General features: G+C 74.1%; 52 protein-coding genes and 3 tRNA genes (1 of these 55 cut by a window edge). 36 read left to right on the forward strand and 19 right to left on the reverse strand.

Going from position 1 to position 56,218, the window contains the following annotated elements:
• The first annotated feature begins 174 nt into the window (after window positions 1-174).
• The 4 genes from grpE (at window position 175) to BMY40_RS24975 (ending at window position 3,732) form a co-directional block, all read left to right on the forward strand.
• Window positions 175-867, forward strand: a complete 693-nt coding sequence (gene grpE, locus BMY40_RS24960) for a nucleotide exchange factor GrpE (protein WP_093663051.1) — start codon at window positions 175-177, stop codon at window positions 865-867.
• A gap of 33 nt (window positions 868-900) precedes the next feature.
• Window positions 901-2,082: a molecular chaperone DnaJ gene (dnaJ, locus tag BMY40_RS24965; RefSeq protein WP_093663052.1), complete on the forward strand. Its 1,182-nt coding sequence runs from the start codon at window positions 901-903 to the stop codon at window positions 2,080-2,082.
• A gap of 5 nt (window positions 2,083-2,087) precedes the next feature.
• On the forward strand, window positions 2,088-2,564 hold the full coding sequence (locus BMY40_RS24970) for a heat shock protein transcriptional repressor HspR (protein WP_093663053.1): 477 nt from the start codon (window positions 2,088-2,090) through the stop codon (window positions 2,562-2,564).
• Window positions 2,565-2,868: 304 nt separating this feature from the next.
• Window positions 2,869-3,732, forward strand: coding sequence for a trypsin-like serine peptidase (locus BMY40_RS24975; protein WP_093663054.1), 864 nt, complete (start codon window positions 2,869-2,871; stop codon window positions 3,730-3,732).
• 111 nt (window positions 3,733-3,843) lie between these two features.
• On the opposite strand, the gene BMY40_RS24980 is transcribed toward BMY40_RS24975, so the two are convergent.
• A complete protein-coding gene (locus tag BMY40_RS24980) occupies window positions 3,844-4,275 on the reverse strand; it encodes a pyridoxamine 5'-phosphate oxidase family protein (RefSeq protein ID WP_177214127.1) in 432 nt (143 codons plus the stop codon).
• A 111-nt stretch (window positions 4,276-4,386) separates the two neighbouring features.
• Here BMY40_RS24980 and clpB point away from each other — a divergent pair, with 111 nt between their 5' ends.
• Together clpB and BMY40_RS24990 are read left to right on the forward strand one after the other, a co-directional pair.
• Window positions 4,387-6,984 carry an ATP-dependent chaperone ClpB gene (clpB, locus tag BMY40_RS24985; RefSeq protein ID WP_093663055.1) on the forward strand — a complete coding sequence of 866 codons (2,598 nt, stop codon included), beginning with the start codon at window positions 4,387-4,389 and terminating at the stop codon, window positions 6,982-6,984.
• A gap of 190 nt (window positions 6,985-7,174) precedes the next feature.
• A complete protein-coding gene (locus BMY40_RS24990) occupies window positions 7,175-7,702 on the forward strand; it encodes a YbjN domain-containing protein (RefSeq protein ID WP_093663056.1) in 528 nt (175 codons plus the stop codon).
• A 132-nt stretch (window positions 7,703-7,834) separates the two neighbouring features.
• On the opposite strand, the gene BMY40_RS24995 is transcribed toward BMY40_RS24990, so the two are convergent.
• On the reverse strand, window positions 7,835-9,058 hold the full coding sequence (locus tag BMY40_RS24995) for a pyridoxal phosphate-dependent aminotransferase (protein WP_093663057.1): 1,224 nt from the start codon (window positions 9,056-9,058) through the stop codon (window positions 7,835-7,837).
• Here BMY40_RS24995 and BMY40_RS25000 point away from each other — a divergent pair.
• The 15 genes from BMY40_RS25000 to BMY40_RS25070 all read left to right on the forward strand — a co-directional run bounded on the left by BMY40_RS25000 (window position 9,048) and on the right by BMY40_RS25070 (window position 24,404).
• Window positions 9,048-9,341, forward strand: coding sequence for a hypothetical protein (locus BMY40_RS25000; protein WP_093663058.1), 294 nt, complete (start codon window positions 9,048-9,050; stop codon window positions 9,339-9,341). The two genes, BMY40_RS24995 and BMY40_RS25000, sit on opposite strands and share 11 nt — an antisense overlap.
• Window positions 9,342-9,507: 166 nt before the next feature.
• Window positions 9,508-9,723, forward strand: a complete 216-nt coding sequence (locus BMY40_RS25005; RefSeq protein WP_093663059.1) for a hypothetical protein — start codon at window positions 9,508-9,510, stop codon at window positions 9,721-9,723.
• 249 nt (window positions 9,724-9,972) lie between these two features.
• Window positions 9,973-10,506 carry a DUF2617 family protein gene (locus BMY40_RS25010; protein WP_093663060.1) on the forward strand — a complete coding sequence of 178 codons (534 nt, stop codon included), beginning with the start codon at window positions 9,973-9,975 and terminating at the stop codon, window positions 10,504-10,506.
• Window positions 10,507-10,738: 232 nt separating this feature from the next.
• A complete protein-coding gene (locus BMY40_RS25015; protein WP_093663061.1) occupies window positions 10,739-12,487 on the forward strand; it encodes a polyamine aminopropyltransferase in 1,749 nt (582 codons plus the stop codon).
• A gap of 73 nt (window positions 12,488-12,560) precedes the next feature.
• Window positions 12,561-13,700, forward strand: a complete 1,140-nt coding sequence (locus BMY40_RS25020; RefSeq protein WP_093663062.1) for an SRPBCC family protein — start codon at window positions 12,561-12,563, stop codon at window positions 13,698-13,700.
• A gap of 43 nt (window positions 13,701-13,743) precedes the next feature.
• Window positions 13,744-14,574: an aldose epimerase family protein gene (locus tag BMY40_RS25025; RefSeq protein WP_093663063.1), complete on the forward strand. Its 831-nt coding sequence runs from the start codon at window positions 13,744-13,746 to the stop codon at window positions 14,572-14,574.
• A gap of 77 nt (window positions 14,575-14,651) precedes the next feature.
• Window positions 14,652-15,191: an orotate phosphoribosyltransferase gene (gene pyrE, locus BMY40_RS25030; protein WP_093663064.1), complete on the forward strand. Its 540-nt coding sequence runs from the start codon at window positions 14,652-14,654 to the stop codon at window positions 15,189-15,191.
• A 320-nt stretch (window positions 15,192-15,511) separates the two neighbouring features.
• Window positions 15,512-16,534: a class II fructose-bisphosphate aldolase gene (gene fbaA / locus BMY40_RS25035; RefSeq protein ID WP_093663065.1), complete on the forward strand. Its 1,023-nt coding sequence runs from the start codon at window positions 15,512-15,514 to the stop codon at window positions 16,532-16,534.
• Window positions 16,535-16,680: 146 nt separating this feature from the next.
• Window positions 16,681-17,094, forward strand: coding sequence for a DUF3151 domain-containing protein (locus BMY40_RS25040; RefSeq protein ID WP_093663066.1), 414 nt, complete (start codon window positions 16,681-16,683; stop codon window positions 17,092-17,094).
• 142 nt (window positions 17,095-17,236) lie between these two features.
• Window positions 17,237-18,136: a tryptophan 2,3-dioxygenase family protein gene (locus tag BMY40_RS25045; protein ID WP_093663067.1), complete on the forward strand. Its 900-nt coding sequence runs from the start codon at window positions 17,237-17,239 to the stop codon at window positions 18,134-18,136.
• On the forward strand, window positions 18,129-19,403 hold the full coding sequence (gene kynU / locus BMY40_RS25050) for a kynureninase (protein ID WP_093663068.1): 1,275 nt from the start codon (window positions 18,129-18,131) through the stop codon (window positions 19,401-19,403). Before BMY40_RS25045 ends, kynU begins: the two co-directional genes overlap by 8 nt.
• Window positions 19,396-20,172: an alpha/beta hydrolase family protein gene (locus BMY40_RS25055; RefSeq protein ID WP_093663069.1), complete on the forward strand. Its 777-nt coding sequence runs from the start codon at window positions 19,396-19,398 to the stop codon at window positions 20,170-20,172. Before kynU ends, BMY40_RS25055 begins: the two co-directional genes overlap by 8 nt.
• Window positions 20,173-20,263: 91 nt before the next feature.
• The gene (locus BMY40_RS25060; RefSeq protein WP_342745091.1) at window positions 20,264-21,751 is read left to right on the forward strand and encodes a sensor histidine kinase; all 1,488 of its coding nucleotides are present in this window, start codon (window positions 20,264-20,266) and stop codon (window positions 21,749-21,751) included.
• Entirely contained in the window at window positions 21,748-22,413 is a 666-nt protein-coding gene (locus BMY40_RS25065) for a response regulator (protein ID WP_093663071.1), read from the forward strand. The genes BMY40_RS25060 and BMY40_RS25065 overlap by 4 nt, the downstream gene beginning before the upstream one ends.
• A gap of 137 nt (window positions 22,414-22,550) precedes the next feature.
• Entirely contained in the window at window positions 22,551-24,404 is a 1,854-nt protein-coding gene (locus tag BMY40_RS25070) for a protein kinase domain-containing protein (RefSeq protein WP_093663072.1), read from the forward strand.
• Here BMY40_RS25070 and BMY40_RS25075 read toward each other — a convergent pair.
• The 3 genes from BMY40_RS25075 to BMY40_RS25085 form a co-directional block, all read right to left on the reverse strand.
• A complete protein-coding gene (locus BMY40_RS25075) occupies window positions 24,388-25,050 on the reverse strand; it encodes a hypothetical protein (RefSeq protein ID WP_093663073.1) in 663 nt (220 codons plus the stop codon). The genes BMY40_RS25070 and BMY40_RS25075 overlap by 17 nt on opposite strands.
• Before the next feature lie 190 nt (window positions 25,051-25,240).
• A complete protein-coding gene (locus tag BMY40_RS25080; protein WP_093663074.1) occupies window positions 25,241-26,878 on the reverse strand; it encodes an ABC transporter permease in 1,638 nt (545 codons plus the stop codon).
• The gene (locus BMY40_RS25085; RefSeq protein ID WP_093663075.1) at window positions 26,875-27,870 is read right to left on the reverse strand and encodes an ABC transporter ATP-binding protein; all 996 of its coding nucleotides are present in this window, start codon (window positions 27,868-27,870) and stop codon (window positions 26,875-26,877) included. Before BMY40_RS25085 ends, BMY40_RS25080 begins: the two co-directional genes overlap by 4 nt.
• Window positions 27,871-27,966: 96 nt before the next feature.
• Between BMY40_RS25085 and BMY40_RS25090 the strand changes: the two genes are divergently transcribed.
• Complete coding sequence (locus tag BMY40_RS25090) at window positions 27,967-28,515, forward strand: GbsR/MarR family transcriptional regulator (RefSeq protein ID WP_425443169.1); 549 nt, start codon at window positions 27,967-27,969, stop codon at window positions 28,513-28,515.
• A gap of 93 nt (window positions 28,516-28,608) precedes the next feature.
• Here the strand turns inward: BMY40_RS25090 and BMY40_RS25095 are convergent, their stop codons facing one another.
• Complete coding sequence (locus BMY40_RS25095; RefSeq protein WP_093663076.1) at window positions 28,609-29,466, reverse strand: diacylglycerol kinase; 858 nt, start codon at window positions 29,464-29,466, stop codon at window positions 28,609-28,611.
• A gap of 303 nt (window positions 29,467-29,769) precedes the next feature.
• Here BMY40_RS25095 and BMY40_RS25100 point away from each other — a divergent pair, with 303 nt between their 5' ends.
• Complete coding sequence (locus BMY40_RS25100) at window positions 29,770-31,053, forward strand: adenylosuccinate synthase (protein ID WP_093663077.1); 1,284 nt, start codon at window positions 29,770-29,772, stop codon at window positions 31,051-31,053.
• Between the two features lie 146 nt (window positions 31,054-31,199).
• Here BMY40_RS25100 and BMY40_RS25105 read toward each other — a convergent pair whose 3' ends face one another.
• Both BMY40_RS25105 and BMY40_RS25110 read right to left on the reverse strand, forming a co-directional pair.
• The gene (locus tag BMY40_RS25105; protein ID WP_093663078.1) at window positions 31,200-31,676 is read right to left on the reverse strand and encodes a MarR family winged helix-turn-helix transcriptional regulator; all 477 of its coding nucleotides are present in this window, start codon (window positions 31,674-31,676) and stop codon (window positions 31,200-31,202) included.
• Complete coding sequence (locus tag BMY40_RS25110) at window positions 31,673-32,284, reverse strand: DJ-1/PfpI family protein (RefSeq protein WP_093663079.1); 612 nt, start codon at window positions 32,282-32,284, stop codon at window positions 31,673-31,675. The genes BMY40_RS25105 and BMY40_RS25110 overlap by 4 nt, the downstream gene beginning before the upstream one ends.
• Before the next feature lie 162 nt (window positions 32,285-32,446).
• Here BMY40_RS25110 and BMY40_RS25115 point away from each other — a divergent pair, with 162 nt between their 5' ends.
• Window positions 32,447-33,100, forward strand: coding sequence for a GntR family transcriptional regulator (locus BMY40_RS25115; protein ID WP_093663080.1), 654 nt, complete (start codon window positions 32,447-32,449; stop codon window positions 33,098-33,100).
• Window positions 33,101-33,206: 106 nt separating this feature from the next.
• Window positions 33,207-33,857, forward strand: coding sequence for a hypothetical protein (locus BMY40_RS25120; RefSeq protein ID WP_093663081.1), 651 nt, complete (start codon window positions 33,207-33,209; stop codon window positions 33,855-33,857).
• A 20-nt stretch (window positions 33,858-33,877) separates the two neighbouring features.
• Here the strand turns inward: BMY40_RS25120 and BMY40_RS25125 are convergent, their stop codons facing one another.
• On the reverse strand, window positions 33,878-34,630 hold the full coding sequence (locus BMY40_RS25125) for an SLATT domain-containing protein (RefSeq protein ID WP_412698248.1): 753 nt from the start codon (window positions 34,628-34,630) through the stop codon (window positions 33,878-33,880).
• A gap of 349 nt (window positions 34,631-34,979) precedes the next feature.
• On the opposite strand from BMY40_RS25125, the gene purD reads away from it, so the two are divergent.
• The 4 genes from purD (at window position 34,980) to BMY40_RS25145 (ending at window position 40,952) form a co-directional block, all read left to right on the forward strand.
• The gene (purD, locus tag BMY40_RS25130) at window positions 34,980-36,275 is read left to right on the forward strand and encodes a phosphoribosylamine--glycine ligase (protein WP_093663136.1); all 1,296 of its coding nucleotides are present in this window, start codon (window positions 34,980-34,982) and stop codon (window positions 36,273-36,275) included.
• A gap of 232 nt (window positions 36,276-36,507) precedes the next feature.
• Window positions 36,508-38,157: a hypothetical protein gene (locus BMY40_RS25135; RefSeq protein WP_093663083.1), complete on the forward strand. Its 1,650-nt coding sequence runs from the start codon at window positions 36,508-36,510 to the stop codon at window positions 38,155-38,157.
• 255 nt (window positions 38,158-38,412) lie between these two features.
• On the forward strand, window positions 38,413-39,891 hold the full coding sequence (locus BMY40_RS25140; protein WP_093663084.1) for a N,N-dimethylformamidase beta subunit family domain-containing protein: 1,479 nt from the start codon (window positions 38,413-38,415) through the stop codon (window positions 39,889-39,891).
• Between the two features lie 146 nt (window positions 39,892-40,037).
• Window positions 40,038-40,952 (forward strand): phosphoribosylaminoimidazolesuccinocarboxamide synthase, encoded by a 915-nt coding sequence (locus BMY40_RS25145; protein ID WP_093663085.1) that lies wholly within the window; start codon window positions 40,038-40,040, stop codon window positions 40,950-40,952.
• A gap of 126 nt (window positions 40,953-41,078) precedes the next feature.
• On the opposite strand, the gene BMY40_RS25150 is transcribed toward BMY40_RS25145, so the two are convergent.
• From BMY40_RS25150 to BMY40_RS25185, 8 genes are all read right to left on the reverse strand, one after another.
• Window positions 41,079-41,151 (reverse strand) — tRNA-Gly (locus tag BMY40_RS25150).
• Between the two features lie 73 nt (window positions 41,152-41,224).
• On the reverse strand, window positions 41,225-41,872 hold the full coding sequence (locus tag BMY40_RS25155) for a response regulator transcription factor (RefSeq protein ID WP_245770312.1): 648 nt from the start codon (window positions 41,870-41,872) through the stop codon (window positions 41,225-41,227).
• A complete protein-coding gene (locus BMY40_RS25160) occupies window positions 41,869-43,158 on the reverse strand; it encodes a sensor histidine kinase (RefSeq protein WP_342745090.1) in 1,290 nt (429 codons plus the stop codon). Before BMY40_RS25160 ends, BMY40_RS25155 begins: the two co-directional genes overlap by 4 nt.
• Window positions 43,159-43,180: 22 nt before the next feature.
• Window positions 43,181-44,032, reverse strand: a complete 852-nt coding sequence (locus BMY40_RS25165) for an ABC transporter permease (protein WP_093663086.1) — start codon at window positions 44,030-44,032, stop codon at window positions 43,181-43,183.
• Window positions 44,029-45,006 (reverse strand): ABC transporter ATP-binding protein, encoded by a 978-nt coding sequence (locus BMY40_RS25170; RefSeq protein ID WP_093663087.1) that lies wholly within the window; start codon window positions 45,004-45,006, stop codon window positions 44,029-44,031. Before BMY40_RS25170 ends, BMY40_RS25165 begins: the two co-directional genes overlap by 4 nt.
• A gap of 169 nt (window positions 45,007-45,175) precedes the next feature.
• A tRNA-Gly gene (locus BMY40_RS25175) sits at window positions 45,176-45,248 on the reverse strand.
• A gap of 74 nt (window positions 45,249-45,322) precedes the next feature.
• Window positions 45,323-45,394: transfer RNA gene (locus BMY40_RS25180), tRNA-Gly, on the reverse strand.
• Between the two features lie 101 nt (window positions 45,395-45,495).
• Window positions 45,496-45,849, reverse strand: coding sequence for a histone-like nucleoid-structuring protein Lsr2 (locus BMY40_RS25185; protein WP_177214128.1), 354 nt, complete (start codon window positions 45,847-45,849; stop codon window positions 45,496-45,498).
• A gap of 334 nt (window positions 45,850-46,183) precedes the next feature.
• Here BMY40_RS25185 and purS point away from each other — a divergent pair, with 334 nt between their 5' ends.
• From purS to purM, 7 genes are all read left to right on the forward strand, one after another.
• Window positions 46,184-46,450: a phosphoribosylformylglycinamidine synthase subunit PurS gene (gene purS, locus BMY40_RS25190; RefSeq protein WP_093663089.1), complete on the forward strand. Its 267-nt coding sequence runs from the start codon at window positions 46,184-46,186 to the stop codon at window positions 46,448-46,450.
• Window positions 46,447-47,124: a phosphoribosylformylglycinamidine synthase subunit PurQ gene (gene purQ, locus BMY40_RS25195; RefSeq protein WP_093663090.1), complete on the forward strand. Its 678-nt coding sequence runs from the start codon at window positions 46,447-46,449 to the stop codon at window positions 47,122-47,124. Before purS ends, purQ begins: the two co-directional genes overlap by 4 nt.
• A gap of 186 nt (window positions 47,125-47,310) precedes the next feature.
• Window positions 47,311-49,560, forward strand: coding sequence for a phosphoribosylformylglycinamidine synthase subunit PurL (purL, locus tag BMY40_RS25200; RefSeq protein ID WP_093663091.1), 2,250 nt, complete (start codon window positions 47,311-47,313; stop codon window positions 49,558-49,560).
• Window positions 49,561-49,721: 161 nt separating this feature from the next.
• Entirely contained in the window at window positions 49,722-50,951 is a 1,230-nt protein-coding gene (locus tag BMY40_RS25205; protein ID WP_143071822.1) for a hypothetical protein, read from the forward strand.
• A 66-nt stretch (window positions 50,952-51,017) separates the two neighbouring features.
• A complete protein-coding gene (locus BMY40_RS25210; protein WP_093663093.1) occupies window positions 51,018-51,821 on the forward strand; it encodes a maleylpyruvate isomerase family mycothiol-dependent enzyme in 804 nt (267 codons plus the stop codon).
• 87 nt (window positions 51,822-51,908) lie between these two features.
• A complete protein-coding gene (gene purF, locus BMY40_RS25215; RefSeq protein ID WP_093663094.1) occupies window positions 51,909-53,468 on the forward strand; it encodes an amidophosphoribosyltransferase in 1,560 nt (519 codons plus the stop codon).
• A gap of 94 nt (window positions 53,469-53,562) precedes the next feature.
• Window positions 53,563-54,648 (forward strand): phosphoribosylformylglycinamidine cyclo-ligase, encoded by a 1,086-nt coding sequence (gene purM / locus BMY40_RS25220; protein ID WP_093663095.1) that lies wholly within the window; start codon window positions 53,563-53,565, stop codon window positions 54,646-54,648.
• Between the two features lie 114 nt (window positions 54,649-54,762).
• On the opposite strand, the gene BMY40_RS25225 is transcribed toward purM, so the two are convergent.
• Both BMY40_RS25225 and BMY40_RS25230 read right to left on the reverse strand, forming a co-directional pair.
• Entirely contained in the window at window positions 54,763-55,041 is a 279-nt protein-coding gene (locus BMY40_RS25225) for a DUF3073 domain-containing protein (RefSeq protein ID WP_093663096.1), read from the reverse strand.
• 327 nt (window positions 55,042-55,368) lie between these two features.
• Window positions 55,369-56,218: the 3' portion of a Leu/Phe/Val dehydrogenase gene (locus BMY40_RS25230; protein WP_425443168.1), read on the reverse strand. It continues 323 nt past the right edge of the window; only the last 850 of its 1,173 coding nucleotides appear in the window; the start codon falls outside the window, past its right edge; the stop codon is at window positions 55,369-55,371.

The following is a 56,218-nucleotide window of genomic DNA, read 5'->3' on the forward strand; positions in this document are numbered from 1 at the left end:
GGCCTCCGAGAAGGTCGCGGCCACCAGCCAGAAGCTGGGCCAGGCCCTGTACGCCGACGCCCAGGGCCAGCAGGCCGCCGGCGGCGCCGGTGCCGGTGCCAAGGCCGGCGGCGCGGACGACGACGTGGTGGACGCCGAGATCGTCGACGACGACAAGCCCAAGGGTGATGCAGCGTGACGGAGGAGACCCCGGGTTTCGAGCAGGAGCCCGACGTCCCCGCCGAGCCGGGTGAGCCGGGCGAGCAGCCCGGTGACGCGGCGCAGGCCTCCGGACCCGCCGAGGAGGCGGGCCCGGAGGCGGCCCCCGGGACGCCCGGGGCGTCCGGGGACGCCGAGCGGGTGGCGGCGCTGACCGCCCAGCTCGACCAGACCCGTACCGCGCTGAACGAGCGCACCCAGGACCTGCAGCGGCTCCAGGCGGAGTTCTCCAACTACCGCCGCCGGGTCGAGCGGGACCGGGTGGCGGTCAAGGAGATCGCGATCGCCAACGTGCTCACCGAGCTGCTGCCGGTGCTCGACGACATCGGCCGCGCCCGGGACCACGGCGAACTGGTCGGCGGCTTCAAGTCGGTGGCCGAGTCGCTGGAGACGGTCGTGGCGAAGATGGGTCTGCAGCAGTTCGGCAAGGAGGGCGAGGCCTTCGACCCGACGGTGCACGAGGCCCTGATGCACTCGTACTCGCCCGACGTCACCGAGACGACGTGCGTGCAGATCCTGCAGCCCGGGTATCGCATCGGCGAGCGCACGATCCGCCCCGCGCGGGTCGGTGTCGCCGAGCCCCAGCCGGGCGCGCAGCCCGCCAAGGGCGAGGACCAGCAGGCGGAGACGGCAGCCGATGAGGAGAGCGGTGGCCCCGAACAGGGCTGACGCGGAGGAAGACCGGAAGGAGGGACGCCGGGGATGAGCACCAAGGACTTCGTGGAGAAGGACTACTACAAGGTCCTCGGCGTCCCCAAGGACGCCACCGAGGCGGAGATCAAGAAGGCGTACCGGAAGCTCGCCCGCGAGTTCCACCCGGACGCCAACAAGGGCGACGCCCGGGCCGAGGAGCGCTTCAAGGAGGTCTCCGAGGCCCATGACGTCCTGGGCGATCCCAAGCGCCGCAAGGAGTACGACGAGGCCCGCGCGCTCTTCGGCGCCGGTGGTTTCCGCACCGGCCCGGGGGCGGGCGGCCCCGGCGGCTTCAACTTCGACCTGGGCGACCTCTTCGGGGGCGCCCAGGGCGGCAGCCCCGGGGCGGGCGGCTTCGGCGGCGGTCTCGGGGACGTCTTCGGCGGGCTGTTCGGCCGGGGCGGCGGCGCGGGCACGCGCACCCAGCCGCGCCGCGGCCAGGACGTCGAGTCCGAGGTGACGCTCAGCTTCACCGAGGCGGTGGACGGGGCCACGGTCCCGCTGCGGATGTCCAGCTCGGCGGCGTGCAAGGCCTGCGCGGGCACCGGCGACAGGAACGGCACCCCCAGGGTCTGCCCGACCTGCGTCGGCACCGGCCAGGTCAGCCGGGGCGGCGGGGGCGGGTTCTCGCTCACCGACCCGTGCGTGGACTGCAGGGGCCGGGGGCTGATCGCCCAGGACCCGTGCGAGGTCTGCAAGGGCAGCGGCCGGGCCACCAGCTCGCGCACCATGCAGGTCCGCATCCCCGCCGGCGTCTCGGACGGGCAGCGCATCCGGCTGCGCGGCAAGGGCGCGCCGGGCGAGCGCGGCGGCCCGAACGGAGACCTGTACGTCGTGGTGCACGTCGAGCCGCACCCGGTGTTCGGCCGCAAGGGCGACAACCTGACCGTCACCGTGCCCGTCACCTTCACGGAGGCGGCACTCGGCGGCGAGATCAAGGTGCCCACCCTGGGCGGCCCGCCGGTCACCCTGAGGCTGCCGGCCGGCACCCCGAGCGGCCGGACGATGCGCGCCCGGGGGAAAGGAGCGGTGCGCAAGGATGGCACCAGGGGCGATCTGCTGGTCACCATAGAGGTGACGGTCCCGAGGGAACTGAGCGACAAGGCAAGGGACCTGCTGGAGTCCTACCGTGACGCGACCGCGGGCGAGGATCCGCGGGCGGCGCTGTTCAAGGCCGCGAAGGGAGACTGACCGATATGGACGGCTACGGCCGCGGACGACAGAGCCAGGGACGGGGGCGCGGCAACCCGTACGAGCTGACGGACGAGTCACCGGTCTACGTCATCTCCGTCGCGGCCCAGCTCTCCGGGCTCCACCCGCAGACGCTGCGGCAGTACGACCGGCTCGGTCTCGTCTCCCCCGACCGTACGGCAGGGCGGGGCCGCCGCTACTCGGCGCGGGACATCCAGCTCCTGCGCCAGGTGCAGCGGCTGTCGCAGGACGAGGGCATCAACCTCGCGGGCATCAAGCGCATCATCGAACTGGAGAACCAGGTCGCCGCCCTCCAGGCCAAGGTGGCCGAGCTCCAGCAGGCGGTGGAGGGCGCGGCGCTCGCCATGCGCCAGCGCGAGGCGCAGGTGCACGCCTCCTACCGGCGCGACCTGGTGCCCTACCAGGACGTGCAGCAGTCCAGCGCGCTGGTGGTCTGGCGGCCTCAGCGCTCCGCCGACTGACCCGCGCCCGGCATGACCTCGGGGGGCACGGCCCCCTGTCGCTCCCACGGTCCGCTCCGGCCCGGCCGGCTTCCCGGCCGGGCCGCTGCCGTCCCGGCCCGGATTCGGTGCGGCCCGGGTTCGGTGGAGCCCGGCCCCGGTACGGCCCCGGATCCCGGCTCGGGCTCGCGCCCGGTACGGCCCGGCGTGGGGCCGTCCGGCGTACACATGCGTCCGTCCGGGTCCGCCCGAACGGACGCACCGCCCCACCCGGTCGGCGGTGTGCGGATGGCATGCGGACGTGGGAGGGGCGCAGCGTGAGGACATGGACAGGATACGTGCCGTCATAGCCGCATTCGTCACCGTCGCGACCTCCGCCGCGCTGCTGGGGGCCGCTCCCCTGGGCGTCCCCGCGGTCGATCCGGTGTCCGGCGCCGCGGCCGTTCGCACGGCGGCCGAAGGGACCGGTACCCCCCGGGCGCCCTGGCCCGGCGGTACCGTGCGGACCGTCGGGAAGCTCATCGGGACCTATCCGGACGGGCAGCTGCTCGCCTGCTCCGGCGCCGTCGTGGACGCTCCCAACGGAAGCGTCGTCGTCACCGCCGCGCACTGTGTCCACAACCCCGGCGAGCCCCGCTGGAAGCAGGCCTGGTTCGTCCCCGCCTACGACCGCCACGGCACCGCGAACGCCGCCCGGGTCGGCTGGCGGGTGACGTCGGTGCACCTGGAGTCCGCCTGGAAGCGGGGGAGGCTGCCGCAGGCCCTGCCGTACGACTACGCCTTCCTGAAGGTGGAGAAGAAGGGCGGGCGGACGCTCCAGGAGACGGTCGGCGCCAACCGCCTGGACTTCGAGCCCGTCGATCCGGCCGAGCGCACCGTGGCCCTGGGCTACCCGGCCACGAAGCCGTACGACGGCGAGACGCTCGCCCACTGCGCGGGCACGCCCACCCTGCTGACCGAGCGGGACACCCAGCAGCCGAACGTGGGCGGGCTGCTGCTGGAGTCCTGCGACCTGACCCAGGGCTCCAGCGGCGGGCCGTGGCTGCGGGACTACGACGCCGCGAGCCAGTCCGGCACGGTGGTGGCCGTGATGTCGGTCGGCGACGACCGGGGCCGGGTGCTGGGCCGTCCCTTCCCGGCCGAGGCGCGCCGGCTGCTCCAGGCGGCGGGCGGCCGTCCCCGCGGCTGAGCCGAGCCGCGCCGGACCGGCCGGCCCGTGAGCCGACGCCGTCCCGCCCGATGTGCGACCGGGCGGGGCGGCGTCGCGCCGTACGCCGGGCGGGCGGGCGCGGGTGGCGGGTCAGAGGGACGGGACGGTGCCCATCGCCCGGTCCAGGGCGATCTCGATCAGCACCCGCTCCGGGTTGGGCGCGGGGGTGCGCCCGTAGCGCTCGGCGTAGCGGGCGACCGCGTCCGCGATCGCCTCGGCGTCGGTGCGCACCGACGCGACGCCCTCCAGGGTCGCCCAGCGCCCCCGGTCCACCTGGCAGACGGCGGCCCGGGCGCCTCCGGGCCGGTCCGCGCCGGCCAGGACGTTGGCGACCTTGGCGCTGGTACGGCGGGTGATGACCCGTGCCAGACCGGCCCCGGGGTCGTAGGTGACCCCGACGGGCACCACATGGGGGGTGCCGTCGGGGCGGAGCGTGGTCAGGGTGCACAGGTGCCGCTCCCGCCAGAAGGCGAGGTACGCGTCGTCCGGATGCCTGGGGTCCCGCCGGGATTCGCTGGCCATGCTCCGGAAACTATCCCGGCGGCGCTCCCGTTCGCGCGTTGAGTGGAATAGACTCAACTTACTGCATGCTGATGTATGCAGAGTTGGCGACAGGAGGAGGAGTACGCACCCGTGGACGCCGAGCTGACCAACAGGAGCCGGGACGCGATCAGCGCGGCCAACAACCGCGCCCTCACCGGGGGCCACCCCGACATCACCCCGGCGCATCTGCTCCTGGCCCTGCTGGAGGGCCAGGACAACGAGAACATCCAGGACCTGCTCGCGGCGGTCGACGCCGACCAGGCCACCCTGCGCTCGGCAGCCGAGCGGCTGCTGGGCTCGCTGCCCAGCGTGCAGGGCTCCACCGTCGCCAAGCCGCAGCCCGACCGCGACCTGATGGCCGTCCTCGCCGACGCCTCCCAGCGCGCCAAGGAGCTGGGCGACGCCTACATCTCCACCGAGCACCTGCTCATCGGCCTGGCGGCCAGGGGAGGCCGGACCGGCAGGCTGCTCACCGAGCAGGGCGCCACCGCGGAGAAGCTGCTCACCGCCTTCGAGACCGCGCGCGGCGGCCAGCGCGTCACCACCGCCGACCCCGAGGGCACCTACAAGGCGCTGGAGAAGTTCGGCACCGACCTGACCGCCGCGGCGCGCGAGGGCAGGCTCGACCCCGTCATCGGCCGCGACCAGGAGATCCGCCGCGTGGTGCAGGTGCTCTCGCGGCGCACCAAGAACAACCCGGTGCTCATCGGCGAGCCCGGCGTCGGCAAGACGGCGGTCGTGGAGGGCCTGGCGCAGCGGATCGTCAAGGGCGACGTCCCCGAGTCGCTGAAGAACAAGCGCCTGGTCGCCCTCGACCTGGGCGCGATGGTGGCCGGGGCGAAGTACCGCGGCGAGTTCGAGGAGCGGCTCAAGGCCGTCCTGGCGGAGATCAAGTCCAGCGACGGGCGGATCATCACCTTCATCGACGAGCTGCACACCGTCGTCGGCGCGGGCGCCGGCGGCGACTCGGCGATGGACGCGGGCAACATGCTCAAGCCCATGCTGGCCCGCGGCGAGCTGCGCATGGTCGGCGCCACCACGCTGGACGAGTACCGCGAGCGGATCGAGAAGGACCCGGCCCTGGAGCGCCGCTTCCAGCAGGTGCTGGTCGCCGAGCCCACCGTCGAGGACACCATCGCGATCCTGCGCGGCCTCAAGGGCCGCTACGAGGCGCACCACAAGGTGCAGATCGCCGACGGCGCGCTGGTGGCCGCCGCCACCCTGTCCGACCGCTACATCACCTCCCGCTTCCTGCCGGACAAGGCCATCGACCTGGTCGACGAGGCCGCCTCCCGCCTGCGCATGGAGATCGACTCCTCGCCCGTGGAGATCGACGAGCTCCAGCGCGCGGTGGACCGGCTGAAGATGGAGGAGCTGGCGCTGGCGGGCGAGAGCGACGAGAGTTCCCGGGAGCGGCTGGAGCGGCTGCGGCGCGAGCTGGCCGACCGCGAGGAGGAGCTGCGGGGGCTGACCGCCCGCTGGGAGAAGGAGAAGCAGGGCCTCAACCGCGTCGGCGAGCTGAAGGAGAAGCTCGACGAGGTGCGCGGCCAGGCCGAGCGCGCCCAGCGCGACGGCGACTTCGAGACCGCCTCCAAGCTGCTGTACGGCGAGATCCCCACCCTGGAGCGCGAGCTGGAGGAGGCCTCGGCCGCCGAGCAGGAGCAGGAGACGAGCAAGGACACCATGGTCAAGGAGGAGGTCGGCTCGGACGACATCGCCGACGTCGTCGCCTCCTGGACCGGCATCCCCGCCGGGCGGCTGCTGGAGGGCGAGACGCAGAAGCTGCTGCGCATGGAGGAGGAGCTGGGCCGGCGGCTGATCGGCCAGACCGAGGCCGTACGCGCCGTCTCCGACGCCGTGCGCCGCTCCCGCGCCGGGGTCGCCGACCCCGACCGGCCCACGGGCTCGTTCATGTTCCTCGGCCCCACCGGCGTCGGCAAGACCGAGCTGGCCAAGGCGCTCGCCGACTTCCTCTTCGACGACGAGCGGGCCATGGTCCGCATCGACATGAGCGAGTACGGCGAGAAGCACTCGGTCGCCCGGCTGGTCGGCGCGCCTCCCGGCTACGTCGGCTACGAGGAGGGCGGTCAGCTCACCGAGGCCGTGCGGCGGCGCCCGTACAGCGTGGTGCTGCTGGACGAGGTGGAGAAGGCCCACCACGAGGTCTTCGACATCCTGCTCCAGGTGCTCGACGACGGGCGGCTGACCGACGGGCAGGGCCGGACGGTGGACTTCCGCAACACCATCCTCGTCCTCACCTCCAACCTCGGCAGCCAGTTCCTGATGGACCCGCTGGCCAAGGAGGAGGAGAAGCGGGAGAAGGTCATGGCGAGCGTCCGCTCCGCCTTCCGTCCGGAGTTCCTCAACCGGCTGGACGACCTGGTGATCTTCTCCGCGCTCAGCGGCGAGGAGCTGCGCAGCATCGCCCGGCTCCAGATCGGCGCCCTCTCCCGGCGCCTGTCCGACCGCCGCCTCACCCTCGACGTCTCCGACGCCGCGCTGGACTGGCTGGCGGTCGAGGGCAACGACCCGGCCTACGGCGCCCGGCCGCTGCGCCGCCTGGTCCAGACGGCCATCGGCGACCGGCTGGCCCGCGCGATCCTGGCGGGCGAGATCCGCGACGGCGACACCGTCCGGGTGGACGTCGGCCTGGAGGAGGAGGGCCTGGTCGTCACCCCGGTGCGGTGACCGCGGCGGCGGCCGTACGGCGGGTCCCGCGGCGCGGGACCCGCCGAGCCGTCCCGGGGCCGCGAGGCGCCCCGGCGTCCGCCCGCCGGGCGGACGCGTCAGTCCGACGGACGAGCGGTGAAGCCCGGGCTTGCCAGGACCGGGCCGGGGTGGGAGAGGATGGCAGGAATCGTATGAAGGGAAATCCACGGTGACTATCGACCCGTCCTCGATCCCGAACTTCGGGGGCCAGCAGCCCGAACAGCAGCCGACGGGGCCTGCCGGGCCCGTCATCCCGGACCAGGACCTGGTCAAGCAGCTCCTCGACCAGATGGAGCTGAAGTACGTCGTCGACGACGAGGGTGACCTCGCGGCGCCGTGGGAGGAGTTCCGCACCTACTTCATGTTCCGCGGCGAGAAGGAGCAGCAGGTCTTCTCCGTCCGGACGTTCTACGACCGTCCCCACTCCATCGAGGACAAGACCCGCCTGCTGGAGCTGGTCGACGACTGGAACCGCCGCACCCTGTGGCCGAAGGTCTACAGCCACACGCACGACGACGGCACGGTCCGCCTGATCGGCGAGGCCCAGATGCTGATCGGCGTCGGCGTCTCGCTGGAGCACTTCGTCTCCAGCACGGTGAGCTGGATCCGCGCCTCGGTCGAGTTCGACCGCTGGCTCGTGGAGCAGCTCGGCCTGGCCAAGGACGTCGAGGAGTCCGACGGTGAGGGCGAGGGCTGACCTCTCCGCCCCCCACACGAGGCCCCGCGCGGCCCCGGTGCACGGAACGCTTCGCGTCCGCGCCCGGGGCCGCCGCGCGTCGGGTCCGGCGCGCGGCCTCCGCGGGGCGGTGGCCCCGCCGCCGGGAGGCCGTCAGGAGGCGGTACGGGCGCGGTCCGGGGCCCCGCTCAGCGCTCCCAGACGCTCCACCGCCTCCCGCAGCACCTCCTCGCGCTTGCAGAACGCGAAGCGGACGAAGTGCGCGCCCTCCGCCGCGTGGTCGTAGAAGACCGCGTTGGGGACGGCGACGACGCCGCAGCGCTCGGGCAGGGCGCGGCAGAAGGCCACACCGTCGCTCTCGCCCAGGGGGCGGATGTCGGTGGTGACGAAGTACGTGCCGGCGGGGCGGTGGACGGTGAAGCCCGCGGCCTCCAGACCGCCGGCCAGCAGGTCCCGCTTGGCGCGCAGGTCCTCGCGCAGCGCCGTGTAGTACGAGTCGGGCAGGGCGAGCGCCTCGGCGACCGCGTACTGGAAGGGGCCGGCCGAGACGTACGTCAGGTACTGCTTGGCCGAGCGCACCGCCGACACCAGCTCCGGGGTGCCCGTCACCCAGCCGACCTTCCAGCCGGTGAAGGAGAAGGTCTTGCCGGCGGAGGAGATGGAGACGGTGCGCTCGCGCATCCCCGGCAGGGAGGCGATGGGGATGTGCTCGCCGTCGAAGACCAGGTGCTCGTAGACCTCGTCGGTGACCACCAGCAGGTCCCGCTCCACCGCCAGCTCGGCGATCGCCGTCAGCTCCTCGCGGGTGAGGACGGTGCCGGTGGGGTTGTGCGGGGTGTTCAGCAGGATCAGCCGGGTGCGGCCGGTGACGGCGTCGCGCAGCTCGTCCAGGTCCAGGCGGTACGCCGGCCCGGGCCCGGGAGAGGGCCGCAGGGTGACGGGGACGCGGGTGCCGCCGGCCATGGCGACGCAGGCCGCGTACGAGTCGTAGTACGGCTCCAGCGCGATCACCTCGTCGCCCGGCTCCACCAGGGCCAGCAGGGCGGCGGCGATCGCCTCGGTGGCCCCGGCGGTGACCAGGACCTCGGTGTCGGGGTCGTACTCCAGGCCGTGGAAGCGCCGCTGGTGGCCGGCGATCGCGGTGCGCAGCTCGGGGACGCCGGGGCCGGGCGGGTACTGGTTGCCGCGGCCCTCGCGCAGCGCGCGTACGGCCGCCTCCCGGACCTGTTCGGGGCCGTCGGTGTCGGGGAAGCCCTGGCCCAGGTTGATCGATCCGGTCCTGACGGCCAGCGCCGACATCTCGGCGAAGACCGTCGTGCCGAACCCGGCCAGGCGGCGGTTGAGCAGCGGTCGTCCGGTGGAGGTCATGGCGGCCATCCTCCGCCCGGCACCCGGCTTCCTCAACTCCTTCCGCCCGTGCTTTCCTGCGGATGTCGTGATCGCGGTCCCGGTGGGGGCGCGGGAGAGGGGTGTGGCGGTGGAGTGGCTGGTCGGCTTTCTGACCGGGGTCATGGTGCTGCTGGTCCTGGCGGTGGTCGTTCCCGCCCGGCGGGACGGGCGCCGTGCGGCCGGTGGCCGCCGGGGCGGTTCGTCCGGCGGTGGTGACGCCGGCTGGTGGGGGGACGGTGGCTCCGACGGCGGCTCGGGGGGAGGGGACTGAGCGGCGCCGGGCCGGGCGTGGCGGGGACGGCGGGACCGGCGCCGCCCGAACCTCTGGACTTCCTCAACTCGGCTTTGGCGCGGGCGGCGCGAGGGGATCGTGAACTCAGGCCCGCGCGGGGGATGTGCGGGCACGAGGGGAACCGAGGGGACACGAGGGGGACGCCATGACGGCGGTAGTCATCATCTGCATGGTCCTGGTCCTGGTGCTGGCCGTGGTGGCGGTCGGCGCGGCCACGGGAGGGCGCCGCCGTACGCGGCGGAGCACCGGCGGGGGAGCGTCGGGGGTGTGGATCGGGGCCGACGGCGGCTTCCACGACGGCGGTTCGCACGACGGTGGTTCGTCGTGCGGCGGTGGCGGTGGGTGCGGCGGAGGCGCCTGACGCCGTTCACCCGTCCGGCGGTTGCAGTTCAGCGGGGAGAACATCTGACCTGCTAGGCCCCCGCTGGTATGGAAAACAGACGAAGGTGAGTAAAAAGCCTGTAGGAGCCGCACATTCCGTGATTCGGTGACTGATGTACCCGGACCTCACGTGGGCGCGAGCCGGCGGCAGGCAGCATCCCTGCCCCCCTTCGGGGCCTGTTCCAGGGGGCTGAGTCGGCCCGCCCTCACTGCGTTGCGGAGCCGACCCATGCTCACCGATCTCAAGACCCCGTACACCGACACCCGCGCCGGTGACCTCGCCTGGGCGCTCGGGTGCGACCCAATGCCCGCACTGGCGAAGCTGGATCTCGAACTCCAGGGAACAGCAGTCCAGTTGAGATTGCTCGGCGCTTCACACCAGGTGCTGCTCGCGGACGAGGGCGGCATCTTCTGCTCGGAGACCGTGGCGTGCATCCCCGGCAGCAGGACACCGCTGCCGCTGGGGGTGTCGAAACGGACGGACGACTGGGAGTACGCGTTCGCGGCGCGTGTCGAGACGCTCTCCGGCGGCTCCTTCGCGGGCCGCGCGCAGGAGTTGCTCGCGCTCGTCGCGGACCACCCGCACGGGCTGGCCGGCACCTTCCCCGGCAGCCCGAACGCCTTCACCGCCCTGCTGGTCCAGCGGCGCGGCGACCAGATGCACTGGCGGACCTGGCACGCCTACCCGCAGGAGCGGCGGCTCGTCGTGACCCACACCAGAGTGGGGGTGCGCGTGCGGGAACCGGAGCGGGTGGGCGTGTGACCCCGGCGCGCCCGTACGGGGCGTGCGCGGGTGTGTGCCGCGCGCCCCTGCTCCGCCGCGTGCCTACGCCCCGCCGTGCGCCCCTGCCGCGTGCCTCCGCCCCGTCGTGCGCTCTCGCCGGGAGGTGCGCGCCGTCCGCGGGGCCGGAGGGTGCCGGTTCGCACGTCTGTGCGATCTATTGCACCTGTGTGGGTGACAGGACTCGCGGGAGGCGTCCCGTAGCGTTCCCGGCATGATCGAAACGCCCGCTTCCGTACCGGCGGGGGCGTCGGGGCCCGCGCCGCCGCGGGAGGAGCCGCCACGGGCCCCGTCGCAGGAACTGCCGCAGGAGCCGTCGCAGACGCCGGCGCGGCTGCCCGTGCCGGACGGGGTCGGACGGTTCCTCGTCCTCGCCGCGGTCTTCGTCTGCGCCGCCTGCGGTCTCGTCTACGAACTCGAACTTGTCGCCCTCGGCTCCTATCTGGCCGGCGACTCCGTCACCCACACCTCCGTCGTGCTGTCGGTGATGGTCTTCGCCATGGGCCTGGGATCGCTGCTCGCCAAGCGGCTGCGCACCCGCGCGGCGGCCGGGTTCGGCATCGTCGAGGCACTGCTGGCACTGGTCGGCGGAGGCTCGGCGATGGCGCTGTACGCCTACTTCGCCTGGGTCGGCGGCTCGATGGCGGTGCTGATCGGCTTCTCGCTGGTCCTCGGCGTGCTCATCGGCGCCGAGATGCCGCTGCTGATGACCCTCATCCAGCGGATCCGGGAACAGGACGCCGGTGGTGCGGTCGCCGACCTGTTCGCCGCCGACTACGTGGGCGCCCTCGTCGGCGGGCTCGCCTTCCCCTTCCTGCTCCTCCCGCTGATGGGCCAGCTCCCGGGGGCCCTGGCGGTCGGAGCGGTGAACGCCGTCGCGGGCGGCGCGCTGGTGCTGTGGCTGTTCCGCGGCGACCTGTCACCCCGCTCGCGCCGCGCCCTGCTCCTCGTCAACGGACTGGTGGTGGCACTGCTGATCACCGGTGTCGCCGTCGTCGACTCCTTCGAGAAGGCCGCACGCCGGGCGGTGTACGGCGGCGAGGTGCGGACGGTGCGTAACACCGCCGTCCAGGAGGTCGTGCTCACCGAGGGCGTCCGGCACTCCGGCGGGAGCGAGCCGACCGGTTTCGCGATGTTCCTCGACGGCCGGCTGCGGGTGTGCGGCGGGGACGAGCGGCGCTACCACGAGGCGCTGGTCCGCCCCGCGATGGCGGCGGGCCCGCACGGCAGGGTGCTCGTCCTGGGCGGCGGCGACGGACTGGCTCTGCGCGAGGTGCTGCGACACCCGGAGGTGGAGTCGGCGACGGTGGTGGAGCTCGATCCCGGCGTCGTGGAACTGGCCCGCACCGATCCGGAACTCGGCCGCCTCAACCACCGTTCGCTGGACGACCCGCGGGTGCGGGTGGAGACGGGGGACGCCTTCGACTGGCTGCGCTCCTGGCCGGACTCCGGCCGGCCGCCGTACGACGTGATCGTCTCCGACCTGCCCGACCCCGGCATCTCGGACAGCTCCCGGCTGTACTCGCAGGAGTTCTACGGGCTGGCCGCGCGGGCGCTGTCCGAGCGGGGGCGGCTCGCGGTGCACGCGGGACCGGCCGGAGAACGCCCCCGCGCGTACTGGACGGTGGAGACCACGCTGCGGACCGTGGGCCTGCGCACCGCCCCCTACGTGGTGGACGGACGGCTGTCCGGCTTCACCGCCGGCCCCGACCGCTCGCAGCGGCGCGAGGGCGCGGCCGGGGACCGGCCCGGCGACTGGGGCTTCGTACTGGCCGCCCACGGCGCCCCGCCGCCGCTCGCCCTCGCACCGGCCGGTGCGAGGGCGAGCGGGGCCGCACCGGCCGGTGCGGCCCCGCGCGCCCTCCACCCCGCCGATCTGCGCCGCGCCTCCGCGCGCGCGGAGCGGGGCCGTCTCGCCGGGCTGCTGCCCTCCACCCTGATACACCCCCGCTACCGGGACTGAGGCGCGGAGTGCGACGTGCCGATGTCCGTACGGAGCGGGCACTGGTGGGGGAGGTAGTGGGTAGGCTCCGCCCATGGAGCATGAGGTGTACGTTCCGTTCACTGTCGGAGCCGTACGGGCGGCGCTCGCCGAGCCGGAGCGCGTCGCGCGCTGTGTGCCGGGGCTCCAGCCCGAACCCTCGGAGCCCGAGGCCTCGGACGCGGTGCCCGGCGGCACCGGGGACGGCGCGGTCGTCCGGGGGCGGCTGCGGGTGCGGATCGGCGGCTCCAGCATCACGTACCGCGGCAGCCTGCGTCTGACGCACGGCGAGGACGGCGGAGGAGACGGGGACGACGCCTGCACGGTCCGCGGCGAGGGCGCCGAGGCCCGGGGCGACGGCTCGGTGGAACTGACCCTGACGATCGTTCCGCGCCCGGCCGACGACGGCGAGGGCACCGTGCTCGTCTGCACGGGGAGACTGCGCGGCGAGGGCCGGATCACGGAGTTCGAGGAGAAGCAGCGGTCCGCAGCCGGCCGTCGGCTGCTGGACCGCTTCGGCGGCGAACTGGCCGCCGGCATGGCGGCCGACCCGGTCTCACCGGTGGACGCCGCCGGTACGGTCGCCGCGCCCGGCGGGATCGGCGAACCGGACGACAACGAGCCCGTGATCCCGGGCATCCCCGCACCCGAGACGCCCGACTCCGCGGACGCCAGGAACAGCGGAAACGCCAGGAACAGCGGAAGCGCCGGGAGCGCCGGCAGTGCCGAAGAGACGGGCGGACCGGAGGAGCCGGGCGCCCCGGACGCTCCGGAGGTCTCGGACGAAGGGGCCCGGCCCCGGGGGGTCTTCGACGTCGAGGTCCCGCCGTCCTCGCTCGACCCGTCGGGCGACGACGGTTTCGTCGACGAGGCGCTCGGTGAGGAGGCACTCGACGGCGGAGGGCTCACCGGCGGTCTCGGTGACGCCCTCGACGGCGGTCTGGGCGACGACCTCGTCGACGAACTGGACGAGGAGTCGCGGTCCGCCGCCGAAGCGGCCCACGCCCGCCGGACGATGATCGGACGCAGCGCCGAGGAGGTGGACCACGCCCCGCCGCGCGGCCGCTACGCCCCCGTCCCTCCGCCCGAGGAGTCCTCCCCGGCCGTGGCGGTGCTGCGCTGGGCCGCCCCGGCGGCGGCGCTGGCGGTTGCCTCGGCGGTCGTGGTGGGACGTGTGCTGCGACGCAGGCGCTGAACGCCGAACGACACGGTTACCGCCGTCCGCCGCGGTTAAGGTCATGGATGTGACTGCCCATGACGTCCAAGACACAGACAGCGGAGTCCGTCTGCGAGCCGGCGGCACCGAGGTGACCGTCGATCCGGCGCACGGCTGCCGGATCTCCTCCCTGCGCATCGACGGTACGGAAGTGCTCAGACAGGGCGAGCGGTACGGCGCGTTCGTGATGGTGCCCTGGTGCGGGCGGACCCGGCAGGGGCGGTTCCTCAACGGCGGCGAGCGGTACCAGCTTCCCGTGACCGCCGGGCAGCACGCCATCCACGGCACCGTGCGCGGCGTTCCCTGGCACACCGTCCGCAGCGACGGGCGGACCGCGTCCTTCTACCGCGACCTCACCGACCCCTGGCCCTGGCCGGGCCGGGTGACCCAGGTGGTGGAACTGGCCGAGGACGGAGGCGGGCTCACCCTCACCCTGGGCGTGGAGACGACCGGGGACTCCTTCCCGGCGCAGGCCGGCTGGCATCCGTGGTTCCTGCGCAACCTCGGACAGGGCGGGCAGGACGTGGTGCTGGACTTCGCCCCCGCCTGGCAGGAGGAGCGCGGCGAGGACCACATCCCCACCGGCCGCCGCGTCGAGCCGCGCCCGGGCCCCTGGGACGACTGCTTCGGCATGCCGGACGGGGTGGACGTGACGCTGACCTGGCCGGGCGAGCTGGAATTGAAGGTGGCCAGCCGCGCCGAGTGGGTGGTGGTCTACGACGAGCAGCCCGAGGCCGTCTGCGTGGAGCCGCAGACCGGTCCGCCCGACGGGCTCAACTCCCACCCCCGCCTGGTCACGCCCATCGATCCGCTGGAGGTCTCCACGGTCTGGTCGTGGCGCAGGCCGGCGTAGGTCCGCGAGGAGGCGGTGCGGGACCGTGCGGGGGGAGCGGCACGGAGGCGGTGCGGGGCTGGCTTAGGCTCATCGGCATGAGCGACGCGCGCGACAGGCTTCTGCAGCAGATCAAGGACAAGGCCGTGGTCCACGGCAGGGTGACCCTCTCCTCCGGCAAGGAGGCCGACTACTACGTCGACCTCCGCCGGATCACCCTGGACGCCGAGGCGGCTCCGCTGGTCGGGCAGGTTCTGCTCGACCTGACCGCCGACATCGAGTACGACGCGGTGGGCGGTCTGACCCTCGGCGCCGACCCGGTGGCCACCGCGATGCTGCACGCCGCCGCCGCGCGCGGCCGGAAGCTGGACGCGTTCGTCGTCCGCAAGGCGGGCAAGGCCCACGGCCTCCAGCGCAGGATCGAGGGGCCGGACGTGGCGGGCCGCCGGGTGCTGGCGGTCGAGGACACCTCCACCACGGGAGGCTCGGTCCTCACGGCGGTCGAGGCGCTGCGGGAGGCCGGCGCGGAGGTCGTGGGCGTGGCGGTCATCGTCGAGCGCGGCGCGGCTCCGGCGATCGAGAAGGCGGGCCTGCCGTACTACCAGGCGTACGGGCTGGAGGACCTGGACCTGTCCTGACCCCGCTCACCCCCGGTTCCGGCTTCGGTTCCGGCCCCGCGCAAACCTCGCGGGGCAACCGGAGAGGTCCGTGAGAGTCACTGTTTCACGTGAAACGGTGACGCTCTGTGGCCCGGCCGGCGGTGCGGAGACGACCCCGTCCGGCCCCGCCGCGACGCGGTACGCGAACCGATCGCCCTCCCGTGCTCCGTCCCCGCCTCCTCGCCGGACGCGGGGGTGGAGCAATCACACACGTCTGGGAGGATGGGGACGACGATGACGTCGTTCCGTTGACCCACACCAGAGCCGTAGAGCTTCGCACACCATCAAGGAGCGGACAGATGCCCATCGCAACCCCCGAGGTCTACAACGAGATGCTCGACAGGGCGAAGGCAGGCAGGTTCGCCTACCCCGCCATCAACGTGACCTCGACGCAGACGCTGCACGCCGCGCTGCGCGGTTTCGCCGAGGCGGAGAGCGACGGCATCATCCAGATCTCCACCGGCGGCGCCGAGTTCCTGGGCGGCCAGTACAACAAGGACATGGTGACCGGTGCGGTCGCCCTGGCCGAGTTCGCGCACATCGTCGCCGAGAAGTACCCGGTCAACATCGCGCTGCACACCGACCACTGCCCCAAGGACAAGCTGGACGGCTACGTACGCCCGCTGCTGGAGCTCTCCCGCAAGCGCGTCGAGGCGGGCATGAACCCGCTGTTCCAGTCCCACATGTGGGACGGCTCGGCCGAGACCCTGGCCGACAACCTGGAGATCGCCCAGGAGTTGCTGGCCGCCGCCGCTGCCGCGAAGATCATCCTCGAGGTCGAGATCACCCCGACCGGCGGCGAGGAGGACGGCGTCAGCCACGAGATCAACGACGAGCTGTACACCACCGTCGACGACGCCATCCGCACCGCCGAGGCCCTGGGCCTGGGCGAGAAGGGCCGCTACCTGCTGGCCGCCTCCTTCGGCAACGTCCACGGCGTCTACAAGCCGGGCAACGTCGTGCTCCGCCCCGAGCTGCTGAAGGACCTCCAGGAGGGCGTGGCCGCCAAGTTCGGCAAGCAGAACCCGTTCGACTTCGTCTTCCACGGCGGCTCCGGCTCCACCGAGCAGGAGATCGCCACCGCGCTGGACAACGGCGTGGTGAAGATGAACCTCGACACCGACACCCAGTACGCGTTCACCCGCCCCATCGCGGACCACATGTTCCGCAACTACGACGGTGTGCTGAAGGTGGACGGCGAGGTCGGCAACAAGAAGACCTACGACCCGCGCAGCTGGGGCAAGCTGGCCGAGAAGAGCATGGCCGAGCGCGTCGCCAAGGCGTGCGCCGACCTGCGCTCCACCGGCACCCGTATGAAGTAGGCGGCACCCGCCTCTCCCGTCCGCGTCTCCCCGCCCGGGCCGGGCGGGGAGACGCGGACGGACGCGAGCCCGGTACCCGCAGCCGGATACCGGGCTCGCCGCGTACCGCCCTCCGCACACCGGCGGCGAGCGTGCAGACTGGGGCCATGGCCATTCACGAGAACCTGCTCGGGGGACCGCCCCCGACCCACCTTCCCGACGACCCCGAACCGCGTGAGCTGCTCGCCTCGGGCACGTCGCCCGCCGAGGTCGCCGCGAAGCACCCGACCTCCTCCCTGGCCTGGGCACAGCTCGCGGACGACGCCTTCGCGGCCGGGCGCACGGTCGAGTCGTACGCGTACGCCCGCACCGGCTACCACCGCGGCCTGGACGCCCTGCGCCGCAGCGGCTGGAAGGGACACGGCCCGATCCCGTTCGAGCACGAGCCGAACCGGGGCTTCCTGCGCGCCCTGCACGCCCTCGCCCGCGCCGCCCAGGCCATCGGCGAGCAGGAGGAGTACGAGCGCTGCACCACCTTCCTGAGGGAGAGCTCGCCCACCGCGGCGGCCACGCTCTCCTGACGCCCCTGCCGGCAGCTCCCCGGCGCCCTCCGGCGGGAGATCCCTCCCGATCGGCCCTTGCCGTCGCCGGGTCCTGAACCGATGATCTGCGGAGAAGGCCCGGCGACCCCGGGCGAGCGCGCGAGGAGAACAGAGAACAGCCATGCCGTCACAGCCGTCAGAGTCGTCGGGGACGTCACAGCCGACCGGAGCACAGCCCGGTACCGGGGCCGGTACCGGAGCCGACAGCGGTTCGGAGAACCCGAACCTCGACTTCGCGGGCACCACCCCCTACGAGGACTACGTCAAGGCGGACGTCCTCACCCACCTCCAGCACCCCCTCTCCGACGATCCCGGAGAGATGTCCTTCCTGGTGACCACACAGGTGATGGAGCTGTGGTTCACCGTCATCGTCCACGAGTGGACGGTCGCCTCCCGGGCGCTGCGCGCGGACGACCCGCGCACCGCGCTGGAGGCGCTCAAGCGCTCGGTGTACGAGATGCTCTCGCTCAACGCCTCCTGGGAGCCCCTGGCCCACCTCACCCCGGCGCAGTTCAACGCCTACCGCGGGGCCCTCGGCGAGGGGTCCGGCTTCCAGTCCGCGATGTACCGGCGCATGGAGTTCATGCTCGGGGAGAAGTCCGCGTCCATGCTCGTCCCGCACCGCGGCGCGCCGCGCGTCCACGACGAGCTGGAGAAGGCGCTGCACGAGCCGAGCCTGTACGACGAGGTGCTGCGCTACCTCGCCCGCCGCGGTGAGGACATCCCCGAGGAGGTCACCGGCCGGGACGTCTCGCAGCGGTACGAGCCCCACCCGCGAGTCGAGCAGGTCTGGGCGCGGATCTACTCCGGCGATCCCGGCAGCGAGCTGCTGCGTCTGGGGGAGGCGCTGACCGAGGTGGCCGAGCAGGTCTGGCGCTGGCGCAACGACCATCTGGTGGCCACCCGCCGCGCGATGGGCTCCAAGCAGGGCACTGGCGGCTCCGCGGGCGTGGCCTGGCTGGAGAAGCGCGCCCGCAAGAACGTCTTCCCCGAACTCTGGACGGCCCGCAGTTATGTCTGACGCAACCGAGAACACCCCCGAGGACGCCTCTGCGGACGCCTCCGCGAGCACGGCCCTGCGCGAGGAGGCGGCGAAGCTCGACGCCGCCGACGGCCTGGCCGGCCGGCGCGAGGCCTTCGTCCTGGAGGACGAGAAGGGCGAGCGCGTCGTCTACCTCGACGGCAACTCCCTGGGCGCGCTGCCCCGTTCCGTGCCCGCCCGCGTCGCGGACGTGGTGGAGCGCGAGTGGGGGCGGCTGCGGATCCGCTCCTGGACCGAGTCCGGCTGGTGGACCGCGCCCGAGCGGGTCGGCGATCTGATCGCCCCGATCGTCGGCGCCGCGCCCGGCCGGATCGTGGCGGGCGACTCCACCAGCGTCAACGTCCTCAAGGCGGTCGTCGCCGCGATCCGGATGGCCCGCGAGGACAACCCGGCCCGTACCGATCTGCTGGTGGATGCCACCACCTTCCCCACCGACGGCTACATCGCCGCCTCCGCGGCCCGGCTGACCGGCGCCGCCGTCCGCGCGATCCCGGCCGAGGGCATCCCCGGCTCGGTGGGCCCGCGCACCGCCGCCGTGCTGGTCAACCACGTCGACTACCGCACCGGCGAACTCCACGACCTGCCCGGCATCACCGCCGCCGCCCACGAGGCGGGCGCGTACACGGTGTGGGACCTGTGCCACAGCGCGGGCGCCCTCCCGGTGGGGCTGGACGAGCACGGCGTGGACCTGGCCGTCGGCTGCACGTACAAGTACCTCAACGGCGGCCCCGGCGCCCCGGCGTACCTCTACGTCCGCCGCGGCCTCCAGCCGCGCTTCGACTCCCCGCTGCCCGGCTGGCACTCGCACGCCGACCCGTTCGGCATGAGCCACGAGTACGAGCCCGCCGACGGCGCGCAGCGCGGCCGGGTCGGCACGCCGGACATCCTGTCCATGCTGGCGCTGGAGGAGGCGCTGAAGGTCTGGGACGGGGTGGACATGGCGGCCGTACGCGCCAAGAGCCTGGCCCTGACGGACTTCTTCCTGCGCTGCGTGGGGAGTTACGTGCCCGCGGGGCGCGTGGAGTCCGTGACCCCGGCCGAGCACGCCCGGCGCGGCAGCCAGATCGCGCTGCGCTGCGCGGACGCCGGAGAGGTCATGGCGGAGCTGGTCGCGCGCGGCGTGGTGGGCGACTTCCGCCGCCCGGACGTGCTGCGCTTCGGCTTCACCCCGCTGTACACGTCCTTCGCCGACGCCGAGCTGGCCGCCCGTGTCCTCGGCGAGGTGCTGGCGGAGCGCGATGCCTGAGACGGCGTCCGCGGGCGAGGCGGAGGAGGCGGCGCTGCTGGGCCTGGCCCCGGCGCCGCCGTCCGCCACCGAGCGCTACGGCCCCCACCCCTCGCAGGTGATCGACCTGTACGGCCCGCCCGGCGGGCCCCTGGTGGCCGTCCTGCACGGCGGCTTCTGGCGGGAGGCGTACGACCGGGTCCACCTGTCCCCGCTCGCCGCCGCGCTGGCCGGCGGGTACGGGCTGCGGGTGGCGCTGGTGGAGTACCGGCGCGTCGGCGGGGGCGGCGGCTGGCCGGGCACCTTCGAGGACGTCGGCGCCGCCCTGGAGCACCTGCGCGCGGCAGGGGAGGTGCGGGTGCTGGCCGGGCACTCGGCGGGCGGCCACCTGGCACTGTGGGCGGCCTCCCGCGGTCCGGTGCGTTGCCCGGTGGTCGCCGTCGCCCCGGTCGCCGACCTCACCCGCGCCCATGAACTGGGCCTGAGCGGCGGTGCGGTGGCCGATCTGCTGGGCGGTGAGGAGCACCTGGCTGCCCGGCTGCCCGGAGCCGACCCGATGCGGCTGCCGCCGCCGGACCCGCGGGCGGTGCCCGTGGTGCTGCTGCACGGCGCCGAGGACGCGGACGTACCCGTCGGGCTGTCCCGCCGCTACGCCGCCGCCCGGCCCGGCGTCCGGCTGGCCGAGCTGCCCGGCACCGGCCACTACGCGCCCGTCACCCCGGGCACGGCGGCCTTCGGGCTGCTGGCGAGGGAGCTGACGCGGTACGCCGGGCGGGCGCGCGGTACCTGAGCCTGTAGTACCTGAGACGGACCCCGAAGGATGCGACCGCGGGCGGACGACCGGGACGCCCGCGGTCCCTAGGGTCGTCACCGTGACCGATATGACGAAACCCGCCGGGGCGAAACCCGCTGGGGCGAAAACGGCCGGGGCGAAGACCGCCGGGGCCGGCGGCTCCAGGCAGCCCACCGAGCTGCGGATGGCCCGCGACGCCCTGCACGACCTGCGCGCGGACCTGCTGACCGGAGCCTTCGCCTTCCGGCCGCTGTCCCCGCTGCCGGAGGACCACCGGCTGCTGCGCAGGCTGCCCGCCGCCGCGCGCGGCCCGGTCCGCCGGCTGCCGCACCTGGCCCTGGTGGGCCTGGCGCTGCTGCTGATGTTCATCGAGTCCGTCAACTCCCAGCCCTACGACGGCGACGGCGGTTTCGTGCGGGCGCTGTTCCTGGGCGTGCCGCTGATCGTGCTGCTCTTCCGGCCGATCGGGGCCTTCTGGCTGTCGCTCGGCGGCATGCTCTTCACGGCGACCGTCGCCCCCGGCACCTGGGTCGCCTGGCCCTGGACGGGTGTCTCCTTCGTGGCGCATCTGGTGGTGCTGCTGGTCGTCGCCGCCCGCACCCGCCCCCGGGTGTCGGTCCACATGTGGCTGCTGACCGCCCTGGCCGGCGGGCTCGCCGCCGCGACGGACCCCCACCGGGGCGCGGCGATCGCCTTCGCCATGGTGGTGGTCTCCGGGATCGCCCTCACCCTGCTGCTCGCCGTGCGCGGCTGGCGCGACTCGCGGCGGCAGGTCGTCGAACAGGTCGCGGTGGTGGAGGAGGAGCGGTCCCGTCGCACCTTGCTGGAGGAGCGCACCACCATCGCCCGGGAACTGCACGACGTGGTGGCCCACCACATGTCGGTGGTAGCCATCCAGGCCGAGGCGGCCCCCTACCGCGTCCAGGACCCGCCCGAGGAACTGGTGGCGGCGCTGGCCACCATCCGGCAGAACGCGGTGACGGCCCTGACCGAGCTGCGCCGCGTCCTGGGCGTCGTCCGCGCGGATCTGCCCGGCGGCCTGGACGGCGGTCTGGGCGACTGGGGCCCCGAGGCGCCGCAGCCCACCCTCGCCGACCTCGGCGGCCTGCTGGAGAACGTGCGCCGCGCCGGGCTGGAGGTGGAGTCGGTGACCACCGGGAGGCCGCGCCCGCTGCCGCAGGGCGTGGAGCTGTCCGCGTACCGCATCGTGCAGGAGGCGCTCAGCAACGCCCTGCGCCACGCGCCCGGCGCGAGCGCCCGGGTGGAGCTGGGCTACGTGCCGGTCGGGCTCGGGCTGCGGATCGTCAACGGGCCGCCCGTGGAGCCGGTGGAGGGCCGGGCGGGGGCGGGCCGGGGCGCCGGGCACGGGGTCCTGGGGATGCGGGAGCGCACGGCGATGCTCGGGGGCGAGCTGACGGCCGAGGAGACCGAGGACGGCGGCTTCGCGGTGGAGGCGTTCCTGCCGGTGGAGCCGGACGCCGCGCAGGACGCCGCGCAGAACGCAGCGCCGGACGCCGCGCGGAACACGGCACCGAACGCAGCATCGGACACCGCACTCCGGAAGGACGCGCCGTGATCCGGGTGGTGGTCACCGACGACCAGATGATGGTCCGCGAGGGCTTCTCCGTCCTGCTGAACGCCCAGCCGGACATGGAGGTCGTCGGCGAGGCGGTCGACGGGCGCGAGGCCGTGGAGGCGGTCGCCGGGCTGGACCCGGACGTCGTGCTGATGGACATCCGCATGCCCGTGGTCAACGGGCTGGAGGCCACCCGCGAGATCTGCGCGTCCGGCTCGGCCGCCAGGGTGCTGATCCTGACCACCTACGACCTGGACGAGTACGTCTACCAGGCGCTGCGCGCGGGGGCGAGCGGCTTCCTGCTCAAGGACGCATCCGCCCGCCAACTGGCCGACGGGGTGAGGACGGTGGCGGCCGGCGAGGCGCTGCTCGCGCCGACGGTCACCCGGCGGCTGATCGCGGAGTTCTCCCGGCTCTCGGCCGTGGCCGGCCCGCGCGCCCCGCTCAGGGAGCGCATCGGGGATCTGACCGAGCGCGAGACGCAGGTGCTCGCGCTCGTCGCCCGGGGCCTGTCCAACGGCGAGATCGCCGACCGCCTCGTCGTCGCCGAGTCCACCGTGAAGACGCACGTCAGCCGGGTGCTGGTCAAGCTGGGGCTGCGCGACCGCACCCAGGCCGCCGTCTTCGCCTACGAGTCGGGGCTCGTCACCCCCGGAGGCTGAGCCCCGGGGCTGAGCCCCGGGACCGGGCTCGCGGAACCGGGGCAGGGAACCGGTCACGGATCGGTTGCCGTCGTCATCACCGTGGGTCCGCACCTCTATTCTCGACGGACGAGGTGAACGGGGAGGAGCCGCGCGCGATGGAACCACTGGGGGACGGTGACCCGCGCTGGATCGGCGCGTACAGGTTGCTGGGGAGACTGGGCGCGGGCGGGATGGGCCGGGTCTACCTGGCGCGTTCCGAACGCGGCCGCACGGTCGCGGTGAAGGTCGTCCAGGAGGAGCTGGCCCGCCAGCCGTCCTTCCGGGAGCGCTTCGCCAAGGAGGTCAACGCCGCACGGCGGGTCGGCGGCCAGTGGACGGCTCCGGTGCTGGACGCCGACACCGACGCCGCGATCCCCTGGGTGGCCACCGGTTACATAGCAGGCCCGTCGCTGCAGGCGGTGGTCGACGAGGACTACGGGCCGCTGCCCGAGCACTCGGTGTACGCGCTGGCCGCCGGGCTGATCGAGGCGCTGCGCGCGATCCACGGCGCGGGGCTGGTGCACCGCGACCTGAAGCCGTCGAACGTGCTGGTCACCATCGACGGGCCGAAGGTGATCGACTTCGGCATCGCCCGCGCCCTGGACTCGGTGACCGGGAGCGGGCTGACCCAGACCGGCGCCGTCATCGGCTCGCCGGGCTTCATGTCGCCCGAGCAGGTGCGCGGCGAGCGGGTCACCCCGGCCGGCGACGTGTTCTGCCTCGGCGCGGTGCTCGCCTACGCGGCGACCGGGCGGATGCCGTTCGGCACGGCCGACAGCGGCTTCCACGCACTGCTGTTCCGCATCGCGGAGGAGGAGCCCGACCTGACCGGGCTCTCCGGGCCGCTGCGCGAACTGGTGGCGGACTGCCTGGTCAAGGACCCGGCCGGCCGGCCCGCGCTCGACGGCCTCGCCGCACGCGTCGCGGCGCACACGCCCTCCGGCGGGACCTGGCTGCCGGGCGAGGTGCTGGCGCAGCTCGGCCGCCACGCGGTGCGGCTGCTGGACAGCGAGGACCCGGACGCGGCGGCGAGCGCCCTCGTGCCGCCCGCGGCCACGGCGCGTCCGGCGCCGGCCGTGCCGCCCGCCGCACCGGGTACGGCGCCCGCGCCCCACCCGGGGGCCGTCCCGGGGGCCGCCCAGGGATACACGGCGCCCGTTCCGCCGACCGTTCCGCCCCAGCCCGCGTACCGGTCGGGGCCGGCCGGCACGCCGTACGCGCCGCAGGCGTCCCAGCCGTGGCACTCCACGCCGCCGCCCCCGGTCACCGCCCCCTACCCCGCGTCCGGCGGTGCCGGGCGCCCCGGCACCGCGCGGTCGGCGCGCACGCTGTCCCTCGCGCTGAGCGCCGGGCTGAGCGCGCTGCTGCTGTGCACGCTGGTGCAGCTCGTGCTCGACTTCCGGGTCTACGAGGAGCTGGACGGACTCCACGAGGGGGCCTCCCTGGCGTACGCGGCCGTCGACCACGACTCCCTGCGGAACACCACCGAGGTGATGGCGGCCCTCTCCGCCCTCTTCCAGCTGCCGGTGATCGTGCTGTGGCTGGTGTGGTTCTGGCGTGTCCGGGTGAACGCAGAGGTGTTCGCCCCCGGGCAGATCCGCTACCACCAGGGGTGGGCGATCGGCTCCTGGCTGGTGCCGGTGGTCTGGTTCTTCATGCCCAAGCAGATCATCAACGACATCTGCGACCACAGTGATCCCACCTCGACCCGGACCACCTGGTACGGCCCCCGCCGCAGCAGCAACCGCGGCCTGCTCAACGGCTGGTGGACGATGTGGCTGGCCGGCATGGTCGCCGGGCTCCTCAACTACGAGCCGTGGTACGAGGCCGAGACCGTCGGGCAGGCGCAGGGCGACGCGGCCCTCGCGGTCGTCACCGACTTCCTGACCTTGCCCTCCGCGGTGCTGGCGATCCTGGTCGTCCTGCGGCTGACCGCCCTCCAGGACGACCGGATCAAGGCCGGTCGCTGACCCGCCCGCCGCCGATCCGTCGGCCGCCTACCTGCCGGCCGCCGATCCGGCGCAGCCGGCGTACCGCGGACAGGGCCCCGGCACGGTGGCGCAGGAGCACCGCGCCGGCCGCCAGCCCCGCCAGGGCGGCCGCCCCGCCGAAGGCCGCCGCCGGGGACGATCCGGCGCCGGATTCCGCGGCGACGCCGGTGTGCACGAAGGAGGCGGACAGCAGCTCCCCGGTGCCGCAGACCGCGACCACGGGGTAGCTCCCGCCGACGGCCAGCCCCTCCCGCAGGGGGGCGGTGGCGTGTCTCTCCCGGGCGGGACGGTCGTCGGCGCGTTCGAGCGCGACGGTCCGCTCGAAGGCGGGTGAGGAGACGACGCCGCCCGCGCCGCCCGCCTCGCACACGGCGCGTACGCCGAGGGCCCCGCCTCCGTCCCCGCCCGCGCGGGCGGGGGTGAGGGTGAGTCCCTGGCCGGCGTCCTGCCCGCCACCGCCGCCACCGCCCCCGTCCTCCGCGGCGGACGCGGCGACGACGGTGACGACGGGAGCGGCGGTCAGCGCCAGGGCGGCGGCGGCCGTACCGGCGGCCAGTGTGCGGCGGGCGCGGCGGGCGCGGCGGCACCGGGTGCGGGCGGGGGCGTGGGGGCGGGGAGACTGCATGGCGGCGACCTCCGCTGCGTTCGGGTGCGCGTCGCCCCCATGCGAGCAGTGTCCCCGCCGCCCCGCATCCCCAGGTGGTGCGGGGGGATGACACGGCTGCCCCGTACGGCGGAACGGGCCGTACGGGGCAGGTGCGGCGGGGCAGCCGTGACGGGACGGACCGCACAGCCGGCAGGGCCCGCCCGGTGCCTCAGCCGATGTCGCGCCGGCGGAACGCGGCGAGCCCCGCCGCCGTCAGCGCCGCCGCGGCCAGCAGCATCCACAGGTACGGCGCCGCGGCCGGGTCGCCGCCCGGCAGCTTGGGCAGGTGCGTGAACGGCGTGAGGTTCATGACCGCCCGGGGCAGGTCGAGCGCCGGGCCGAGCCAGCCGATGACGAGCGCGCCGCCGACCAGCGCCCACGCCGCCGCGGCCGCCTCCGGCACGGCGCCCAGGAGCAGCACCGCCACCGCGGTGAGCGCCCACACCGCCGGCGCCTGTGCGAGGACCGCGCCGGTCACCCGCCACACCGCCCCCGGCTCCCCGGCGGCCAGCCCGTAGCCCGCCCCCATGGCCAGACCGCAGGCGGTGAGCAGGACGGCCGATCCGGCGAAGGCGAAGAGCAGGTGGCCTGCCGCCCAGCGCAGCCGGGGCACCGCGCCGGCCAGGATCGGCTCGGCGCGCTCGGAGGTCTCCTCGCCGCGCATCCGCAGGACCGCGCTCACAGCGTAGATCGCGGTGATCATGCCGAACAGCCCGGCCATCGCGGCGAGGAAGGCGTCGGTGAGGCCCGAGGCGCCGCCCATCCGCTCGATGATCTCGCGACTCTGCTCGTTGTCGCCGAGCAGGTCGCCCGCCCCCTCGGCCATGGCGCCGAAGACCAGGCCCGCGAGCGCCAGCCCGGTGCCCCAGCCCAGCAGCGAGCCGCGCTGGAGCCGCCAGGCCAGCCCGTAGGGGCCGCTGATCCGGCCCGTGGCCGGTCCGGGCCGGGTGGCCAGGAAGCTCGCGCCGATGTCGCGCCGCCCGGCCAGCTCGTACGCGGCGGCCGTCACCGCCGCGGCCAGGACCGGCGACAGCAGCAGGACCCAGAGCCGTTCGTCGGCGAACGGCCGCACGTTGCGCGCCCAGGCCAGCGGGGAGGCCCAGGCCAGCGGAGAGGAGCCGTCGGTGGTGCCGGAGTCCCCGGCGGCCCGCAGGACGAAGGCGGCGCCCAGCACGGCGCCGGTCAGTCCCTTGGCGAGCCGGGCGCTCTCGGTGAGCTGTGCGGCCAGGGCGGCGACCGAGGCGAAGACCAGTCCGGTGCCGCCCAGGGCGAGTCCGGTGGCCAGCGATCCGCCGGCGGGCAGCCCGGTGCCGATCAGGCCGAGGGTGACGAGGGCGGCGGCCGCCGCGTTCGCGATCACCGCGGCCAGCAGGGCGGAGGTGAGCGGTGCGCGGCGGCCGACCATCGCGGCGGAGAGCAGCTCCTGGCGGCCGGTCTCCTCCTCCTCGCGGGTGTGCCGCACCACGATGATCATGTTCATGATGGCGATGAGCACGCTGCCGATGGTGAGCATCTCCCAGACGGCCAGACCGCCCAGGGAGCTGCTGAAGGCCGGGCCGTACACCGCGCGCATCGAACTGTTGGCGTTCATCGACGCGACCAGCTCGGCGCGTTCGGCGGCGGTGGGGTAGAACTGCTCGACCGCCGCGGCGTTCTGCACGGCGAGTACGGCCAGCAGCAGGACCCACACCGGGATCAGCACGCGGTCGCGGCGCAGCGCGAGCCGCAGCAGTGCGCCGGTGCCGGCCAGGTCGCGGCGGGAGCCGTCGCGGCGGGCGGCCGCGGCCGGCTGGGCGACGGCGGTCATGACGCCACGACCTCCTCGCCGCCGGACGTCGCGCCCGCGGCGTCGCGGCGGCCCCCGCCCGTCCCGCCCGTCCCGCCCGTCCCGTCGGCCCCGCCTTCCCCGCCTTCCTGGTAGTGCCGCAGGAAGAGCTCCTCCAGGGTGGGCGGGGTGCTGGTCAGGCTCCGCACACCGGACTCCGCGAGCCGCCGCAGCACACCGTCCAGCTTGTCGGTGTCCACCTGGAGCCGCACCCGGTGGCCCCGGACGGACAGGTCGTGGACGCCGGGCAGACCGGACAGCCCGTTCGGCTCGCCCGCCAGCTCCGCGCTGACGGAGGTGCGGGTCAGGTGCCGCAGGTCGGCGAGCGATCCGCTCTCGACGGTGACGCCCCGGCGGATGATGCTGACCCGGTCGCACAGCGCCTCGACCTCGCTGAGGATGTGACTGGACAGCAGCACCGTCCGCCCCCGGTCGCGCTCCTCGGCGACGCAGTCCCGGAAGACCCCCTCCATCAGCGGGTCGAGCCCGGAGGTGGGCTCGTCCAGGATCAGCAGTTCCACGTCGGAGGCGAAGGCGGCGACGAGGGCGACCTTCTGCCGGTTGCCCTTGGAGTAGGTGCGGCCCTTCTTGGTGGGGTCGAGTTCGAAGCGCTCCAGCAGCTCGCCGCGGCGCCGGGCGTCGAGCCCGCCGCGCAGCCGCCCGTAGAGGTCGATGACCTCGCCCCCGGAGAGGTTGCGCCACAGGGTCACGTCGCCGGGCACGTAGGCGACGCGGCGGTGGAGTTCGACGGCGTCCCGCCAGGGATCGCCGTCCAGCAGCCGGGCGGTGCCGGAGTCGGCGCGCAGCAGGCCCAGCAGGACGCGGATGGTGGTGGACTTCCCCGAGCCGTTGGGTCCCAGGAAGCCGTGGACCTCGCCGGTCCCGACGTGCAGGTCGAGTCCGTCGAGCGCACGGGTACGGCCGAAGGTCTTCACGAGACCGGAGACCGAGATGGCGGTGGTTGCCTTGGTCATGGTTACGAAGTTACGCTGATTTCACAAATTTGTGAAGACAGAAAACGGCCAGGATGGTCCAGGCGTCTTTGACCTGGAAGGATGGGGCCCGTGGTGGTGAGTGAGCAGCCGAACGAGTCGAACGAGCCGGCCGGTCCGGCCGACGGCCCGCGCACGCGGCCCTACGGCCCCGAGGTCGCCGAGTTCGTCGAGCGCTTCGCCGCCGAGCTGACCGAGGCGGGCATGCAGCGCATGGCCTCGCGGGTCTTCGCCTGCCTGCTGACCGAGGACTCCGGCACCCTCGGCTCCGCCGAGCTCTCCGAGCGCCTGCGGATCAGCCCGGCCGCCGTCTCCGGCGCCATCCGCTACCTCTCCCAGGTCCACCTGGTCACCCGCGAACGGGAACCGGGCTCGCGCCGGGAGCGCTACCGGGTGCACGCGGACGCCTGGTACGAGGCGATGACCGACCGCGACGCGCTGCTGGGGCGCTGGGGTGCCACGTTCGACCAGGGCCTCAAGGCCGTCGGCCCCGACACCCCGGCGGGCCGCCGCATAGCCGAGACGGCGGAGTTCTTCGACTTCATGCGGCGCGAGCTGGCCATGATGCTGGAGCGCTGGCGCGCCCATCGCGAGGCCGTACGCGGCGGCGGCCCCACAGCGCCCTGACGCACACCCGCCGGCTCCCGGTCGGGGCCCACCCGAGCTCACCCGAGCCCACCCGAGCCCACCCGAGCCCGCACGGGGCGCCCCGGGACGGGCTCAGGCCGGGCGGGCCCGCTGGGGCGGTACGGCGGGAGGGGCGGCCGGCGGCACGGTCAGGCGCAGCGCCGAGGGGTGCGCCGTCCAGGTGCGGGTGAGGACGGGGCCGGAGACCACCGCGTCGGCGCGGTAGCGGAAGTGCGGCCCCGAGACCGTGACCGTACGGGCCCGCGCCCGCACCGGTCCGTCCTGCGAACGCCGCCGCACGACCACGTCCACCAGGCCGTCGCCCGGTGTGAGCGAGACCCGTTCCACCGGGCTGTCGAGGTCGGTCAGCAGCACCCCGTCGGCCTCGACGCGCAGCCGCGCCGCCCCGGGGCCGGGCGCGGGCCGGGCCAGGGTGCGCACCAGGGAGCGGCAGCGGCCCAGCGGTCCGCGCGCCTGGTCGTCCGGGCCGCCGTCGCGCCGCTCCCTCTCCTCGTGCAGCGGCGGGATGCGCAGGCCCCCCAGCACCACTCCGCCGCTGTCGTCTATCAGCAGGTCGAAGCGTCTCTCCCGCCCCTCCAGCACCGTCCGCGCCGCGTTCACCGCGTCCAGCGGCACCCCCAGCGTCCCGGCCAGCGCCACCGACCCCGGCCGTCCCACCGGCACCACCGACAGGGCGCAGTGCGCCAGATCGCGCTCCAGGTGCAGCAGCCGCACCGCCCGCAGCAGCGCCCGGTCGTCGCCTATCACCACCGGGCGCCGGCGGCCCCGGCGGGCCAGGGCCCGCGCGGCCTCCTCGGGGCCGTCCGGCAGGCACACCTTCACTGCGGGGGAGCCCGCGGTCAGCACGTCCCTGGCGATCCGTACGGACTCCCCGTCCGTACGGCGGGCCACGGGGTCGACGAGCACGAGCAGCGGATGCGGAACCGGCACCTCGGTCCTTCCTTCGGTTGCCCGGCCGCCTGGGGCCGCCGGGGGCGGCCGGATTCGGCGGCCGCGGACGGGAGTTGGCTGTGGTGGGTACGGACGGCGGGATCGGCGGGGGTGCTGCCGGGGGTCGTCGCGTTCGCCTCCCGTCGGAGGAGTCCGGTAATCTCTCGGTGCAAGAGCCCCTGTCGCTGTTGCGGTCAGGGGTTTCGTCGATTCGGGGCACCGGTCCGACGGTTCTTGTCAGCGCGGTCGGTTCACCGCCGACACGCACGTTGGACATGCCCCGGCCGGAAGGGGTGTACGCCTGTGCCCGCACTCGTGCTGCTCGGCGCTCAGTGGGGTGATGAAGGCAAGGGGAAGGCCACCGATCTGCTCGGTGGCTCGGTGGACTACGTGGTGCGCTACCAGGGCGGCAACAACGCCGGCCACACGGTCGTCGTCGGCGACCAGAAGTACGCGCTCCACCTCCTCCCCTCCGGCATCCTCTCCCCGGGCTGCGTCCCGGTGATCGGAAACGGCGTCGTGGTGGACCCGGCGGTCCTGCTCTCCGAGCTGAGCGGGCTCGCCGAGCGCGGCGTGGACACGTCCAAGCTGCTGATCAGCGGCAACGCGCACCTGATCACGCCGTACCACACCACGATGGACAAGGTGACCGAGCGCTTCCTGGGCAAGCGCAAGATCGGCACCACCGGCCGCGGCATCGGCCCGACGTACGCTGACAAGATCAACCGGGTGGGCATCCGCGTCCAGGACCTCTTCGACGAGTCGATCCTGACGCAGAAGGTCGAGGCGGCCCTCGACCAGAAGAACCAGATCCTCGCCAAGCTCTACAACCGCCGCGCCATCGCCGTGGAGCAGGTGGTCGAGGAGCTGCTCGGCTACACGGACGCGCTGCGCGGCTACGTCTGCGACACCACCCTGCTGCTCAACGACGCGCTCGACGAGGGCAAGGTCGTCCTCTTCGAGGGCGGCCAGGGCACGCTGCTGGACGTGGACCACGGCACGTACCCCTTCGTGACCTCCTCCAACCCGACCGCCGGCGGCGCCTGCACCGGCGCGGGAGTGGGCCCGACGCGGATCAACCGGGTCATCGGCATCCTCAAGGCGTACACCACGCGCGTGGGCGCCGGGCCGTTCCCGACCGAGCTGTTCGACGAGGACGGCGACAAGCTGCGGACCATCGGCGGCGAGCGCGGCGTCACCACCGGCCGCGACCGGCGCTGCGGCTGGTTCGACGCGGTGATCGCCCGGTACGCCACCCGCGTCAACGGGCTCACCGACTTCTTCCTCACCAAGCTGGACGTGCTCACCGGCTGGGAGCGCATCCCGGTCTGCGTCGCCTACGAGATCGACGGCCGGCGGGTCGAGGAACTGCCCTACAGCCAGACCGACTTCCACCACGCCAAGCCGGTCTACGAGATGCTGCCGGGCTGGTCCGAGGACATCTCGGGGGCCAAGGAGTTCTCCGACCTGCCGAAGAACGCGCAGGCCTATGTGAAGGCGCTGGAGGAGATGTCGGGCGCGCCGATCTCCGCCATCGGCGTCGGCCCGGGCCGGGACGAGACGATCCAGATCAACTCGTTCCTCTGAGCGGGAGTTCCGGCCGGGGGGTTCCGGCCGGGGTCCCTCCCGCCGGACCGCACCCACCGGGGGCCGCGCCGTCGCGTACGGCGCGGCCCCCGGTGCGTGGACCGGTGCGTGGGCCGATGCGTGGACCGGTGCGCGGCCCCGCGCGCTCACACCCCCGCCGGGCCCGCGGCGTCCGTACCGCCCGGCGCCTCCAGGCCGTCCAGCGCCTTCGACAGCCGCTCCAGCGCGTCGCGCACCTCGGCGAAGGCCTCCTCGCCGCCCAGCGCCTCGCCCAGCCGCGCGGCGAACTCCGCGTGGCCCGGGGTGATCCTGTCCACCGCCGCACGGCCCTCCTCGGTGGGGGCGAGCAGCTTGGCGCGGCGGTGCGCGGGATTGGGCTCGTACACCGCCAGGCCGCGCTCGACCAGCAGGTCCGCCACGCGCTGCACGCTCTGCCGGGTGACGCCCATGGCCCGGGCTATGCCGGCCACCGGCAGCGGCTCGCGCAGCACCGCGCCGAGCACCTGCCACCAGGCGGCGGTCAGCCCGGCTGGCCGGGCCAGCCGCTCGGCGGCGGACAGGAACTGCCCGTTCAGCCGGAAGACGGCCAGCGCCGTGCCCGACAGCAGCTCGGGGGCGCTCACGCCGCCCCGCTCGCGCCCTCGTGGGCCGCCAGCACCTCGTAGGCGCTCGCGTCGGAGTGCCGGAACAGCCGGAACCAGGCGTCCAGCACCTCGGGCGGGTACGCCTCCAGCCGGGCCAGGATCTCGCGGGCGAACGCCACCGGCTCGGTGGGGCCGGCGGTGATCAGGTCCCCGTCGGTGCAGGCGTCGGTCTCGCGGTAGTGGCCGCCGCCCCGGTAGCCGGTGGCGGCCAGCACCTCGGCGGCGGCGCCGGTGTGGGGGCGGTCGTCGAGCAGCCCCTCCTTCGCCAGCCCGGTCACGGCCCCGCAGATGGCCGCGACGGGCACCCCGGCGTCCAGGAAGGCGCGGGCCGCCGAGGCGAAGGGCGGGAGCACCTTCTCCCAGGCGTCCGCCCCCGGCAGGATCAGCAGCGCGCTGTCGCCGGGCCGCAGGTCGGCGACGGACAGGCCGGGCGACACCTGCATGCCGCCCATGCTGATCACGGGCTCACCGCTCTCGCCGACGTACACCACACGGTGCCCGGCGCCGGTCAGGGCGGTGGTGGCGTAGGGGATCTCCCAGTCGGCGAAGGTGTCGTAGACGGCGACGTGCACGGTCTTGCGTTCCATGGCTCCTCCTCGGAGCTGATCGCCCGGTCGCTTATGACAACATGCTGTCACTCCGACAGGATGCTGTCAAAGGATGGGCGCTAGGCTGACCCCCTGGAAAAGGGGGGTGCGGATGGCGGACGGCGCCGGCACCCGGACGTTCGAAGCCGTGAGGAGGCGCCCGTGATCCAGCGCAGCACGCTGCGCGCGCAGATCGCGGACGCGCTGCGCGACGAGGTGCTCGCCGGGCGTCTTCCGGCCGGCCGGGGCTTCACGGTCAAGGAGATAGCCGAGCAGTACGGCGTCTCCGCCACCCCGGTGCGCGAGGCGCTCGTCGACCTGTCCGCGCAGGGCCTGCTGGACGTGGAGCAGCACCGGGGTTTCCGCGTCCACGTCTTCACGCCCGCCGACTACCGGGCCATGGTCCAGGCGCGCGCCCTGGTCGCCGAGGGGGTCTTCCGCAGATCCGCGGGACCGGCCCCGCCCACCCCCGGCGACGAGCGGCTGGCCTCGGTGCGCCGCCGCGCCGAGGCCGCCGAGCGGGCCGCGCTCACCGGGGACCTGGACGTGCTCATCGGCTACGACCTGCGCTTCTGGCGGGAGCTGGGCGACCTGATGGGCAACCCCTACATAACCGAGTTCCTGGACCGGCTGCGCGTGCAGTGCTGGGTCTTCGCCGTGCCGCACCTGCGCGAGCGGCCCGGTCTGCGGGAGCTGCTGTGGACCGGCTACCGCGAGCTGGCCGACGCGGTCGGGCGCGGGGACGACGCGGCGGCCGGGCGCCTGGTCGCGGCCTGCGACGAGTGCGCCCTCGCTCTCGCGGAGAGGCTGGACTGAACGACTACGCTGTTGCGCCCGGACTCCGTACCGCCCGCACCCCCGTCTCCCGCCGTCCCCGTCACCCCGTCCCCGTCAACCACCGCCTGCCGCATTGGAGCACCCGTTGGCCTGTGACCTCTGGCTGGTGCCGCTCGTCGACGTGCTGTGCCACAGCCCCGACAACCCCTTCGCCGAGGAACTCGCTTCGTACGACAGGGCGCTGAGCGCCGCCGGACTGCCGCCGGTCCCCGTCCACGGCTACATGCCCGGTCTGTCGGGCGACGTGGCGCCGGTCGCCGGCTTCGACTACGACGCGCTGCACTTCCTGCGCCGCGCCCATCTCCTCCAGCTCTGCGGCCTGGAGGTCACCCCGGTCGACGCGCTCGGCGGCGAGTACGAGCAGTTGCTGGAGATGTTCGCCCCGACGGCCCAGCAGTCGCACCTGGTGTGGCACTACGACCACGCCGGCGCGTACGTACCCCTCGACTTCGCCCACCCGCTCTCAGACGACGAACTCCTCGCCGGCGGCGGCCCGCTGGGCTCCAGCCACGGGCTGCTGCGCGAACTGGAGGCGGTCGCCCCGTACCTGGGCATCGACCCCGCCAACCCGCCGCCCGCGCCGGAACCCCCGGCCCGCCCCACGGAGCTGGAGGAGCCGGCGGCCGTGCCGGTGTACGACGGCGGGCCGTTCGCGCGGGAGCGCCACGTCTGGCTGGGACTGCACGCCGCGGCCACCCGGAGCCTGGCGCAGGGCTCCATGATCCTCTTCGGTTAGCGGCCCGGCGGCGGCCGCCGTCAGCGCGGCCCCTCCGGGGGCCGCTGCCGGGGCATGCTGGGCCGGACGCCCGGCGGCAGCGAGAAGCGGGACGGCTGCGCGGCGGCGGCCTGCGCGGTGCGCGCGCTCCAGGCGGAGGAGGTCAGCGACTGGGTGTGCAGCGGCGCCGGACCGGAGCGGAATTCCACCATCCAGGCGGCGGTCTCGCCCCGCACCAGCTCGGTCACGTCCTCCGAGAAGCGCCGCAGCACCCCCAGGCACCGCTCGGCGGCCTCGCTCGCCGTGCCCTCGGTGGGCCCGAGCACCTCCCGCACGCTCTCCGAGGCCCAGTCGTACTGCAGCATCTCCAGCCTCCGCTGGACCGCCTGCGCCGTGGCGACGCTGCGCATCCAGCCCGAGGTCAGACCGAACCAGCGGTCGCACCCCGCGCACACGGCCGCCAGCAGCAGCGCCGGGAACGCCCACAGGGCCGCGCCCCGCACCCCGCCGGCCAGCTCCAGCAGCGGCAGGGCGCCCCCGGCCGCCAGCCCCGCGGCGGTCCCCGCCCGCAGCGCCCTGGCCCACCGGCGCCTGCGCACCCGGTCGGCCAGGTACCACTCCATGACGTGCAGCGCCCCGCTCTCCACCCACCGGTACAGCTCGTCCAGACGCTCGGCGGGCTCGCCCCAGTCCCCCAGCGGGAACGGCCGCCCGAGCAGGTCCCCGTGCTCGCCCCGCCCCGTGCCGCCGCCCGTGCCGCCGCCCGTTCCGGGGCGCATCTCCGGCTGACTCACCCGCCACTCCCAACAAAGCCCTCGCTCGGATCCACTCGCGGACGGACCTCCCTCGGACCGCTCGGTGCCCCTTCCTACCCCCAAAAGTGGGAGGCCTCTCGGCCTTCGCGGTATTTCCGCCCATACGTGCATCCCGATTGGGTATACAGGCCCCGCTTTCCTCACCCGATGGAGTGAGAAGCGTGTTTCGGCTGCCGTCCCGCGCCCCTGACCACGCACGACGTCCCACCGGCCACGACGGGCCCCGGCGGACTCCCGGAAGGCCCCCGGCGGACCCCGGCGGGCCTGCGCCGTCCGCCCCTCGGGCGGACCCGCCGGGGCCGCGGAGGGGGCGGATAGGGTGCAGGGCGTGAAGGTCCTCGTCATCGGCGGCGGCGCCCGCGAACACGCCCTGTGCCGCTCCCTGTCCCTCGATCCCGACGTCACCTCGCTGCACTGCGCGCCCGGCAACGCCGGAATCGCCCAGGTGGCGACCCTGCACTCCGTCGACGCGCTCGACGGCCCGGCCGTGGCCGCACTGGCCGCCGGCCTGGAGGCCGACCTCGTCGTGGTGGGGCCGGAGGCCCCGCTGGTGGCCGGGGTGGCCGACGCCGTACGCGGACGCGGCATCGCGGTCTTCGGCCCGTCGGCCGAGGCCGCCCGGCTGGAGGGCTCCAAGGCGTTCGCCAAGGAGGTCATGGCCGCCGCCGGGGTCCCCACGGCCCGCTCCTACGTGTGCACCACCGACGAGGAGATCGACCGCGCGCTGGACGCCTTCGGGCCCCCGTACGTCGTCAAGGACGACGGGCTGGCGGCGGGCAAGGGCGTCGTCGTCACCCCCGACCTGGAGGCCGCCCGCGCCCACGCCCGCGGCTGCGAGCAGGTGGTGATCGAGGAGTACCTGGACGGCCCCGAGGTCTCCCTGTTCGCCGTGACCGACGGCGAGTGCGTCGTACCGCTGCGGCCCGCCCAGGACTTCAAGCGCGCCCACGACGGCGACGAGGGCCCCAACACCGGAGGCATGGGCGCCTACTCGCCGCTGCCCTGGGCCGACCCCAAGCTGGCCGACGAGGTGCTGGCCACCGTCCTGCAGCCCACGGTGGACGAGATGCGCCGCCGCGGCACCCCCTTCTCCGGGCTGCTCTACGCGGGCCTGGCCATCACCTCGCGCGGGGTGCGCGTGGTGGAGTTCAACGCGCGCTTCGGCGACCCGGAGACCCAGGTCGTCCTGGCCCGCCTGAAGACCCCGCTGTCCGGTCTGCTGTACGCGGCGGCCACCGGGGCCCTGGCGGAGTTCCCCCCGCTGCGCTGGAGCGACGACGCGGCCGTCACCGTCGTCGTCGCCTCCGAGGGCTACCCCGCCTCCCCCCGCACGGGGGATGTGATCGAGGGACTGGAGGAGGTCGCGGAGAAGGACGCCCCCGCCGCGTACGTCCTCCACGCCGGCACCCGGCTGGACGAGGAGGGGCGCGTGGTCAGCGCGGGCGGCCGGGTCCTGTCCGTCACGGCCACCGGGGCCGGTCTCGCCGAGGCGCGCGAGCACGCCTACCGCGCGGTTTCCCGCATCCGGCTGGCCGGCTCGCACCACCGCGGCGACATCGCGGCCGCGGCGGCCGCCGAAGAGGCCGCGGCGGAAGGGGAGGCCGCGACCGCCGGGGAGGCCTGAACCGGCGCCCCGGCCGGACACCCCGGCGAGCGGATTTCCGCACCCAGCTTTACCCAAAGCCATTCCATCGAGTGACCGCTTCCTCATCCGGCTGACGGCCCCGCGGGCGCCGACTAGGGTTCCCGCGGACGGCTCCGGCAAGTGGCCCACCGCACATTGCGATGTCGGTTGCCGGTGCCACAGTGGGGGAGTGACAGCAGGCGCGGGGGATCGGCAAGGGGGTGAGCGACTCGTGGCAGTACCGGAGACGGGCGCGCGTTCGGCGCGCGACCACGCGCTGGCGGTCCTGAGGGTGCGCGGCGCCGCGCTGGGCGCCGCGCTGCTGCCCGCCGCCGCGGCGGTCGTCCTGCTGGCCGGAGGGGCCACCGGCCACCTCCGCGGCGACGGCTGGGACGCACTGCGCTGGACGGCCGCGGCCGTCGCCGTGCCGGTGCTCGCCGCGGCCGCGGGCGTGGCCGCCGTGATCGCCGGGGCGCGCCCGGCGGTCAGCCCCACCGTGCAGATCGACGAGTCGGCCGCCCCCGACCTGTACCGGCTGATACGCGACCTCGCCGACCGGCTGGACGTCCCCGCGCCCTCGGCGATAGCCCTGACACCGGACTGCGACAGCTGGCTGGAGGACCGGGCGCACACCACCCGGGGCCGTCGCCTGCCGCGCCCCGGCACGGCGCGCGGCGCGGGAGCCCCCGTACTCGTCGTCGGCTCCCCCTTCCTGTGGTGGATGCGGGTCGCCGAGCTGCGGGCGCTGCTCGCCCCGATCGTGGCCGGGACGGGCCCGTCCGCGCACCCGGACATCGCCGCCGCGCGGCGCTTCGTCCGCGGGCTGGACGCCGCCGTGGCGGTCGCCGTCGCGGTCCGCGGCCCGGCGCCGAAGCGGCTCGCGTACGACTTCGCCGGCTGGGTCTCCCGGCTGCTGCTGCGCGCCGGGGCCTCCCACGCCGCGGAGATGGAGCGCATGGTCGCCGCCGCGGCCGCGGTGCGGGCCCAGACGGTCGACTACGGCCTGCGGGTCGTCGCCCAGGAGCAGGTGGGCCTGGCGTACGCCGGCTGGGACCGGCTGCTGACCAGGGTCGCGCTGCCCGCCTGGCGCACGGGGCGCTGGCCCGCCCGGCTGGACGCCGGAGTGGTCTCCGCCCTCACCGAGCTGTCCCGGCGCGACCGGCTGGCCGAGGGCTTCGCCACCCGGCTGGGCGAGCGTCCCGCCTGCGACCTGCTGGAGGAGCCCGGCGAGGTGGACCGCCAGGTCTCCCTGCTGGCCGCGCGCCTCTTCCACGGCGGGCCGGCCGAGCCCGGCCCCGACTGGGCCCCGGTGGACTGGCAGGAGTACCCGGAGGAGGTCGTGGACCGCATCTGGCGCTCCGAGGCCGCCCGTCTCTTCGCGGCGTTGCGGGCCGCCGAGCACCCGACGCTGACCGAGCTGGTCGACCGGCTGGCCGGCGCGGCGGCCTCGGGCGGCCCGGGCGCCCCCTCCGGCGGCGGCGCCGACGCGCTCGCCGCCCGGATCGGCGCCGACCTCGCCCGCGAGGAGGCCGCCCGGGCCGGCGCCGCCCGCGAGGCCGGCGCGATCCCCCTGCCCGTCCCCGGCGGGGACGGCGCGCTCCTCCCGCCCGGCGGCGGCTTCCCCCTCCAGCCGCCGCGCTCCGGGCGCGAGCTGCTGGCCGAGCACATCACGGCCGCCGTGTGCTGCGCGGCCGTGGACACCGCGGGGGCGGCTCCCGGGCTCGACTGGCTGGACGGCCCGGCCCTGTTCGTCGACGGCGAGCGGCGCGCGGACCTGGCCCGCCCCGTCCTCGCCCTCGCCGAGGACGGCGACCCCCAGCCGCTGCGCGACTGGCTGGCGGCCGTCGGCGTACGGCCCGACAAGCCCATCCGCCTGGTCTGAGCCGCGGGCGGCCCGGGGCCGGGAGCCGAGGAGCGTCCGGGCCGCCCGCGCAGGCCACCCCCACCCCGCACCCACACCCCCCACCCCGCAACCACACCCCCACCCGCCCCGGCCCCCGCCCCCGGCCGTCCCGCGTGTTCGAGACGGATTCGACCCGGCTCCGGCCATTCGCGACGAGGGGTGACCGGTCGTTCGCTTTATGTGATGTGCTGGTGCCCGACATCGCGGGAGCGGATACAGGGAGGGGAGACGCAGGTGGGCACGGAGCAGATCCGGCGCTGGGAGTCGGGAGCTCTCGCGCACGCGGTCACCGATCCGTTCGGGCAGGGGCCGCTGCCCTGGCTGCGGTGCGGCGAGCACTACTTCGACGACACCGGCCACGTCGTCCCCTGGTACCTCGACCACAGCAGCCTGGACGGCGCCCGCGCCCCGTCCGGAGCGGGCGGCGGCCCGCGCGCCGCCGACGACGTGCACTGCCAGATCAAGGGCTTCACCTCCGAGAGCGCGGTCTCGCCCGGCGAGTCCGTCGACTTCCGGATCACGGTCAACCCGCCACAGCCCTTCGGCGTGGACGTCTACCGCATCGGCCACTACGGCGGCGAGGGCGCCACCAAGATCACCACCAGCCCCCGGCTCTCCGGCATCGTCCAGCCCCCGCCGCTGACCGCCGACCGCACCGTCTCCTGCCACCACTGGTGGCTCTCCTGGCGGCTCCAGATCCCGGACTACTGGAGCACCGGCGCCCACGTGGCCGTGCTGACCACCGCCGACGGCCACCGTTCCCACATCCCCTTCACCGTCCGCGACGAGCGTCCCGGCGACCTGCTGCTGGTCCTCCCCGACGTCACCTGGCAGGCGTACAACCTCTTCCCCGAGGACGGCCGCACCGGCGCCAGCCTCTACCACGCCTGGGACGGGGAGGGGCGGTTGCTGGGGGAGGAGGAGGCGGCCGTCACCGTCTCCTTCGACCGGCCGTACGCGGGCGCGGGCCTGCCCCTGCACGTGGGCCACGCCTACGACTTCATCCGCTGGGCCGAGCGCTACGGCTACGACCTGGCCTACGCCGACACCCGCGATCTGCACGCGGGCCGCGTCGACCCCTCCCGCTACCGCGGCCTGGTCTTCGCGGGCCACGACGAGTACTGGTCGGCGCCCATGCGCCGCGCCGTGGAGAAGGCCCGCGACAGCGGCACCTCGCTGGTCTTCCTCTCCGCCAACACCATGTACTGGCAGGTCGAGTTGGGCCCCTCGCCGTCCGGGGCCCCCGACCGGCTGATGACCTGCCGCAAGCGGCGCGGCCCGGGCCGCTCGCGGCGCTGGCGCGACCAGGGCGAGCCCGAACAGCAGGTGCTGGGCGTCCAGTACGCGGGCCAGGTGCCCCGGCCGCACCCGATGGTCGCGCGGAACACCTCCCACTGGCTGTGGGAGGCCACCGGGGTGGCGGAGGGCGAGGAACTGCCCGGCCTGGTCGCGGGCGAGGCCGACCGCTACTTCCCGCGCGCCGCCCTGCCCCCGCACACCGACCGCGTCCTGCTCGCCCACTCGCCCTACCGGGACGCCTCCGGCGCCCGCCGCCACCAGGAGACCTCCCTGTACGAGGCGCCCAGCGGCGCCCTGGTCTTCGCCTCGGGCACCTTCGCCTGGTCCCCGGCCCTGGACCGCCCCGGCCACACCGACTCCCGCATCCAGCGGGCCACGGCCAACCTCCTGGACCGCATCTGCAAGCACCCCTGAGGCGTCCGCGGACGCCCCGGGCCCCGGGCCCGCCCCGGCAGGGCCGTTCGCGCGGTACGCCCCCACCCGTCCGTCCGACCCCGGCCGGTGGGGAAGGTGGCGGTACGGGAGAATCGGAACTCCTGGACCAAGCCACAGGAGGAGCCGTGACCGGATTCGTAGAGAAGCCCGAACCCGTGCAGGTGCCGGGTCTGGTGCACGTGCACACCGGCAAGGTGCGGGACCTGTACCGGAACGAGGCGGGCGATCTGGTGATGGTCGCCAGCGACCGGGTGTCCGCCTACGACTGGGTGCTGCCGACGGAGATCCCCGACAAGGGCCGCGTCCTCACCCAGCTCTCCCTGTGGTGGTTCGACCAGCTCGCCGACCTGGTGCCGGGCCATGTGCTCTCCACCGAGCTGCCGCCCGGCGCCCCCGCCGACTGGGCGGGCCGCACGGTGGTCTGCCGCTCCCTGCGCATGGTCCCGGTCGAGTGCGTGGCCCGCGGCTATCTCACCGGCTCGGGTCTGGCCGAGTACCGGGAGACCCGCACGGTCTGCGGCCTCGCCCTGCCCGAGGGCCTGGAGGACGGCTCCGAGCTGCCCGCCCCCATCTTCACCCCGGCCACCAAGGCGGAGGTCGGCGAGCACGACGAGAACGTCCCCTACGAGGAGGTCGCCCGCCGGGTCGGCGCCGACACCGCCGCCGAGCTGCGCCAGCTCACCCTGGCCGTCTACTCCCGGGGCCGCGACATCGCCAGGGAGCGGGGCATCATCCTGGCCGACACCAAGTTCGAGTTCGGGTGGGGGACGGACGAGGACGGCCGGGAGCGGCTGATGCTCGCCGACGAGGTGCTGACGCCGGACTCCTCGCGCTTCTGGCCCGTCGACCAGTGGGAGCCGGGCCGCTCCCAGCCCTCGTTCGACAAGCAGATCGTCCGCGACTGGCTGACCTCCCCGGCCGCCGGCTGGGACCGCGGCGGCGAGGTCCCCCCGCCCGAGCTGCCCGCCGAGGTCGTCGAGCGCACCCGCGCCCGCTACATCGAGGCGTACGAGCTGCTGACGGGCACCCGCTGGAGCTGACCGACGCCGGCGGCACGGGGCGGGCCGCGGCCCGCCCTCGGCCCCGCCCGCCCGGCCGCCCGCGCAGGAGGAGGGCCGCACACGCGGAAGGCCCCGGTCCTGTGAGGGACCGGGGCCTTCTCCGCGAGCGGACGACGAGGCTCGAACTCGCGACCTCAACCTTGGCAAGGTTGCGCTCTACCAACTGAGCTACGTCCGCGTGCTCCGTTCGGTGCGCTCCCACTATAGCCAACCCGTGCGCGTGCTCGCGCGGGCGGTTCCCGGGCGGCCGCTCACAGCCAGCCCCGCTCGCGTGCGACGCGCACGGCCGCGTGGCGGTTCTCCGCCGACAGCTTCGCGGCGGCCGACGACAGGTAGTTGCGGACCGTCCCCGGCGCCAGCGCGGCCCGCGCGGCGATCTCCGCGATCGGCGCCCCGTCCGCGGCGAGCTCCAGCAGTTCGGCCTCGCGGGCGGTCAGCGGCGAGTCCCCGGCGCTGATCGCGTCGGCGGCCAGCTCCGGGTCCACATAGCGGTTGCCGGCGTGCACCGTGCGGATGATCTCGGCCAGCCGCTGCGCCGAGACCGTCTTGGGCACGAAGCCCCGCACTCCCGCGGCCAGGGCCCGCTTCAGGTGTCCGGGACGGCCGTGCCCGGTCACGATCATGGTGGCGCAGGCGGGGAGTCCGGCGCGCAGCTCCGTGGCGACCGCCACGCCGTCCTTGCCCGGCATCTGGAGGTCCAGCACCGCCACGTCGGGCCGGTGGGCGCGGGCCATCGCCAGCGCCTCGGGCCCGGACGCGGCCTCGGCCACCACCAGCAGGTCGTTCTCCAGAGCCAGCAGCGCGGCCAGCGCGCCCCGGATCAGATGCTCGTCGTCGGCCAGCAGCACCCGTACGCGGCGCCCGCCGCCGTCCGTACCGCCCCGCTCGTGGTCGCTCACCGCTCTCCCCTCCCGCTGCCGTCCTCGCCGCCGCCCTCACCGCCGTCCCCGCCGCCGTCCCGGTCCGGCCGCGTCGGAATCCGGGCCGTCAGCCGGAAGGTGCCGTCGCCGCGGCGCTCACCGGTCAGTGTGCCGCCGAGCGCGGCCAGGCGTTCGCGGAGCCCGGCCAGTCCGGAGCCGCCCCCCGTGGAGGCTCCGGACCCCGGCACACCGTCGTTCTCCATGACCAGCTCGGCGACCGGACCGGCGGTCCGCAGCCGGACCGAGCACCGCCCGGCGTCGGCGTGCCGCAGCACGTTGGTCGTCCCCTCGCGGACCACCCAGCCCAGTGCCGACTGCAGCGGCTCGGCAAGTGCCCCGCTACCGCTGTCCTCGATTCGGCAGTCGATCCCGGCGGCCCGCAACACCCCCCGCGCACCGACCAGTTCGGTGTGCAGATCGGCCTCCCGGTAGCCGCGTACGACCTCCCGCATCTCCCGCTGCGACTCCCGCGCGATCCGCTGCACCTCGGTCATCTGGTCGACGGCGGAGGGCGAGCCGCGCTGTGCGAGCTGCACGGCCAGTTCGCTCTTGAGCGCGATGACCGACAGGTTGCGGCCCAGCACGTCGTGGAGATCCCGGCCGAACCGCAGCCGCTCCTCGGCCACGGCCAGCCGCGCCTGGGTCTCCCGGGCGGCCTCCAGCTCCCTGACGACCCGCATCGTCCAGGCCGAACAGCGGTAGGAGACACCGAAGATGACCGCTCCGACGACCGTGCCGACGACCGCGGCGACCAGCCCGCCGCCTGCCGCCCCCAGCCCCCGCGCCGTGAGCATCGAGACGGCCAGCAGCGCCGCCACCAGTGCGGTGCTCCGCCCGGCGGACAGCACCAGCGGCAGCGGCCCGGCCAGGAACATCAGCAGCCAGACGACGGGCGGCAGCGCCCGGGGCGCCGACAGCTCACCGGCGCCGATCAGTGCGAGGACGGCGGCGACCCCGGTGCCGGTGAGGACCACGTACGCCGCCGCCAGCCGGACCGGCCGCGCCGAGGTGCCCAGGTAGTACCGCAGCCCGGCCCGGGACAGCAGCAGATGGCAGACGGTGTGCGCGGCGAACAGCGTCCCGAGCACGGCCGCCGCCCAGGCGGCCGGGCCCGCGGCCTGGGCGACGACCCAGGCGAGCAGCGCCACCCCCTCGAAGAGGGCGAAGCTGTAGATCGTGTACCGGGTGTACTGGTGGAAGCGCACCGGCCCGCTGGACCGCCGCACCCGCTCCACCCAGCCCAGCGCGCCTCCCTCGACCGCCACCGTCACACCCGCTCCTCGCACCTCAGTGACGCGGTTCCCAGCGGAACCACCGCCGTACAGCAAACACCGACACCAGGGCCCAGGCCACAGCGGTCCCCAGCGCCCGCAGCACCTCGCCCGGCTCACCGCCGCCGAGCCAGCCGTACCGCACCAGGTCCACCACCGGGCTCATCGGCAGCAGCCGCAGGACGTCGGCCGCCCGGTCCGGCATGGCCTCCAGGGGGACGAACATCCCCGAGCCGGCCAGCGAGACCATCAGCAGCGGCAGCGCGGTGATCTGGGCGCTCTCCGTCGTCCGGGTGATCACGGCCGTCGCGGCGGCCGTCAGAACCATCAGGACGACGCCCAGCAGCACGCCCAGGACCAGCAGGTCCGGCCGGTCCGGCGGCGTCATCTCCAGCAGGGCCGCACCCGCCGCGACCAGCACGGCGCACTGCGCCAGTGCCACGGCGACCACCGGCAGCGCCGCGCCGGCCAGGATCTCCCAGTCCCGCAGCTCCCCGGTCCGCAGCCGCTTGAGGACCAGCTCCTCGCGGCGGGAGACGTAGGCGGGGATGAGGTTCAGATAGACGACGAGGATCAGCACCATCGGGATGCCGCTGGTCATCACCAGGTCGGTGACGCTCAGCCCGGTGCCCTCCAGCGGCGCCTGCTCGACCGTGGAGCGCATGAACAGCACCATGGCGAGCGGCATCAGCAGGGCGGTGAACATGGCGGTGCGGTTGCGGACGAGCAGCGTCAGCTCCGCCCGGGCCAGCGACCGCAGCCTGCCCAGGGAGGCGGCGGCCTCGCGGGCGGCCCCCGCGTCCGCCCCGCCCCCGGTGTCCGTCCCGCTCCCGGTGTCCGCCCTGCCCCCGGTGTCCGTGGTGCTCATCGTGCTCCCGCCTTCGCCGCTCGTGCCGTGTCCTCGTCCTCCGCCGCTTCCGGGCCGCCTCCGTGGGCGATCTCCAGGAACGCCTCCTCCAGGGAGGCCGAGCGGGCGTCCAGACCCGCCAGCGCCACCTCCTCCCGCCGTGCCCACAGCAGCAGTTCGGTCAGCGACTCCTGCAGCCGGCCGGTGCGGATCTCCACCCTCCGCCCGTGTTCGGCCGCCCGCAGCGACAGCGGAAGCCGGGCCGCGGGCACCCCCTCGGGCAGCGTGAAGCGGATCCGTGACGGGCGCGAGGCGGTGACCTCGGCGGGGGTGCCGGAGACGACGATCCGCCCCGCCCGCATGATCGCGAGCCGGTCGGCCAGCTCCTCGGCCTCCTCCAGGTAGTGCGTGGTCAGCACCACGGTCGTACCGCCCTTCCGCAGCTCCCGCACCAGGCGCCAGGTCTCCCGCCGCCCCTCGGCGTCCAGCCCGGTCGTCGGCTCGTCCAGGAAGAGGACCTCGGGCCGGCCGAGCAGGGCCATGGCCAGGTCCAGCCGCCGCCGCTCACCGCCGGAGAGCTGCTTGACGCGTACGTCCGCGCGCGGGGCCAGGCCCACCGCCTCCAGCGCCTCCGAGGTCCGCCGGGCCCCGCTGGTGCAGCCGGCCCACATCCGCGCGGTCTCGGCGACGGTCAGATCGGAGGGGAAGCCGCCCTCCTGGAGCATCACCCCGATCCGCGGGCGCACCCGGGCGCGCTCGCGGTACGGGTCGTGCCCGAGCACGCGCACCCGGCCGCCGCTGGGCTCGGCCATCCCCTCCAGCAGCTCGACGGTGGAGGTCTTGCCCGCGCCGTTCGTCCCCAGCAGCGCGAACAGCTCGCCGCGCGCCACGGAGAACGAGATCCCCCGCACGGCCTCGAAGCCGCCGTCCCCCTTCGCCGGGCCGTAGCGCCGCCGCAGCCCGCTCACCTCGATGACCTGCTCTCCGGTGTTCATGCCACCAGGGTCGCGCGGGACCGGGGACGGGGGCAGTGCGGGCTGTCACGAGCGCACGTGACAAATGTCAACCGGCCCAGGGGCGGGAGGACGTGAGAGGGCGTGAGGGGATGTGGCGGACCGCACACGAAGAAGGCCCCGGTCCTGGAGGACCGAGGCCTTTTCCCTGAGCGGACGACGAGGCTCGAACTCGCGACCTCAACCTTGGCAAGGTTGCGCTCTACCAACTGAGCTACGTCCGCGTGCAACCTCCCGGCTCTCACCGAGCGGCGCGCCTTCACTCTACCCGATCCCGGAGGTCCGGTGGAGCGAGCGGAGCGGGTGACAGGAATCGCACACTGCGCCTCCCTCTTGGAAAGAGGGCGCTCTACTACTGAGCTACACCCGCACGACCACCTTGGCTTCGGCCGTTTCCGGCCGCCCCCGGCGGTGTGCTCCAGACTCTAGCCGATCACCCGGGGTGCCTGGCAAGTCGGTCCGGAGCGGGGCTCAGCGCGACTCCTCGGCCCCGGCGTCGGAGGCGGTTCCGTGGGCCTCGTCGAACGCCTCGTAGACCTTCTTGGGGATGCGGCCGCGCGGCGGCACCTCGAAGCCGTGCGACCGGGCCCAGGCCCGCACCGCGGACGGGTCCGGCGCGACGGAGGTGTGCTGGAACGCCTTCCCGGACCGGGCGCGCTTGCGGCCGGCCCGCACATAGGGGGCCAGGCCCATGCGCAGTTTCTTCGCGTTCTCGCGGTTGAGATCGATCTCGTACGACTTGCCGTCGAGGCCGAAGGTGACCGTTTCCGATGCTTCCCCGCCGTCGATGTCGTCGGAGAGTGTGACCACCACACGCTGTGCCACGGATATCGGTCCTTTCAGGAGGATCGCATGCGGAGACACTTCGAAACCACTTCCTGACGTGCGGTGATATCGACGTTCCCGGCGATCGGTGTCAATGCCCTTTCCTTTGTACAGCGGCGGGCATTGTCTGGTGAAGCGGTTGAATTCTCGTCCGCGTGTCATGCCGCGAACGCGACTTTACTTTTCCGGCGCCGATTCGTGCAGTACTTCTCGGTGTTTTCCGGGGCGCCGATACCCGACCGTGACCGAAGCGGCCCTTATCTACGCGGGTAGAATTTTCCGCCGGGTACGCTGAAGCCGCAGCCTCCAGCACCAACACCCACCGGGAGTACCTGTGGCTCGCGTCGTAGTCGACGTCATGCTCAAGCCGGAGATCCTCGACCCCCAGGGCCAGGCGGTTCAGCGTGCGCTGCCCCGACTGGGCTACGAGGGCATCTCGGACGTCCGCCAGGGCAAGCGCTTCGAGCTCGAGGTGGAGGGGCCGGTCGACGACGACGCCCTCGCCCGCATCCACCAGCTCGCCGAGACGTTCCTCGCCAACACCGTGATCGAGGACTTCACGGTGCGCGTCGAGGAGCGCGAAGAGGTGACCCCCGCATGACGACCCGCATCGGAGTCGTCACCTTCCCCGGCTCCCTCGACGACGTGGACGCCCGGCGCGCCATCCGCCTCGCCGGCGCCGAGCCGGTCGCCCTGTGGCACCGCGACAAGAACCTGAACCAGGTGGACGCCGTCGTCCTCCCCGGCGGCTTCTCCTACGGCGACTACCTGCGCTGCGGCGCCATCGCCCGCTTCTCGCCGGTGATGGAGACGATCGTCGACCAGGCCCGCGCCGGCCTGCCGGTGCTCGGCATCTGCAACGGTTTCCAGGTCCTGTGCGAGTCGCACCTGCTGCCCGGCGCGCTCACCCGCAACGACCACCTCCACTTCGTCTGCCGCGACCAGCGGCTGCGCGTGGAGAACGCGGACACCGCCTGGACGTCCGACTACGCCGAGGGCCAGGAGATCACCGTTCCGCTCAAGAACGGCGAGGGCGGCTACGTCGCCGACGAGCGCACCCTGGACGAGCTGGAGGCGACCGGCCGGGTCGTCTTCCGCTACCTGGACGTCAACCCCAACGGCTCCCGCCGCGACATCGCCGGCATCTGCAACGAGGCCGGCAACGTCGTCGGCCTCATGCCCCACCCCGAGCACGCCGTCGAGACCCTGACCGGGCCCACCACCGACGGCCTGGGATTCTTCACCTCGGTTCTGAAGAAGCTGGTCGCCTCGTGAGCGACGCACGCACGACCACCGGGCCGCAGGCGGCCCAGATGCCCGCACCTCTGCGTCGTGCGGGCGGAGAAGCTCATGGAAAGGGCATCTCGTGAGCGACGCACGCACGACCACCGGGCCGCAGGCGGCCCAGATGCCCGCACCTCTGCGTCGTGCGGGCGGAGAAGCTCATGGAAAGGGCGCGGCATGAGTCTCGACACCGTCAAGCACGCGAGCGACACCCCGGACGTCGAGCAGCCCTGGGCCGAGCTCGGTCTCAAGCGCGACGAGTACGACCGCATCCGGGAGATCCTCGGCCGCCGCCCGACCGGCGCCGAGCTGGCCATGTACTCCGTGATGTGGTCCGAGCACTGCTCCTACAAGTCCAGCAAGGTCCACCTGAAGCAGTTCGGCGAGAAGGCCCCCGCCTCCGACGCCATGCTGGTGGGCATCGGCGAGAACGCCGGCGTCGTGGACGTCGGCCAGGGCTACGCCGTCACCTTCAAGGTGGAGTCGCACAACCACCCCTCCTACATCGAGCCCTACCAGGGCGCGGCCACCGGAATCGGCGGCATCGTCCGCGACATCCTGGCCATGGGCGCCCGCCCGGTCGCCGTGATGGACCCGCTGCGCTTCGGCGCCGCCGACCACCCGGACACCCGCCGCGTCCTGCCCGGCGTCGTCGCCGGCATCGGCGGCTACGGCAACTGCCTGGGCCTGCCCAACATCGGCGGCGAGGTCGTCTTCGACCCCTGCTACCAGGGCAACCCGCTGGTCAACGCCCTGTGCGTGGGTGTGATGCGGCACGAGGACATCCATCTGGCCAAGGCGTCGGGCACCGGCAACAAGGTCATCCTCTACGGCGCCCGCACCGGCGGCGACGGCATCGGTGGCGTCTCCGTCCTGGCGTCGGAGACCTTCGACGAGACGGGCCCGGCCAAGCGCCCGGCCGTCCAGGTCGGCGACCCCTTCCAGGAGAAGCTCCTCATCGAGTGCACCCTGGAGGTCTTCAAGGAGGACCTGGTCGTCGGCATCCAGGACCTCGGCGGCGCCGGCCTGTCCTGCGCCACCTCCGAGCTGGCCAGCGCCGGCTCCGGCGGCATGCGCGTGGAGCTGGACACCGTCCCGCTGCGCGACTCCACGCTCTCGCCCGAGGAGATCCTCATGAGCGAGTCGCAGGAGCGCATGTGCGCCATCGTCGAGCCCGGCAAGGTCGACCGCTTCCTGGAGATCTGCGAGAAGTGGGACGTCATCGCCACCGTCATCGGCGAGGTCACCGACGGCGACCGGCTGGAGATCTACTGGCACGGCGAGCAGATCGTGGACGTGCCCCCGCGCACGGTCGCCCACGAGGGCCCGGTCTACAACCGCCCCTACGCCCGCCCCGAGTGGCAGGACGCCCTCCAGGCCGACGACGCGAACGCCCTGCCCCGACCCAAGGACGGGGACGAGCTGCGCGAGCAGGTCCTGAGGCTGGTCGGCTCCCCGAACCAGGCGTCCAAGGCGTGGATCACCGACCAGTACGACCGCTACGTGCTGGGCAACACCGTCCTGGCCCAGCCCGAGGACAGCGGCATGATCCGCATCGACGAGGAGACCGGCCTGGGCGTCGCCGTCGCCACCGACGGCAACGGCCGCTACGCCAAGCTCGACCCGTACACCGGCGCCCAGCTCGCGCTGGCCGAGTCCTACCGCAACGTCGCCGCCACCGGCGCGAAGCCGCTGGCCGTCACCGACTGCCTGAACTTCGGCTCGCCGGAGGACCCGGGCGCGATGTGGCAGTTCGCCGAGGCCTGCCGCGGGCTGGCCGACGCCTGCCGGACGCTGGGCACCCCGGTGACCGGCGGCAACGTCTCGCTGTACAACCAGACCGGCGACACCGCCATCCACCCGACCCCGGTGGTCGGCGTGCTCGGCGTGATCGACGACGTCGCCCGCCGCACCCCGATGGCGTTCGCGGAGGAGGGCCAGCTCGTCTACCTCCTGGGCGACACCCGCGAGGAGCTGGGCGGCTCGGCCTGGTCCCAGGTGATCCACGACCACCTGGGCGGGATGCCGCCGAAGGTGGACCTGGAGCGCGAGCGGCTGCTCGCCGAGATCCTGATCTCCGCCTCCCGCGACGGCATGATCGACGCGGCGCACGACCTGAGCGACGGCGGTCTGGTCCAGGCGCTGACCGAGTCCTGCCTCAAGGGCGGCAAGGGGGCCCGGCTGGTCGTCCCCGACGGGCTGGACCCGTTCGTGTTCCTGTTCTCCGAGTCGGCCGGCCGCGCGATCGTCTCGGTGCCGCGCAGCGAGGAGCTGCGCTTCACCGACATGTGCGGCGCCCGCGGCCTGCCCGCCGCCCGCATCGGCGTGGTGGACGGCGACGCCATCGAGGTCCAGGGGCAGTTCTCCGTCTCCCTGGCCGAGCTGCGCGAGGCCCACGAGGCCACCATCCCGGCGCTGCTCGCCTGACGCCCGTACGACGACCGTGCCCCGCCGCCCGCTCCGGGCGGCGGGGCACGGTCGTCGCGGGGCGCTGGTAGTTTCGCCGCCGGACGGATGCCGGGGCCGTACGGGACGGGGGCGAGGGGCGGATGGACCGCGGGCGGTGGCGGAGGGCGTACAACCGGCTGGTGTGCGCCGTGGCCGTCTTCGCGATCGGGCTGAGCGGCTGGACGCTGTGGGGCCTGTGGGAGCGCCGGCACGCCGTGGACGAGGCCTGCGGCGGCCTGGTCCCGGTGGGCGAGGCGCTGGCCCTGCCGGGGAGCGGAGGAGAGATCACCCCCGCCCGGAACGTCACGGACGGGATCCGTCTGGACGACGCCCCGCTGCCGCAGAGCTGCGTCCTGCGCAGCGAGGAGGCCGCCGAGGGACGGCGGCTGGGGGAGAGCGGCTCGTTCTTCTCCGCGCAGGTGGCCGCCGAGCCCACCGGGTGGACGTCCGAACCGGTCGACGACGCCTTCGAGGACGCGCTCGACCACACCAACCCGTACATCGACGTCCCGCAGGTGTACCAGCCGATCGGCGGCGGCGTACCCGGACACGTCACCGACACCGGCGCCTCCGTCCGGCTGCCCTGCCCCGGCACCGAGCACCGGGGCGAGGAGATCACCGCGGTACGGGCCTCCGCCGGGCTGGACGCCGCCACCCGGGCGGAGTTCTCCGAGAACGGCCAGCTCGCCCAGGAAGACCGCGACCGGCTGGCCCGCATCGCGGTCGCCACCGCCAACAACCTCGCCGCCGAACTGGGGTGCCCCGATCGCCTCCCCGAACCGCCGAGCGGCATACCGGCGCTGAACACCGAGCCCGTCGCCCCGGACGAGGCCGAGGGCACCTGCGCCTGGTACGGCCGGGCGGGGCTGGACGGGAGCCCGGCGAACGGCTCCGGCTGGCTGCCCGACCGGGTGCTGGAGGCCCGTACCGGCGACCGCGTGTGGCAGGAGCGCTGCCTGCTGAGCGTCACCGGCGAGGCCCGGGGAGCGGTGTACCGGCGATACGCGCGGGACCCGGAGTACCGCCGCTTCCGGGAGAACTCCTCCATGGACGACAAGACCTGGTGGATGAGCGCGGAGAGCTTCTTCGGGGACGCCGCCGACCGCGTCTCGACCGACCCCGTCGGCGACGACCGGACGGCCGTCGCGGGCCGGGGCGGGTACGACTCCGAGGGGAAGACCCTGTGGGCCACCTCCGTGTGCGGCGGGGAGCCGGCCGTGCACACCCTCACCGTCTCCTGGCCCTACGTCGACGGCGCCGCCCGCCATCTGGAGCCGGTCCTCCGCGCCTACGTCGAGGACGTCGCCGAGCGGCGCGGCTGCACGGACACCGCCCTGCCCCCGAAGAGCGACTACCGGGAGGGGAGCTGATCCGCATCGGCACCCGACCGGCGGGTAACCTCCTGCCGCGGTCACGCGGCGTTCTACTCTGACGCCATGCCTCCGGTGAAGCGCAAGCCCAGGACGTACGACCCGGCCCTGGTGCGGGCCGGGCTCATCGGGCAGGTGGAGGCCGTGCGCAACGCCGTACACGGTCTCACCCCCGACCAGCTGGCCCGGCCCTCCGGGCTGCCCGGCTGGGACGTACGCCACCTGGTGGTCCACATCGCCGGGCAGATCGAGGCGGTGCCCCGGCTGCTCGCCGAGCCCCCGCCCCGGGCCACCGCGCCGGAGACGGACCTGAACACCTGGGCGGTCTCCGTGGCCGGCGCCGCCCACGAGCTCGACGAGGCGACCCGCAGGCACGCGCAGGCTTACGACAGCGCGGCCCGCGCGGTGGACGACGCCGTCGAGGAGCTGGAGCCGGTGCTGGAGCAGGCCGTGCGCGCGGACGTGCTGCTGCCGCACTCCTTCGGCGCGATGCGGGCGCTGGACTTCACCGTGACCCGCCTGCTGGAGCTGGTGGTGCACAGCGACGACCTCACCCGGGCCACCGGCGTACGCGTCCCGCTGGTCCGCCATGCCCTGGCGACGACCGTGCGGCTGCTGGCGGACGCGCTGGCCGCCAAGGCGCCCGGCGCCTCGGTGGAGGTGCGGATCCCGCCCTTCGCGGTCGTCCAGTGCGTGGCGGGCCCGCGGCACACCCGCGGCACCCCGCCGAACGTGGTGGAGACCGATCCGCTGACCTGGATCCGGCTGGCGACCGGCCGTACCGACTGGCTCAAGGAACTGGATGCGGCGCATCTCACAGCGAGCGGCGAGCGCGCCGATCTGCGCGACCACCTCCCTGTACTGGAGTGATGACCTGCGGTGGACGGCCGCCGGGGCCCCGGGGAAGCGGCGGTCCCGGGTACTGAGCACCGCGGGACCTGTCCTAGACTCGGTGGCGTGCCACGTGGTGACGGACGACTCAACCACGACCTGCTCCCCGGTGAGAAGGGCCCCCAGGACGCCTGCGGCGTCTTCGGAGTCTGGGCCCCGGGGGAAGAGGTCGCCAAGCTCACCTATTTCGGGCTGTACGCGCTACAGCACCGGGGACAGGAGTCCGCGGGCATCGCGGTGAGCAACGGCTCCCAGATCCTCGTCTTCAAGGACATGGGCCTGGTCTCCCAGGTCTTCGACGAAACCTCCCTCGGCTCCCTCAAGGGCCACATCGCGGTCGGCCACGCGCGCTACTCCACCACCGGCGCCTCGGTGTGGGAGAACGCCCAGCCCACCTTCCGGGCCACCGCCCAGGGCTCGATCGCGCTGGGCCACAACGGCAACCTGGTCAACACCGCCGAGCTGGCCGGGATGGTCGCCGCACTGCCCAGCACGGGCGGCCGCGCCACCCAGGTCGCCGCCACCAACGACACCGACCTGGTCACCGCCCTGCTGGCGGGCCAGGTGGACGACGAGGGCAGGCCGCTCACCGTCGAGCAGGCCGCCCCCAGGGTCCTGCCGGAGGTCAAGGGCGCGTTCAGCCTGGTCTTCATGGACGAGCACACCCTCTACGCCGCCCGCGACCCGCAGGGCATACGCCCGCTGGTGCTCGGCCGGCTGGAGCGCGGCTGGGTGGTGGCCTCCGAGACCGCGGCCCTGGACATCGTCGGCGCGTCCTTCATCCGGGAGATCGAGCCCGGCGAGATGGTCGCCATCGACGAGGACGGGCTGCGCACCCAGCGCTTCGCGGATGCGAAGCCGAAGGGCTGTGTCTTCGAGTACGTCTACCTCGCGCGCCCCGACACCGACATCGCGGGCCGCAACGTCTACCTCTCCCGCGTGGAGATGGGCCGCCGGCTGGCCGCCGAGGCGCCGGCCGAGGCGGACCTGGTCATAGCGACCCCGGAGTCCGGCACCCCGGCCGCGGTCGGCTACGCCGAGGCCAGCGGCATCCCGTACGGCAGCGGCCTGGTCAAGAACTCCTACGTGGGCCGGACGTTCATCCAGCCCTCGCAGACCATCCGCCAGCTCGGCATCCGCCTCAAGCTCAACCCCCTCAAGGAGGTCATCCGCGGCAAGCGCCTGGTGGTCGTCGACGACTCGATCGTCCGCGGCAACACCCAGCGCGCCCTGGTGCGGATGCTGCGCGAGGCGGGCGCGGCCGAGGTCCACGTGCGGATCAGCTCGCCGCCCATCAAGTGGCCGTGCTTCTTCGGCATCGACTTCGCCACCCGCGCCGAGCTGATCGCCAACGGCCTGTCGGTGGAGGAGATCGGCACCTCGCTGGGGGCGGACTCCCTGGCGTACATCTCGCTGGAGGGCATGGTCGAGGCGACCACGATCGCCAAGCCGAACCTGTGCCGGGCCTGCTTCGACGGCGAGTACCCGATGGAGCTTCCGGACCCCGGGTTGCTGGGCAAGCACCTGCTGGAGTCCGAGACCGCCGAGGCGTCCAGCGCCGACCCCGACGGGGTGCGGAGCCTGCTCGCGGGCCCCGGCGCGGCCGACGCGCTGCGCAGGCCCTGACCCCGCCGGCCCGCCGGCGGCCGTTCCGGCGGGCCGACCGGCCGCCGACCGTCCCGGTGAGCCACCGCGCCACCGTCCGTCCCAGAGGAAGACCATGACCTCCACGAACCCGACCCCGGCCGGCCAGGGCGCCAGCTACGCCGCCGCCGGAGTGGACATCGAGGCGGGCGACCGCGCCGTCACGCTGATGAAGGAGTGGGTGGGCAAGGCCCGTCGGCCCGAGAGCATCGGGACCCTCGGCGGCTTCGCGGGCCTCTTCGACGCCTCCGCACTGAAGGGCTACCGGCGTCCGCTGCTGGCCTCGGCCACCGACGGCGTGGGCACCAAGGTCGCCGTCGCGCAGAGGATGGGCGTCCACGACACCATCGGCCACGACCTGGTGGCGATGGTCGTGGACGACCTGGTGGTCTGCGGCGCCGAGCCGCTGTTCATGACCGACTACATCAGCGTGGGCAAGGTCGTCCCCGAGCGGGTCGCGTCGATCGTCAAGGGCATCGCCGAGGGCTGCGTCCTGGCGGGCTGCGCCCTGGTCGGCGGCGAGACGGCCGAGCACCCGGGTCTGATGGGCCCGGACGAGTACGACGTGGCGGGCGCGGGCACGGGCGTCGTGGAGGCCGACGAGATCCTGGGCGCGGACCGCATCCGCCCGGGCGACGCGGTCGTCGCGATGGGCGCCTCCGGTCTTCACTCCAACGGGTACTCGCTGGTGCGGCACGTGTTCTTCGACCGGGCGGGCTGGTCGCTGGACCGCCATGTCGAGGACTTCGGCCGCACGCTGGGCGAGGAGTTGCTGGAGCCCACCAAGATCTACTCGCTGGACTGCCTGGCGCTGACGAGGGCCACCGAGGTGCACGCCTTCTCGCACATCACCGGCGGCGGACTGGCCGGCAACCTCGCGCGTGTCGTGCCCGACGGACTGCACGCCACCGTGGACCGCTCCACCTGGAGCCCGGCGGCGGTCTTCCGGACGGTCGGCGAGCTGGGCGGGGTCGAGCGCGCGGAGCTGGAGAAGACCCTCAACATGGGCGTCGGCATGGTCGCCGTCGTCCCGCCGGAGTCGGTCGGCGCCACGCTGTCCCTGCTGGGCGAGCGAGGTGTGGACGCCTGGGTCGCCGGCGAGGTCTCCGAGCGCGGCGACCGCGGTGAGGCCGTCGCCCTCACCGGGGACTACGGGGGCTGAGCGCGGGAGCCACGGACAGGGGCAAAACCCGGTCCGGCGGTGGCCGGACCGGGTGATGACCGCTATCGGTGCTTATCGGTATGAGATCGCTGTCCTCAGCGGACGACGACGTCCTCAGGCGCGGCGTCGGTGGTTCGACGGTGAGGAGGACCCGCGGGAGTCGACCGAATGGTCGTCGCCCTCCGCGTCCTCGTCATCGTCGTTGTACAGATCCGCGTACCGTGCGTACGGGTCGTCCAGCTCATCGTCCTCGAACCGCTCGCCGTTCGGCGGCTGACTCGATGTCGATGCGCCCAGCTCCTCGGCCAGGCGTGCGAGATCGGTCCCACCGCTGTTGTACTTCAGCTGGCGGGCGACCTTCGTCTGCTTGGCCTTGGCCCGGCCGCGCCCCATGGCTCGACCCCCTCAACGACGGGGCTCAACGGCCCCAGAGTCTTGACACGCGTTCACGATGCGGAGCGGACCCTCGATGTCGATCGAGAGACCGTCCGTGGAGCTTCAACGGTACCTGCTTCCGTGGCCGTACGGTACGCCGCCCGCACGACACGGCCGGTGCCCGCCCTGCCTGGTGACCATTTCTCCGCTGGTCAGTGACGATTTTACCTTCTGTCCGCCCGGTCACCCGCCCAGGGGTGGTGAGGGATGTCTCCCCCACCACCCGTCACCGAGGGTGAAACCCTCGTGGACGCTGGGTCAGAAACACCGGGCCGGCGGCGCGGGTCAGTTCCCGCCGCCGGCCCTGCGGGCCTCGGCCATCCGCTGCTCGGCGATGCGGTCGGCCGCCACCGCGGGCGGCACGCCGTCGGCCGCGGCGCGCTCGAAGATCGCCAGCGTGGTGTCGTGGATCCTCTCGGCCTTCGCCTTCGCGCGTGCGAAGTCGAAGCCGTGGAGCTCGTCCGCGACCTGGATCACGCCGCCGGAGTTCACCACGTAGTCGGGCGCGTAGAGGACGCCCCGGTCGGCGAGGTCCTTCTCGACGCCGGGGTGGGCGAGCTGGTTGTTGGCCGCGCCGCAGACCACCTTCGCGGTGAGCACGGCGACCGTCTCGTCGTTCAGGGCGCCGCCGAGCGCGCAGGGCGCGTACACGTCCAGGCCCTCGGTGCGGATCAGCGCGTCGGTGTCGGCGACCGCCGTCACCTCCGGGTGCGCGGCCGTGATGTGCTCGACCGCCTCGGGGCGCACGTCCGTGACCAGGACCTCGGCGCCCTCGTCGAGCAGGTGGCCCACCAGATGGCGGCCGACCTTGCCGACGCCCGCGACGCCGACCTTCCGCCCGCGCAGCGAGGCGTCGCCCCACAGGTGCTTCGCACTGGCGCGCATGCCCTGGTAGACGCCGAAGGCGGTGAGCACGGAGGAGTCGCCGGCGCCGCCGTTCTCGGGGGAGCGGCCGGTCGTCCAGCGGCAGGTGCGCGAGACCACGTCCATGTCCTGGACGTAGGTGCCGACGTCGCAGGCGGTGACGTAGCGGCCGCCGAGGGAGGCGACGAAGCGGCCGTAGGCCTCCAGCAGGGCCTCGGTCTTGTGCTGCCCGGGGTCACCGATGATCACGGCCTTGCCGCCGCCGTGGTCC

Origin of the sequence: Streptomyces radiopugnans (assembly GCF_900110735.1) — a bacterium.
Taxonomy (GTDB): domain Bacteria; phylum Actinomycetota; class Actinomycetes; order Streptomycetales; family Streptomycetaceae; genus Streptomyces; species Streptomyces radiopugnans.

What these genes read in the sequence shown, in the direction of transcription:
- BMY40_RS25225 (WP_093663096.1), bottom strand. Translation starts at nt 55,041, where the DNA reads ATGGGGCGCGGCCGGGCCAAGGCCAAGCAGACGAAGGTCGCCCGCCAG.
- kynU (WP_093663068.1), top strand. Translation starts at nt 18,129, where the DNA reads ATGTCTGACGCAACCGAGAACACCCCCGAGGACGCCTCTGCGGACGCC.
- purQ (WP_093663090.1), top strand. Translation starts at nt 46,447, where the DNA reads ATGACGACCCGCATCGGAGTCGTCACCTTCCCCGGCTCCCTCGACGAC.
- BMY40_RS25025 (WP_093663063.1), top strand. Translation starts at nt 13,744, where the DNA reads ATGGATGTGACTGCCCATGACGTCCAAGACACAGACAGCGGAGTCCGT.
- BMY40_RS25020 (WP_093663062.1), top strand. Translation starts at nt 12,561, where the DNA reads ATGGAGCATGAGGTGTACGTTCCGTTCACTGTCGGAGCCGTACGGGCG.
- BMY40_RS24995 (WP_093663057.1), bottom strand. Translation starts at nt 9,058, where the DNA reads ATGGCCGCCATGACCTCCACCGGACGACCGCTGCTCAACCGCCGCCTG.
- BMY40_RS25045 (WP_093663067.1), top strand. Translation starts at nt 17,237, where the DNA reads ATGCCGTCACAGCCGTCAGAGTCGTCGGGGACGTCACAGCCGACCGGA.
- BMY40_RS25005 (WP_093663059.1), top strand. Translation starts at nt 9,508, where the DNA reads ATGACGGCGGTAGTCATCATCTGCATGGTCCTGGTCCTGGTGCTGGCC.
- BMY40_RS25110 (WP_093663079.1), bottom strand. Translation starts at nt 32,284, where the DNA reads ATGGAACGCAAGACCGTGCACGTCGCCGTCTACGACACCTTCGCCGAC.
- BMY40_RS25000 (WP_093663058.1), top strand. Translation starts at nt 9,048, where the DNA reads ATGGCGGCCATCCTCCGCCCGGCACCCGGCTTCCTCAACTCCTTCCGC.
- BMY40_RS24980 (WP_177214127.1), bottom strand. Translation starts at nt 4,275, where the DNA reads ATGGCCAGCGAATCCCGGCGGGACCCCAGGCATCCGGACGACGCGTAC.
- BMY40_RS25085 (WP_093663075.1), bottom strand. Translation starts at nt 27,870, where the DNA reads ATGACCAAGGCAACCACCGCCATCTCGGTCTCCGGTCTCGTGAAGACC.
- BMY40_RS25165 (WP_093663086.1), bottom strand. Translation starts at nt 44,032, where the DNA reads ATGAGCACCACGGACACCGGGGGCAGGGCGGACACCGGGAGCGGGACG.
- BMY40_RS24975 (WP_093663054.1), top strand. Translation starts at nt 2,869, where the DNA reads ATGGACAGGATACGTGCCGTCATAGCCGCATTCGTCACCGTCGCGACC.
- BMY40_RS25015 (WP_093663061.1), top strand. Translation starts at nt 10,739, where the DNA reads ATGATCGAAACGCCCGCTTCCGTACCGGCGGGGGCGTCGGGGCCCGCG.
- BMY40_RS25060 (WP_342745091.1), top strand. Translation starts at nt 20,264, where the DNA reads ATGACGAAACCCGCCGGGGCGAAACCCGCTGGGGCGAAAACGGCCGGG.
- BMY40_RS25055 (WP_093663069.1), top strand. Translation starts at nt 19,396, where the DNA reads ATGCCTGAGACGGCGTCCGCGGGCGAGGCGGAGGAGGCGGCGCTGCTG.
- BMY40_RS25080 (WP_093663074.1), bottom strand. Translation starts at nt 26,878, where the DNA reads ATGACCGCCGTCGCCCAGCCGGCCGCGGCCGCCCGCCGCGACGGCTCC.
- BMY40_RS25210 (WP_093663093.1), top strand. Translation starts at nt 51,018, where the DNA reads ATGCCTCCGGTGAAGCGCAAGCCCAGGACGTACGACCCGGCCCTGGTG.
- pyrE (WP_093663064.1), top strand. Translation starts at nt 14,652, where the DNA reads ATGAGCGACGCGCGCGACAGGCTTCTGCAGCAGATCAAGGACAAGGCC.
- purL (WP_093663091.1), top strand. Translation starts at nt 47,311, where the DNA reads ATGAGTCTCGACACCGTCAAGCACGCGAGCGACACCCCGGACGTCGAG.
- BMY40_RS24970 (WP_093663053.1), top strand. Translation starts at nt 2,088, where the DNA reads ATGGACGGCTACGGCCGCGGACGACAGAGCCAGGGACGGGGGCGCGGC.
- BMY40_RS25075 (WP_093663073.1), bottom strand. Translation starts at nt 25,050, where the DNA reads ATGCAGTCTCCCCGCCCCCACGCCCCCGCCCGCACCCGGTGCCGCCGC.
- fbaA (WP_093663065.1), top strand. Translation starts at nt 15,512, where the DNA reads ATGCCCATCGCAACCCCCGAGGTCTACAACGAGATGCTCGACAGGGCG.
- BMY40_RS25040 (WP_093663066.1), top strand. Translation starts at nt 16,681, where the DNA reads ATGGCCATTCACGAGAACCTGCTCGGGGGACCGCCCCCGACCCACCTT.
- purM (WP_093663095.1), top strand. Translation starts at nt 53,563, where the DNA reads ATGACCTCCACGAACCCGACCCCGGCCGGCCAGGGCGCCAGCTACGCC.
- BMY40_RS25010 (WP_093663060.1), top strand. Translation starts at nt 9,973, where the DNA reads ATGCTCACCGATCTCAAGACCCCGTACACCGACACCCGCGCCGGTGAC.
- BMY40_RS25170 (WP_093663087.1), bottom strand. Translation starts at nt 45,006, where the DNA reads ATGAACACCGGAGAGCAGGTCATCGAGGTGAGCGGGCTGCGGCGGCGC.
- BMY40_RS25070 (WP_093663072.1), top strand. Translation starts at nt 22,551, where the DNA reads ATGGAACCACTGGGGGACGGTGACCCGCGCTGGATCGGCGCGTACAGG.
- dnaJ (WP_093663052.1), top strand. Translation starts at nt 901, where the DNA reads ATGAGCACCAAGGACTTCGTGGAGAAGGACTACTACAAGGTCCTCGGC.